Origin of the sequence: Mesorhizobium sp. B2-9-1 (genome assembly GCF_006439455.1) — a bacterium.
Taxonomy (GTDB): Bacteria; Pseudomonadota; Alphaproteobacteria; order Rhizobiales; family Rhizobiaceae; genus Mesorhizobium.
The window spans coordinates 226,760-283,854 of the sequence record NZ_VFTP01000002.1; the positions used below are offsets into that span (position 1 = coordinate 226,760).

Annotated in this window: 53 protein-coding genes and 1 pseudogene (1 of these 54 cut by a window edge); 39 read left to right on the forward strand and 15 right to left on the reverse strand. The window is 63.3% G+C overall.

Going from position 1 to position 57,095, the window contains the following annotated elements:
• From FJW05_RS05295 to FJW05_RS05390, 20 genes are all read left to right on the forward strand, one after another.
• Positions 1-634, forward strand: partial view of a sugar ABC transporter substrate-binding protein gene (locus FJW05_RS05295; RefSeq protein ID WP_140628822.1) — the end only. It extends 683 nt beyond the left edge of the window; the window shows 634 of its 1,317 coding nt (coding positions 684-1,317); its start codon lies off the left edge, out of view; its stop codon occupies positions 632-634.
• A 131-nt stretch (positions 635-765) separates the two neighbouring features.
• Positions 766-1,662: a sugar ABC transporter permease gene (locus FJW05_RS05300; RefSeq protein ID WP_140628825.1), complete on the forward strand. Its 897-nt coding sequence runs from the start codon at positions 766-768 to the stop codon at positions 1,660-1,662.
• Positions 1,663-1,664: 2 nt separating this feature from the next.
• Positions 1,665-2,531, forward strand: coding sequence for a carbohydrate ABC transporter permease (locus FJW05_RS05305; protein WP_140545208.1), 867 nt, complete (start codon positions 1,665-1,667; stop codon positions 2,529-2,531).
• A 5-nt stretch (positions 2,532-2,536) separates the two neighbouring features.
• Positions 2,537-3,634: a sn-glycerol-3-phosphate ABC transporter ATP-binding protein UgpC gene (ugpC, locus tag FJW05_RS05310; RefSeq protein WP_140628828.1), complete on the forward strand. Its 1,098-nt coding sequence runs from the start codon at positions 2,537-2,539 to the stop codon at positions 3,632-3,634.
• 1 nt (position 3,635) lies between these two features.
• The gene (locus FJW05_RS05315) at positions 3,636-4,748 is read left to right on the forward strand and encodes a mandelate racemase/muconate lactonizing enzyme family protein (protein WP_140628831.1); all 1,113 of its coding nucleotides are present in this window, start codon (positions 3,636-3,638) and stop codon (positions 4,746-4,748) included.
• 10 nt (positions 4,749-4,758) lie between these two features.
• Positions 4,759-5,088 (forward strand): L-rhamnose mutarotase, encoded by a 330-nt coding sequence (locus FJW05_RS05320; RefSeq protein ID WP_140628834.1) that lies wholly within the window; start codon positions 4,759-4,761, stop codon positions 5,086-5,088.
• Positions 5,081-6,154, forward strand: a complete 1,074-nt coding sequence (locus FJW05_RS05325) for a Gfo/Idh/MocA family oxidoreductase (protein ID WP_140628837.1) — start codon at positions 5,081-5,083, stop codon at positions 6,152-6,154. Before FJW05_RS05320 ends, FJW05_RS05325 begins: the two co-directional genes overlap by 8 nt.
• Positions 6,155-6,162: 8 nt before the next feature.
• Complete coding sequence (locus FJW05_RS05330; protein WP_040993608.1) at positions 6,163-6,609, forward strand: MaoC/PaaZ C-terminal domain-containing protein; 447 nt, start codon at positions 6,163-6,165, stop codon at positions 6,607-6,609.
• A 16-nt stretch (positions 6,610-6,625) separates the two neighbouring features.
• A complete protein-coding gene (locus FJW05_RS05335) occupies positions 6,626-7,357 on the forward strand; it encodes an SDR family oxidoreductase (RefSeq protein WP_140628840.1) in 732 nt (243 codons plus the stop codon).
• Positions 7,358-7,409: 52 nt separating this feature from the next.
• Complete coding sequence (locus FJW05_RS05340; protein WP_140628843.1) at positions 7,410-8,687, forward strand: L-fuconate dehydratase; 1,278 nt, start codon at positions 7,410-7,412, stop codon at positions 8,685-8,687.
• 51 nt (positions 8,688-8,738) lie between these two features.
• Positions 8,739-9,398, forward strand: a complete 660-nt coding sequence (locus FJW05_RS05345) for a DUF2161 family putative PD-(D/E)XK-type phosphodiesterase (protein WP_140544936.1) — start codon at positions 8,739-8,741, stop codon at positions 9,396-9,398.
• Positions 9,399-9,538: 140 nt separating this feature from the next.
• Entirely contained in the window at positions 9,539-10,270 is a 732-nt protein-coding gene (locus tag FJW05_RS05350) for a FadR/GntR family transcriptional regulator (protein WP_140628846.1), read from the forward strand.
• A complete protein-coding gene (locus tag FJW05_RS05355) occupies positions 10,267-11,487 on the forward strand; it encodes a PLP-dependent transferase (RefSeq protein ID WP_140628849.1) in 1,221 nt (406 codons plus the stop codon). Before FJW05_RS05350 ends, FJW05_RS05355 begins: the two co-directional genes overlap by 4 nt.
• 25 nt (positions 11,488-11,512) lie before the next feature.
• Positions 11,513-12,790 (forward strand): sugar ABC transporter substrate-binding protein, encoded by a 1,278-nt coding sequence (locus FJW05_RS05360; RefSeq protein ID WP_140628851.1) that lies wholly within the window; start codon positions 11,513-11,515, stop codon positions 12,788-12,790.
• A 189-nt stretch (positions 12,791-12,979) separates the two neighbouring features.
• Positions 12,980-13,903 (forward strand): sugar ABC transporter permease, encoded by a 924-nt coding sequence (locus FJW05_RS05365; protein ID WP_140628853.1) that lies wholly within the window; start codon positions 12,980-12,982, stop codon positions 13,901-13,903.
• Positions 13,903-14,751, forward strand: a complete 849-nt coding sequence (locus tag FJW05_RS05370) for a carbohydrate ABC transporter permease (RefSeq protein ID WP_140628855.1) — start codon at positions 13,903-13,905, stop codon at positions 14,749-14,751. Before FJW05_RS05365 ends, FJW05_RS05370 begins: the two co-directional genes overlap by 1 nt.
• A gap of 3 nt (positions 14,752-14,754) precedes the next feature.
• The gene (ugpC, locus tag FJW05_RS05375; RefSeq protein WP_140628858.1) at positions 14,755-15,822 is read left to right on the forward strand and encodes a sn-glycerol-3-phosphate ABC transporter ATP-binding protein UgpC; all 1,068 of its coding nucleotides are present in this window, start codon (positions 14,755-14,757) and stop codon (positions 15,820-15,822) included.
• Between the two features lie 213 nt (positions 15,823-16,035).
• Positions 16,036-16,521, forward strand: a complete 486-nt coding sequence (locus tag FJW05_RS05380) for a hypothetical protein (protein WP_140628861.1) — start codon at positions 16,036-16,038, stop codon at positions 16,519-16,521.
• Between the two features lie 126 nt (positions 16,522-16,647).
• Positions 16,648-18,087, forward strand: coding sequence for an aldehyde dehydrogenase family protein (locus FJW05_RS05385; protein ID WP_140628864.1), 1,440 nt, complete (start codon positions 16,648-16,650; stop codon positions 18,085-18,087).
• Between the two features lie 121 nt (positions 18,088-18,208).
• Entirely contained in the window at positions 18,209-18,784 is a 576-nt protein-coding gene (locus FJW05_RS05390) for a DUF1349 domain-containing protein (protein ID WP_140628867.1), read from the forward strand.
• A 270-nt stretch (positions 18,785-19,054) separates the two neighbouring features.
• Here FJW05_RS05390 and FJW05_RS05395 read toward each other — a convergent pair whose 3' ends face one another.
• The 4 genes from FJW05_RS05395 to FJW05_RS05410 form a co-directional block, all read right to left on the reverse strand.
• On the reverse strand, positions 19,055-20,338 hold the full coding sequence (locus FJW05_RS05395) for an O-antigen ligase (protein ID WP_140628869.1): 1,284 nt from the start codon (positions 20,336-20,338) through the stop codon (positions 19,055-19,057).
• 19 nt (positions 20,339-20,357) lie between these two features.
• Positions 20,358-21,452, reverse strand: a complete 1,095-nt coding sequence (locus tag FJW05_RS05400; protein ID WP_140628873.1) for an acyltransferase — start codon at positions 21,450-21,452, stop codon at positions 20,358-20,360.
• Positions 21,453-21,568: 116 nt separating this feature from the next.
• Positions 21,569-22,747: a polysaccharide biosynthesis/export family protein gene (locus FJW05_RS05405; RefSeq protein WP_140629722.1), complete on the reverse strand. Its 1,179-nt coding sequence runs from the start codon at positions 22,745-22,747 to the stop codon at positions 21,569-21,571.
• Between the two features lie 184 nt (positions 22,748-22,931).
• On the reverse strand, positions 22,932-23,609 hold the full coding sequence (locus FJW05_RS05410; protein ID WP_140544958.1) for a sugar transferase: 678 nt from the start codon (positions 23,607-23,609) through the stop codon (positions 22,932-22,934).
• 607 nt (positions 23,610-24,216) lie between these two features.
• On the opposite strand from FJW05_RS05410, the gene FJW05_RS05415 reads away from it, so the two are divergent.
• On the forward strand, positions 24,217-24,489 hold the full coding sequence (locus FJW05_RS05415; RefSeq protein WP_140544959.1) for an exopolysaccharide production repressor exox: 273 nt from the start codon (positions 24,217-24,219) through the stop codon (positions 24,487-24,489).
• On the opposite strand, the gene FJW05_RS05420 is transcribed toward FJW05_RS05415, so the two are convergent.
• The 6 genes from FJW05_RS05420 to FJW05_RS05445 all read right to left on the reverse strand — a co-directional run bounded on the left by FJW05_RS05420 (position 24,463) and on the right by FJW05_RS05445 (position 30,266).
• Positions 24,463-26,358: an ABC transporter ATP-binding protein gene (locus tag FJW05_RS05420; protein WP_140628876.1), complete on the reverse strand. Its 1,896-nt coding sequence runs from the start codon at positions 26,356-26,358 to the stop codon at positions 24,463-24,465. The genes FJW05_RS05415 and FJW05_RS05420 overlap by 27 nt on opposite strands.
• A gap of 8 nt (positions 26,359-26,366) precedes the next feature.
• On the reverse strand, positions 26,367-27,347 hold the full coding sequence (locus tag FJW05_RS05425) for a serine kinase (RefSeq protein WP_348639804.1): 981 nt from the start codon (positions 27,345-27,347) through the stop codon (positions 26,367-26,369).
• Entirely contained in the window at positions 27,344-29,254 is a 1,911-nt protein-coding gene (locus FJW05_RS05430; RefSeq protein WP_140628879.1) for a lasso peptide isopeptide bond-forming cyclase, read from the reverse strand. The genes FJW05_RS05425 and FJW05_RS05430 overlap by 4 nt, the downstream gene beginning before the upstream one ends.
• Before the next feature lie 3 nt (positions 29,255-29,257).
• Positions 29,258-29,632, reverse strand: coding sequence for a lasso peptide biosynthesis B2 protein (locus FJW05_RS05435; protein WP_246673220.1), 375 nt, complete (start codon positions 29,630-29,632; stop codon positions 29,258-29,260).
• A gap of 25 nt (positions 29,633-29,657) precedes the next feature.
• Positions 29,658-29,957 (reverse strand): PqqD family protein, encoded by a 300-nt coding sequence (locus FJW05_RS05440; RefSeq protein WP_140628887.1) that lies wholly within the window; start codon positions 29,955-29,957, stop codon positions 29,658-29,660.
• A 156-nt stretch (positions 29,958-30,113) separates the two neighbouring features.
• The gene (locus FJW05_RS05445) at positions 30,114-30,266 is read right to left on the reverse strand and encodes a lasso RiPP family leader peptide-containing protein (protein ID WP_095769314.1); all 153 of its coding nucleotides are present in this window, start codon (positions 30,264-30,266) and stop codon (positions 30,114-30,116) included.
• A 501-nt stretch (positions 30,267-30,767) separates the two neighbouring features.
• On the opposite strand from FJW05_RS05445, the gene FJW05_RS05450 reads away from it, so the two are divergent.
• From FJW05_RS05450 to FJW05_RS05490, 9 genes are all read left to right on the forward strand, one after another.
• A complete protein-coding gene (locus FJW05_RS05450) occupies positions 30,768-32,015 on the forward strand; it encodes a nucleotidyltransferase family protein (RefSeq protein ID WP_140628890.1) in 1,248 nt (415 codons plus the stop codon).
• Between the two features lie 22 nt (positions 32,016-32,037).
• Positions 32,038-33,048 carry a glycosyltransferase family 2 protein gene (locus tag FJW05_RS05455; RefSeq protein WP_246673248.1) on the forward strand — a complete coding sequence of 337 codons (1,011 nt, stop codon included), beginning with the start codon at positions 32,038-32,040 and terminating at the stop codon, positions 33,046-33,048.
• 122 nt (positions 33,049-33,170) lie between these two features.
• Entirely contained in the window at positions 33,171-33,548 is a 378-nt protein-coding gene (locus tag FJW05_RS05460) for a hypothetical protein (RefSeq protein WP_140628896.1), read from the forward strand.
• 138 nt (positions 33,549-33,686) lie between these two features.
• Positions 33,687-34,571, forward strand: a complete 885-nt coding sequence (locus FJW05_RS05465; RefSeq protein WP_140544965.1) for a glycoside hydrolase family 16 protein — start codon at positions 33,687-33,689, stop codon at positions 34,569-34,571.
• Between the two features lie 129 nt (positions 34,572-34,700).
• A complete protein-coding gene (locus FJW05_RS05470; RefSeq protein WP_140628899.1) occupies positions 34,701-36,032 on the forward strand; it encodes a UDP-glucose/GDP-mannose dehydrogenase family protein in 1,332 nt (443 codons plus the stop codon).
• An 88-nt stretch (positions 36,033-36,120) separates the two neighbouring features.
• A complete protein-coding gene (locus FJW05_RS05475) occupies positions 36,121-37,341 on the forward strand; it encodes a glycosyltransferase family A protein (RefSeq protein WP_181164853.1) in 1,221 nt (406 codons plus the stop codon).
• Positions 37,342-37,390: 49 nt separating this feature from the next.
• Entirely contained in the window at positions 37,391-38,470 is a 1,080-nt protein-coding gene (locus FJW05_RS05480; protein WP_140628906.1) for a glycosyltransferase, read from the forward strand.
• 215 nt (positions 38,471-38,685) lie between these two features.
• Positions 38,686-39,804 carry a glycosyltransferase gene (locus FJW05_RS05485; protein WP_246673222.1) on the forward strand — a complete coding sequence of 373 codons (1,119 nt, stop codon included), beginning with the start codon at positions 38,686-38,688 and terminating at the stop codon, positions 39,802-39,804.
• On the forward strand, positions 39,801-41,267 hold the full coding sequence (locus FJW05_RS05490; protein WP_140628909.1) for a lipopolysaccharide biosynthesis protein: 1,467 nt from the start codon (positions 39,801-39,803) through the stop codon (positions 41,265-41,267). The genes FJW05_RS05485 and FJW05_RS05490 overlap by 4 nt, the downstream gene beginning before the upstream one ends.
• Here the strand turns inward: FJW05_RS05490 and FJW05_RS05495 are convergent.
• Positions 41,169-42,749 (reverse strand): polysaccharide pyruvyl transferase family protein, encoded by a 1,581-nt coding sequence (locus tag FJW05_RS05495; RefSeq protein WP_246673223.1) that lies wholly within the window; start codon positions 42,747-42,749, stop codon positions 41,169-41,171. The two genes, FJW05_RS05490 and FJW05_RS05495, sit on opposite strands and share 99 nt — an antisense overlap.
• A gap of 71 nt (positions 42,750-42,820) precedes the next feature.
• On the opposite strand from FJW05_RS05495, the gene FJW05_RS05500 reads away from it, so the two are divergent.
• From FJW05_RS05500 to FJW05_RS05525, 6 genes are all read left to right on the forward strand, one after another.
• Positions 42,821-43,993, forward strand: coding sequence for a glycosyltransferase family 4 protein (locus tag FJW05_RS05500; protein ID WP_140628912.1), 1,173 nt, complete (start codon positions 42,821-42,823; stop codon positions 43,991-43,993).
• A gap of 26 nt (positions 43,994-44,019) precedes the next feature.
• The gene (locus FJW05_RS05505; RefSeq protein WP_140629732.1) at positions 44,020-45,003 is read left to right on the forward strand and encodes a glycosyltransferase family 2 protein; all 984 of its coding nucleotides are present in this window, start codon (positions 44,020-44,022) and stop codon (positions 45,001-45,003) included.
• Positions 45,003-45,941, forward strand: a complete 939-nt coding sequence (locus FJW05_RS05510; RefSeq protein WP_140628915.1) for a glycosyltransferase family 2 protein — start codon at positions 45,003-45,005, stop codon at positions 45,939-45,941. The genes FJW05_RS05505 and FJW05_RS05510 overlap by 1 nt, the downstream gene beginning before the upstream one ends.
• Positions 45,931-46,917: a glycosyltransferase family 2 protein gene (locus tag FJW05_RS05515; protein ID WP_140628918.1), complete on the forward strand. Its 987-nt coding sequence runs from the start codon at positions 45,931-45,933 to the stop codon at positions 46,915-46,917. Before FJW05_RS05510 ends, FJW05_RS05515 begins: the two co-directional genes overlap by 11 nt.
• 28 nt (positions 46,918-46,945) lie before the next feature.
• A complete protein-coding gene (gene galU, locus FJW05_RS05520; protein WP_140628921.1) occupies positions 46,946-47,842 on the forward strand; it encodes a UTP--glucose-1-phosphate uridylyltransferase GalU in 897 nt (298 codons plus the stop codon).
• Between the two features lie 167 nt (positions 47,843-48,009).
• Positions 48,010-50,391 carry a polysaccharide biosynthesis tyrosine autokinase gene (locus tag FJW05_RS05525; protein WP_140628924.1) on the forward strand — a complete coding sequence of 794 codons (2,382 nt, stop codon included), beginning with the start codon at positions 48,010-48,012 and terminating at the stop codon, positions 50,389-50,391.
• 176 nt (positions 50,392-50,567) lie between these two features.
• Here FJW05_RS05525 and FJW05_RS05530 read toward each other — a convergent pair whose 3' ends face one another.
• From FJW05_RS05530 to FJW05_RS05540, 3 genes and pseudogenes are all read right to left on the reverse strand, one after another.
• Complete coding sequence (locus FJW05_RS05530) at positions 50,568-51,281, reverse strand: metallophosphoesterase (RefSeq protein WP_246673225.1); 714 nt, start codon at positions 51,279-51,281, stop codon at positions 50,568-50,570.
• Between the two features lie 150 nt (positions 51,282-51,431).
• A pseudogene (locus tag FJW05_RS05535) lies at positions 51,432-51,677 on the reverse strand (acyltransferase); the annotation flags it as partial.
• A 199-nt stretch (positions 51,678-51,876) separates the two neighbouring features.
• Positions 51,877-53,784, reverse strand: a complete 1,908-nt coding sequence (locus FJW05_RS05540; protein WP_140628927.1) for a propionyl-CoA synthetase — start codon at positions 53,782-53,784, stop codon at positions 51,877-51,879.
• Between the two features lie 458 nt (positions 53,785-54,242).
• Between FJW05_RS05540 and FJW05_RS05545 the strand changes: the two genes are divergently transcribed.
• Genes FJW05_RS05545 through FJW05_RS05555 form a run of 3 tightly spaced genes read left to right on the forward strand, consistent with a single transcriptional unit; the run spans position 54,243 to position 55,938 of the window.
• Positions 54,243-54,530, forward strand: a complete 288-nt coding sequence (locus FJW05_RS05545; RefSeq protein ID WP_140628930.1) for a PqqD family protein — start codon at positions 54,243-54,245, stop codon at positions 54,528-54,530.
• A complete protein-coding gene (locus tag FJW05_RS05550; protein ID WP_140544101.1) occupies positions 54,530-54,961 on the forward strand; it encodes a lasso peptide biosynthesis B2 protein in 432 nt (143 codons plus the stop codon). The genes FJW05_RS05545 and FJW05_RS05550 overlap by 1 nt, the downstream gene beginning before the upstream one ends.
• Positions 54,958-55,938, forward strand: coding sequence for a serine kinase (locus FJW05_RS05555; RefSeq protein WP_140628933.1), 981 nt, complete (start codon positions 54,958-54,960; stop codon positions 55,936-55,938). The genes FJW05_RS05550 and FJW05_RS05555 overlap by 4 nt, the downstream gene beginning before the upstream one ends.
• 20 nt (positions 55,939-55,958) lie before the next feature.
• On the opposite strand, the gene FJW05_RS05560 is transcribed toward FJW05_RS05555, so the two are convergent.
• Entirely contained in the window at positions 55,959-56,984 is a 1,026-nt protein-coding gene (locus FJW05_RS05560; RefSeq protein WP_140628936.1) for a nucleotidyltransferase family protein, read from the reverse strand.
• Positions 56,985-57,095 lie beyond the last annotated feature (111 nt).

Here is a 57,095-nt window from a genome sequence, read left to right on the forward strand (position 1 = left end):
CGTCTTCAACTCCGAGGCTGGCATCCGTGCGCTCGACTGGTTCGTCAACCTCTACAAGGCCAAGGCTGTGCCGGCCGGCACCACCAACTATCTCTGGGACGATCTCGGCCAGGGCTTTGCCTCGGGCACCGTGGCGATCAACCTCGACTGGCCGGGCTGGGCCGGGTTCTTCAACGACCCGAAGTCCTCGAAGGTCGCGGGCAATGTCGGTGTGAAGGTCGCGCCCAAGGGCTCTTCCGGCAAGCGCACCGGCTGGTCGGGTTTCCACGGCTTCTCGGTGACCGAGAACTGCGCCAACAAGGAAGCCGCCGCTTCGCTCGTATGGTGGCTGACCAATGAGGACAGCCAGAAGCTGGAAGCCGCCGCCGGCCCGCTGCCGACCCGCACCGCGGTTTGGGACTGGGACGTGAAGCAGGCTGAGAACGATCCGTACAAGAAGGAGGTTCTGGGCGCCTTCCAGGAGGAAGCCAAGCACGCCTTCGCCGTGCCGCAGACGCCTGAGTGGATCGAGATATCCAACGCCGTCTATCCCGAGCTGCAGGCGGCGATCCTTGGCGACAAGACGTCCAAGCAGGCCCTGGACGAGGCGGCCGCCAAGGCGACGCAGATCCTTCAGGACGCCGGCAAGCTCTAGTCACTGCTGCCAACGTCGCCTCCCCGTCGCGAAATGGGGAGGCGACAGCGTCTTGCCGCTGCGGACCTTCCGTTTCGGCCGGGCCTTGCCCATGGCGGCCCGAATTATATGCAAAACCTCACAGGATCCTGATGAAGGGCATCAAGCCATCCGCGCCGTTCCTGCTGCTGCTCCCGGCCATCATCGTGCTGGCGGCAGTGGTGGTGCTGCCGTTGATCCTGTCGCTCTATTCCAGCTTCACGCCGTTCCGCCTGACGCGGCCCGAGACCTTCTTCGTCTTCGTCGGCTTCAGGAACTATCTGTCGATCCTGTCCAATGCGGATTTCTGGTGGGCCTTCGGCCGCACCGTTCTGCTGCTCACCATCGCGCTGAACCTCGAAATGCTGCTCGGCCTTGGCCTGGCCATGCTGGTCGAGAAGGCGACGCGCGGCCAGCGCATCCTGCGCACGCTTATGATGTTCCCGATGATGTTCTCGCCGATCCTCGTCGGCTTCCAGTTCAAATTCATGTTCAACGACAATATCGGCCTGGTGAACAATGCGCTGCAGTCGCTGGGCATCACTGAGGACGCCATCCCCTGGCTGATCGAAGGCCATCTCGCCTTCATCGCCATCTCGATCGCCGAGATCTGGTCGTCGACCTCGATCTTCGCCATCCTGATCCTGGCCGGCTTGCTCGCCATGCCCAAGGAGCCGATCGAGGCGGCCCGCGTCGACGGCTGCACGCCCTGGCAGACCTTCCGCTATGTCACCTGGCCCTTCGTCATGCCCTTCGCCTACATCGCCATGACGATCCGCTCGCTCGATGTCGCGCGCGCCTATGACATCGTCAAGATCATGACCGACGGCGGCCCGGCCGGCCGCACGGAGCTGTTGTGGACGCTGGTCGGGCGCACCGCCTACAGCGATGCCCGCATGGGCCTCGCCAATGCCATGGCCTATTTCTCGATCCTGCTGTCGATCGCTTTCACCGTCTATTTCTACAACAAGCTCGCCGCGGCGCGCGCGCAGATTGGCGCTGAGTGGTGAGAATGGACGAGAACGCCTCCGCCCGCCTCACCCGCCGCGCGCTGACCGTCGCGCACCGCGTCGGCCTGTTCCTTGCCATGCTGGTGATCTGCCTGCCGGGCATCTGGATCGTGCTGTCGTCGCTGCGGCCCACGGTCGAGATCATGGCCAAGCCGCCGGTCTGGATTCCGCAGCAGCTGTCCGTCGACGCTTATGTCGCCATGTTCAGCGGCATCGGCAAAGGCGGCATCCCGGTGCTCGACTATTTCCGCAACTCGCTGATCATCTCGGTCACCTCGACGGTGATCGCGGTGGCCATCGGCATGGCCGGCGGCTACGCTTTTGCGCGATACCGCTTCCGCGGCAAGTCAGGCATGTTCCTCGGCCTGATGCTGACGCGCACCGTGCCCGGTATCGCGCTCTCGCTGCCCTTGTTTTTTCTTTATGTGCGGCTGGGCATCATCGACACTCATATCGGGATGATCCTGGCCTATGTCGCGCTCAACGTGCCGTTCACCATCTGGCTGATCGACGGCTTCTTCCGCCAGGTGCCGAAGGACCTTGCCGAAGCGGCCCAGATCGATGGCTGCACGCGCTGGCAGGCGTTCTGGCAGGTCGAATTTCCGCTGGCGCGCCCGGGCATCGCCTCGGCCGCCATCTTCGCCTTTCTCACCTGCTGGAACGAGTTCGCTTTGGCCTCGCAGCTCACCCGTTCCGTCAATTCCAAGACGCTGCCGGTCGGGCTGCTCGATTATACGGCCGAGTTCACCATCGACTGGCGCGGCATGTGCGCGCTGGCCGTGGTGATGATCATCCCGGCGCTGACCCTCACCTATATCGTCCAGAAACACCTCGTCGGCGGCCTGACCTCCGGCGCGGTGAAAGGTTGATTTCCATGGCAACGGTTTCGCTAAAACAGCTCACCAAGCGCTACGGCAATATGGAGATCGTGCACGGCATCGATCTCGAGATCGCCGACCGCGAATTTATCGCGCTGGTCGGCCCATCCGGCTGCGGCAAGTCGACGACGTTGCGCATGATCGCAGGCCTCGAGGACATCAGCGGCGGTATGATCGACATCGGCGGGCGCATGGTCAACGACCTGCCGCCGCGCTCGCGCAACATTTCGATGGTGTTCCAGTCCTATGCGCTCTACCCGCACATGACGGTGCGCGAGAATCTCGGCTTCTCGCTCAAGATCGCGGGTGCGGCCAAGGACGACATGGATCGGCGCGTCGCCGAAGCCTCCGCCATCCTCGGCCTCGACGAACTGCTCGAGCGCCGTCCCTCGCAACTTTCCGGCGGCCAGCGCCAGCGCGTCGCCATGGGCCGCGCCATCGTGCGCGATCCGGATGTCTTCCTGTTCGACGAGCCTCTCTCCAACCTCGACGCCAAGCTGCGCACGCAGATGCGCACCGAAATCAAGAAGCTGCACGCCAAGGTCAAGTCGACGGTCATCTACGTCACCCACGACCAAGTCGAGGCGATGACGCTGGCCGATCGTATCGTCATCATGCGCTCAGGCTATATCGAGCAGGTCGGCACGCCGGACGAGGTGTTCAGCCGGCCAGCGACCCACTTCGTCGCCGGTTTCATCGGCTCGCCGCCGATGAACCTGCATGAGGCGACGGTGAGCGATGGCAGGCTGATGTTCAGCGGCGGCGACAGCTTGCCGCTGCCCGGCCAGTTCAAGTCGAAGACGGCTGCCGGCGACAAGGTCGTGTTCGGCATCCGTCCCGATGATTTCTATCCGACCGGCCACGGCCTGAGCTCCGGCGGCGAGACCGAAGTCCATCGCGTCGAGCTGCCGGTCAGCATCACCGAGCCGCTCGGCAACGAAACGCTGGTCTTCGCCGAGTTCAACGGCACCGATTGGGTCTCGCGCATGCTCAATCCGAAGCCGCTGAAAGCAGGTGACAGGATCGGCATGAGCTTCGACCTCAGCCGCGCGCATCTGTTCTCCGCCGAAACCGGCAAGTCGCTGAGGAGCTGACATGGCGAAAATCGAGAAGATCGAGCTGCGCATGGTCGACCTCGTGCCGAAGGTGAAGCGCATCGACGCCATCCAGAGCTTCGTCAGCCAGGAGACGCCGATCGTCACCATCACCGATGCCGACGGCGCATCGGGCACCGGCTACAGCTACACGATCGGCACCGGCGGCTCGTCGGTCATGCGGCTGCTGGCCGACCATCTCGCGCCGCGCCTGATCGGCCGCGACGCCGACCAGATCGAGGCGATCTGGCACGAGCTCGAATTCGCCACCCACGCCACCACCATCGGCGCCATCACCGCGATCGCGCTGGCCGCGATCGACACCGCCCTTTGGGATTTGCGGGCAAGAAAACAGAACCTGCCGCTCTGGAAGCTTGCCGGCGGCGCCAAGGACCGCTGCCCGCTCTACACGACAGAGGGCGGCTGGCTGCATATCGAGACGCAGGCACTGGTCGACGATGCACTGGAAGCGAAGGCCAAGGGCTTTACCGGCTCGAAGGTGAAGATCGGCAAGCCACACGGTTCAGAGGACGTCGCGCGGCTGTCGGCGGTGCGCAAGGCGGTCGGCGACGGCTACGAGATCATGACCGATTGCAATCAGGGCTTTTCCGTCGACGAGGCGGTCCGCCGCGCCGAGCGCCTGCGCGACCTCGATCTCGCCTGGATCGAGGAGCCGCTGCCGGCCGACGACATCGACGGCCATGTGCGGCTGTCGAACTCGACCGCGACGCCGATCGCGGTCGGCGAGTCGCTCTATTCGATAAGGCATTTTCGCGAGTACATGCAGAAGGGCGGCTGCAACATCATTCAGGTCGATGCCGGTCGCATCGGCGGCATCACCCCCTGGCTGAAAGTCGCCCACGCCGCGGAGGCCTTCGACATGCCGGTCTGCCCGCATTTCCTGATGGAATTGCATGTCAGTCTGGTCTGCGCCATCCGGAACGGCAAATATGTCGAGTATATTCCGCAGCTCGACGAGTTGACGGGCGCCAAGATGCGCATCGAGAATGGCCATGCGCTGGCGCCCAGCGAGCCCGGCATCGGCATCGACTGGGACTGGGACGCCGTGAAGGCAAAAAGCATCGCCGAGTTCACTATGGCGATCGTGAAATAGGGAGGCGGATATGCAGCGGATGGGAATGGTGCTGGGCCTGAAGCCCCAGAAGGTCGAGGAATATGTCCGCCTCCACGCCGCCGTATGGCCGGACGTGCTGACCATGATCTCGGCCTGCAACATCAAGAACTATTCGATCTACCTGAAGCGGCCGGAGAACCTGCTTTTCTCCTACTTCGAATATCACGGCACCGACTACGCCGCCGACATGGCCAAGATGGCCGCCGACCCGAAGACGCAGGAATGGTGGTCGGTCTGCATGCCCTGCCAGGAGCCGCTGCCGACCCGCAAGGAAGGCGAATGGTGGGCGACGATGGACGAGGTCTTCCATCATGACTGATGCCTTCGATCCGGCATCGCTGGCGCAGTCCTGGCCAAAGCCTTTAAAGCCGCGCCCGATCGTCACCTTCGGCGCCGGTTCAATCGTCGGCGATGCGCATTTCCCCGCCTACCGCAAGGGCGGCTTCCCTATTTCCGGCCTCTACGATCCGGATCAGGCCAAAGCGCAGAAGCTTGCCGACAAATGGGGCGTGACGGCGTTCCGTTCGGTTGAGGAAGCAGCGGCCGTGAAGGATGCTATCTTCGACCTCGCTACGCCGCCGGGCCGCCATGCCGAGGTGCTGAAGGCCCTGCCGGATGGCGCTGTGGCGCTGATCCAGAAGCCGATGGGCAATTATCTCGGCGAGGCGACGGAAATCCTCGAAATCTGCCGCGCCAAGCGGCTCAAGGCGGCGGTCAATTTCCAGCTCCGCTTCGCGCCGATGATGCTGGCGCTGAAGGACGCCGTTGCCAAGGGATGGCTGGGCGAGGTGGTGGACTTCGATGCGCTGCTGGCGCTCGACACGCCCTGGCAGCTGTGGGAATTCCTGCTCAAGGCGCCACGCGTCGAGATCGCCATGCATTCGATCCATTATCTCGACCTGATCCGCCAGCTTCTCGGCAATCCGCTTGGCGTGCATGCCAAGACGCTCGGCCACCCCAACCACAAGGTGGCGCAGACCCGCACCAGCGCCATCCTCGACTATGGCGATACGGTGCGCTGCGCGCTCTCGATCAACCACGACCACAAATTCGGGCGCCGCCACCAGGCCTGCGAGTTCCGCATCTGCGGCACCGAGGGCGCGGCCTATGTCAAGCTCGGCCTCAACCTCGACTATCCGCGCGGCGAGCCGGATATTCTGGAAATCCATCCGAAAGGCGGGTCGGACTGGGTCGCCGTGCCGCTCGCCGGCGAATGGTTCCCCGATGCCTTTGTCGGCCGCATGGCCAATGTGCAGCGCTTCGCCTCCGGCGAAGATGCGGAGCTGGTCAGCTCCGTCGAGGACGCCTGGCATACCATGGCGCTGGTCGAGGCCGCCTATAAATCGAGCGTAGCGCCGGCGACGCCGCTGGCCGCAAAGCCGTAAGGCCGGACATGGAACAGACCACCTATTTCGAGGACTATGAGATCGGCTCCTCGCGCCTCACCAGCGGCCGCACCATTACCGAGACGGACTTCGTCGTCCACGCCGGCCACACCGGCGATTTCTTCCCGCATCACATGGATGCCGAGTTCATGAAGACGACGCCCTTCGGCCAGCGCATCGCGCATGGAACGCTGGTCTTCTCGGTCGGCGTCGGGCTGACGGCGAGCGTCATCAACCCGGTCGCCTTCTCCTACGGCTACGACCGGCTGCGCTTCATCAAGCCGGTCTTCATCGGCGACACGATCCGCACGCGCACCACCATCGCCGCCAAGGAAGACGACCCGAAACGGCCAAACGCGGGACGCGTCATCGAACGCGTCGAGGTTTTGAACCAGCGCGACGAGGTCGTGCTGGCGGCGGATCACATCTATATCGTCGAGCGACGGCCCGGCTGAACACGGAGGCAAGAACATGGCGGATATCACTGGCAAGGTCGTGGTGGTCACGGCGGCCGCGCAGGGCATCGGACGGGCAAGCGCGCTGGCTTTCGCCAAGGCCGGCGCCATCGTCCACGCCACCGACATCAACGAGGCGGCCCTGGCCGATTTCGCAAAGACGCCCGGCATTACGGCGCGAAAACTCGATGTGCTGAGCGACGACGCGGTGAAGGCGGCTTTCGCCGAAATCGGCCAAGTCGACGTGCTGTTCAACTGCGCCGGCTTCGTCCATGCCGGCTCGATCCTGGAGATGAAGGACGAGGATCTCGACTTTGCCTTCAACCTCAATGTGCGCGCCATGATCCGCACCATCCGCGCCGTGCTGCCCGGCATGCTGGAGCGCGGCGATGGCTCGATCATCAACATGGCGTCGGTGGCTGGCGCCCCGAAGGGCGTGCCGAACCGCTTCGCCTACGGCGTGACCAAGGCGGCCGTGATCGGCCTGACCAAGTCGATTGCCGCCGATTATGTCGCCAAGGGCGTCCGCTGCAACGCCATCTGCCCGGGCACCGTCGAGAGCCCCTCGCTTCAGGGCCGCATGCAGGCGCAGGGCGACTATGATGCGGCGCGCGCCGCCTTCATCGCCCGTCAGCCGATGGGCAGGATCGGCACGCCGGAGGAGATCGCCAACCTTGCGGTCTACCTGGCCGGCGCCACCTATACGACCGGGCAGGCCTATAATATCGACGGCGGCTGGTCGATCTGAGGCCGTTTCGGCCGCCGGTTGAGTTACGAGACAGGCCAGTTAAGAGGCAGCAATGACAAAAATAACAGACCTCAGAACCTTCGACCTGCGCTTCCCCACGTCGCAAAGTCTCGACGGCTCGGACGCGATGAATCCGGACCCGGATTACTCGGCTGCCTATGTCATCCTCGACACCGATGTCCCGTCGCTGAAAGGCCATGGCCTCACCTTCACCATCGGCCGTGGCAACGAGATCTGCTGCGCGGCGATCGAAGCGCTGCGCCACCTCGTCGTCGGGCTCGATCTCGACTGGGTGAAAGAGGATCCCGGCCGCTTCTGGCACCACGTGACGGGCGACAGCCAGCTGCGCTGGATCGGCCCGGACAAGGGCGCCATGCATCTTGCGGTTGGTGCGGTGGTCAACGCGGTCTGGGATCTCTGGGCCAAGGAAGCCGGCAAGCCGGTCTGGCGCCTTATCGCCGAGATGAGCCCGGAAGAGATCGTGCGCATCGTCGACTTCCGCTATCTCACCGACGCCATCACGCCCGCCGAGGCGCTGGCGATCCTGAAGAAGGCCGAGGCCCACGGGGCCGAGCGCATCGCCACGCTCGAGCGCGAAGGCTACGCCTGCTACACCACCTCCGCCGGCTGGCTCGGCTATCCCGACGACAAGCTGCGGCGTCTTTGCCAGGAAGCGGTCGACGATGGGTTCAACCACATCAAGCTGAAGGTCGGCCGCGACCGCGCCGACGATGTCCGCCGCCTCAAGATCGCCCGCGAGGTGATCGGCCCGGACCGTTACCTGATGATCGACGCCAACCAGGTCTGGGAGGTCGACCAGGCGATCGACTGGCTCAAGGACCTTGCCTTCGCCAAGCCCTTCTTCATCGAGGAGCCTACCAGTCCGGACGACGTCGCCGGCCACGCGAAAATCCGCAAGGCGGTGGCGCCGATCAAGGTCGCGACCGGCGAGATGTGCCAGAACCGAATCATGTTCAAGCAGTTCATCGCCGGCGGCGCGATCGACGTCGTGCAGATCGATTCCTGCCGCATGGGCGGGTTGAACGAGGTTCTGGCGGTGTTGCTGATCGCCGCCAAATTCGACCTGCCGGTCTGGCCGCATGCCGGCGGTGTGGGCCTGTGCGAATATGTCCAGCACCTGTCGATGATCGACTACATCGCTGTCTCAGGCAGCAAGGACGGACGGGTCATCGAATACGTCGATCACCTGCATGAACATTTCATCGAACCCTGCGTGATCCGCGATGCCGCCTATATGCCGCCGACGGCGCCCGGCTTCTCGATCGAGATGAAGGCCAGGTCGATCGAAGACTATCTGCATCGCGGCTGACATGGGGTGGCCCGGCGTGCCGGACCGCTGCGAATCGGCTATGCCTCTGCCATGCAGGAAACCTCCCTCTACGGGCCGGTGAAGCGGTTCCTCGAGAGCATGGATTTCGCCGTCAAGGGCGAGATCGGCGGCTGTGACATGGTCGGCGTGCGCGCGGGCGAGCCGGACGTCGTCGTCATTTGCGAGCTCAAGTTGCAATTCAACCTCGAGCTCGTCCTGCAGGCCGTCGACCGCGCGGCGGCCTGTGACGAGGTCTGGCTGGCCGCCTTGATGTCGGCGCGCGGCAAGGGCCGTGAGCATGACCGTCGCTTCCGCGCGCTCTGCCGCCGTCTCGGCTTCGGCCTGTTGGGCGTCGGCAAGAAGGGCGAGGTGGAACTGCTGCTCAGTCCTGCCGCCTTGCCGCCGCGCCGCGATCCCAGGCGGCGCTCGCGTCTGGTCGAGGAGCATCACCGCCGCAAGGGCGATCCGTCCGTCGGCGGCAGCACGCGCAAGAAGCCGATCATGACCGCCTACCGGCAGGAAGCGCTCGCCTGCGCCGCCGCGATGGTCGACGGCCCGAAACGGCCGCGTGATCTCAAAACCCTTTCGCCGCGCGCCGCCAACATCCTTTTGCACAATTACTATGGCTGGTTCGCCAGGGCCGAGCGCGGCGTCTACGCGCTGACCGAAGCCGGCTTGGCCGCCATCGGACCTTTGCCGGCGACGTTGTAAGGACGATTTGCCGACTTACCACTCGGCGTTGTGACCGGAGAACCCGCCATTCGGCGTCGGGCCTGGTTTCGGTTGTTGACTCATCTTTCCGCATGTGCAGAAATTGGTTGGACCATTGAACCACTTTAGGCTTGGCCGGTGTGACCGATTTCCTGCCCCCCATCCAGACGACGGCGCGCGACGACGCGGTGCTGAAGGCCTTGGCGGGGTTCGTGCGGCAGGAGGCTTTGGGTCCCGGCGGGAAGTTGCCGACCGAGCGCATCCTCGCCGAACGCCTCAAGGTCAGCCGCAACACGGTGCGTGAGGCGCTGACGCGCTGGGAAGGCCTCGGCCTTGTCGAGCGGCGGCAGGGTTCGGGCACCTACCTCAAGGCCGCCGTCTCGCCCGATATGCTGCACATGCCGCTGACATTAGCCGGTGGCAATGATTTCGCCGGCCTGATGTCCACGCTTGAGATCCGGCGCGCGCTGGAAGCGGAGGCCGCTGCGCTCTGCGCCATTCGTGCCGGCAAAGCTGAGCTCGCCGAGATCGAGCGCAAGCTCGACCTCATGGAAGAGGCCTTCCAGACCCGCGCCGGCATGTCCTCGGACGAGGATTGGGAGTTCCACCAGGCGATCTTCCGCGCTTCCGGCAATCCGCTGTTCGAGCAGATCATCGCCGCCATGTACGAGCTGTTCCACCGCTTCTGGGAGCATCCTCTCGGCGTGCGCGACTTCGGCCATGCCAGCTTTCCTTATCACCGGACCATCTTCAATTGCATTGCCGCGCGTGACCCCGATGGCGCTCGCGCCGAGGCGCTAAAACTCATCGCCACCGTCGAGGACGATTTGAAGCGCGGCGCTGCCAACCTCAAACTTTCGGACCGCAGATGAACGAGCAGCCCAGCACTTTCGACCCGGCCTCGATGGCCAGCGACTACCTCGGCGAGGCGGCGACGCTTCTGGCGCATGACGATCCGTTTCCAGACGGTGCGGTGGTGCCGCCGATCTACCAGACCTCGCTGTTTACCTTCGCCAATTATGCCGACATGGCCGACACCTTCGCCGGACGGCGAAAGCAGCCGATCTATTCGCGCGGCGACAATCCGACGGTGATGGAATTCGAAGCGCGTGTCGCCGCGCTCGAAGGCGCGGAGGCCGCGCGCGGCTTTTCGAGCGGCATGGCGGCCATCAGCGCCACGGTCCTCGCCTTTGTCGGCGCCGGCGAGCGCATGGTCGCCGTGCGCAACTGCTATGGCGACGCCTACCGCCTGTTCGAGCGGCTGTTCCCGCGCTTGCACATCAAGGTCGATTATGTCGACGGCTCCGATCCCGACGCGGTTGCGGCAGCACTTCCCGGCGCCAAGCTGCTCTATCTCGAAAGCCCGACCTCGATGATGTTCGAGCTGCAGGACCTGGAGCATCTGACGCGGCTGGCGAAGGAGCAGGGCATCGTCACCACCATCGACAATTCCTGGGCCACCCCCGTCTTCCAGAAGCCGATCTCGCATGGCGTCGACCTGGTGCTGCATTCGGCGTCCAAATATCTGGGCGGCCACAGCGACACCGTCGCCGGTGTGGTGGCCGGCTCAGCCGCCCACATCAAGCACATCAACGAACAGACCTATTCGCAGCTTGGCGGCAAGCTGTCGCCCTTCGAAGGCTGGCTGTTGCTGCGCGGCCTGCGCACGCTGCCGCTCAGGCTGCCGCATCACATGAAGAGCGGGCTCATCATTGCCGAGCGGCTGAAGGCGCATGGCAAGGTCGAGCGGGTCAACCATCCCGCCTATTCCAACCACCCCGGCAAGAAAACTTTAGCCGGCTATGCCGGCCTGTTCTCCTTTGAGGTCGCCGAGGATGTCGACATCCCGGCTTTTGTCGATGCGCTGAAGTTCTTCCGTATCGGCGTCAGCTGGGGCGGCCACGAAAGCCTAGTCGTGCCGGCCAAGGCCTCGCTCGAGCAGACGCCGGGCATCAATTCGATGGCGCGCTTCGGCGTCAGCCCCCGAACCATCCGCTTCAATGTCGGATTGGAAAATGTCGAGGACCTCTGGGCCGACATCGCCCAAGCCTTCGACAAAAGTAAAGCCTTCGACAAATCAAAAAAATAGTAGTCCAAAAATGGGAGTCCCGAAGATGAAAAGACTGACCTTCATGTTTGCCGCCGTGGCCGGCCTTGCGATTTCCGCCAGCGGCGCGCTGGCCGACACTACCATCAAGCTGGTCGAGGTCATCACCAGCCCGCCGCGCACCGAATTCCTGAAGAAGCAGATCGCCGAATTCGAGACCGCCAATCCGGGCATCAAGGTGGAAGTGGTCTCGCTGCCCTGGGGCCAGGCCTTCGAGAAGTTCCTCACCATGGTGCAGGCCGGTGACACGCCCGACGTCGTCGAGATGCCGGAACGCTGGATGGGCCTCTATGCCAACAACGGCCAGCTCGAGGATCTCGGTCCCTTCATGGCCAAATGGCCCGACGCCAAGACGCTCGGCGACCGCGCCAAGCAGTTCGGCTCGACCGTCAACAACACCCAGTTCATGATTCCCTATGGCTATTATGTGAACGCGCTGTTCTGGAACAAGAAGCTGTTCAAGGAAGCCGGACTGGACCGTCCGCCGGTAAACCTCGACGAGTTCGTCTCGTTCTCCAAGAAGATCTCCGCCATCCCCGGCAAATACGGCTACTGCCTGCGCGGCGGCCCCGGCGCCTTCAACGGCATGCACATGTTCATGAACATCGCCGACGGCAAGGGCGGCTATTTCACCGACGACGGCGTCTCGACCATCAATGACGAAGGCTCGGTCAAGGGTCTGCAGATGCTGGCCGACATGTACAAGAACGGCCTGGCGCCGAAAGATTCCGTGAGCTGGGGCTTCAACGAGACGGTGACCGGCTTCTATTCCGGCACCTGCGCCATGCTCAACCAGGATCCGGACGCGCTGCTCGGCATCGCCGACAAGATGAGCGCCGACGACTTTGCGGTCGCGCCGTTGCCCGTAGGCCCGAGCGGCAAATCCTACCCGACGCTCGGCTATGCAGGTTGGGCGATGTTCGCCAATTCCCAGCACAAGGACGAGGCCTGGAAGCTGATGGCGACGCTGCTGTCGCCCAAGGACAATCTGGAATGGGCCAAGGAAGTCGGCGTCGTGCCGATCCACAATGGCGCCGACCAGGACGCGCATTTCAAGACCGAGCAGTTCAAGGGCTGGTTCACAGAGCTCAGCGACAGCTCCAAATACGAAATGGTGACGCCGCCGACGCATCTGGAGAACCTCGGCAACTTCGTCGACCAGGTGGCGATCAAGAATTTTCAGGAAGTGCTGCTCGGCCAGAAGCCGGCCAAGGATGTCGCCGACGAATGGGCCAAGTTCCTGACCAAGGAACAGCAGGATTGGATGGCGAAGAACAAGAAGTAATGCGCAGGGTTTCCCTTCTCCCCGTTCACGGGGAGAAGGTGGCCCAAAGGGCCGGATGAGGGGCAGCGCCACACCTTCGTAAGTTCGCGCTGCCCCTCATCTGCCTGCCGGCATCTTCTCCCCGTTGAACGGGGAGAAGGACGCTGTCGCCGTCCCCGGCACCCACTCACCACCGTAGAGCCAAAACGTATGACCTACGCCGTCTCCGAAATCCGATCCGCCGCCCGGCCGCGAAAGCAACGGCTGAGCAAGGCCGCGATCGAGCCGTGGCTCTACCTATCGCCTGCGATCGTCCTGCTGGTCCTGGTGCTTTTGGTGCCGCTGGTCATCGGCATCAGCTATTCCTTCCGCAAATTCTCGGCCTTCAAGTCGCAATATGTCGGCCTCGCCCAATACCAGGCGATGCTCTCCGACCAGATGCTCGGCCAGGCGCTGATCAACACGTTGTGGTGGACGGTTGCCAGCCTGTTCTTTCAGTTCTTTCTTGGCCTGGGTCTCGCGCTGCTGCTCGACAAGCCCTTCTACGGCCGCAGGATAGTGCAGGCTGTCGTGTTCCTGCCCTGGGCAGTGCCGTCCTTTCTCTCAGGCCTCACCTGGGCCTGGCTGTTCAACCCGATCATCGGGCCGCTGCCGCATTGGCTGTTCGCGCTTGGCCTGAAGGCGGAGCCGACCAACGTGTTGTCCGATCCCGCCACCGCCATGTGGGGGCCGATCGTCGCCAACATCTGGTTCGGCATCCCGTTCTTCGCCATCACGCTGCTGGCGGCGCTGAAGTCGATCCCTTCCGAGCTGCATGAGGCGGCGGCCATCGACGGCGCTTCGCCCTGGCAGCGCTTCACCAAGGTGACGCTGCCCTTCCTAGCGCCGACCATTGTCATCACAGTCATGCTGCGCACCATCTGGATCGCCACCTTCGCCGACCTGATCTTCGTCATGACCGAGGGCGGGCCGGCCGGCTCCACAAGCACGGTGCCGGTCTACATCTATGTCAGCGCCTTCAAGTCGCTCGACAAAGGCTACGCTTCGGCGGTTGCGGTGCTGCTTCTGGTGCTGCTCATCGCCTACGCCATCGGCCTGATCGCCATCCGCCGCACGCTGGTGAGGCACGTCTGATGATCGCCGGTCGCTCAACCTCCTCGCGCATCTTCGGCGGCATCGGTCTCTACGGCGCTATCGCGGCCTACGTGATCTTCGCGCTGTTTCCGATCTTCTGGACGCTCAAGATCTCGGTGACGCCCGAACGCCTGCTCTATTCCGAAGGCATCACCTTCTGGCCGTCGCAGACGACCTTTCAGAATTTCGTCACCGTGCTCGAGGCATCGGACTTTCCGCGCTATTTCCTCAACAGCGTCATCGTCTCGGTGTCGACGGCCGCCTTTGTCACGGTCATCGCTACGCTTGCCGGCTACGCCATGTCGCGCTTCACTTTCCGCGGCAAGGCGACTTTGGCGATCCTGTTGCTGCTCACCCAGACCTTCCCGCTGGTCATGGTCATTCCGCCGATCTACCGCATCATGGGCGACCTCGGCCTCACCAACAGCCTGATCGGCCTGATCATCATCTACACCGCCTTCAACATCGCCTTCGCAACCTTCCTGATGCAGTCCTTCTTCGACGGCATCCCGAAAGACCTGGAGGAAGCGGCGATGATCGACGGCTGCACCCGCGCTCAGGCGATGCGCCGGGTGATCGTGCCGCTGACCTTGCCCGGCATGGGCGCGACGCTGGGCTTCGTCTTCACCGCCGCCTGGAGCGAGTTGCTGTTCGCGCTGATGCTGATCTCCAGCGACGAGCAGAAGACCTTTGCCGTCGGCCTGCTCACCTTCATCGGCAAGTTCGCCGTCGACTGGGGGCAGATGATGGCGGCTTCCATCCTGGCGCTGATCCCGGTCTGCGCCTTCTTCGCTTTCCTGCAACGCTATCTCGTCACCGGCCTCACCGCCGGCGCGGTCAAAGGATGAAAAATGGCTTCCGTCACGCTGCAAAACGTCGAGAAGGATTACGGCGCGCTGCGCATCCTGCACGGCGTCGATCTCGAGATCGCCGATGGCGAGTTCGTCGTGCTGGTCGGCCCGTCCGGCTGCGGCAAGTCCACGCTGCTGCGCATGATCGCCGGCCTGGAGGAAGTTACCGGCGGCGAGATCCATATCGGCGAGCGGCTGGTCAACGACGTCGCGCCGAAGGACCGAGACATCGCCATGGTGTTCCAGTCCTACGCGCTCTACCCGCATATGGATGTCTCCTCCAACATGGGCTTCAGCTTGCTTTTGAAGAAGGCCGAGAAGACGACGATCGACGGCAGGGTGGGGGCCGCCGCCAAGCGGCTCGGCCTCGACGCCTATCTCGGTCGCCTGCCGCGCCAGCTCTCCGGCGGCCAGCGCCAGCGCGTCGCCATGGGCCGCGCCATCGTGCGCGACCCCAAAGTGTTCCTGTTCGACGAGCCGCTCTCCAACCTCGACGCCAAATTGCGCGTCCATATGCGCGCCGAGATCAAGGCGCTGCACCAGCAGCTCAAGACCACTTCGGTCTATGTCACCCACGACCAGATCGAGGCCATGACCATGGCCGACCGCATCGTCGTCATGCATGACGGCTATGTGCAGCAGGTCGGCCGCCCGCTGGAGCTTTACGACCGTCCGGTCAACACCTTCGTCGCCGGCTTCATCGGCTCGCCGGGCATGAACTTCCTGCCGGCTAAGGTCGCCAAGGGCGGCAAGGCGGATGCCGTGCTCGCCGATGGCCAGAAGCTGCGGCTGCCGGATGGCCTGCCGCTGAGCGATGGCGACGATCTCACCATCGGACTGCGGCCGGAGCACATCAAGCTCGTGGACGACGGCGCGCTGAAGGCCGAGATCGAGGTGGTCGAGCCGCTCGGCCTGTCGACGCAATTCTACGTCAGGCTGGCCAACCAACAGATCTGCGTCTTCGTCATGGGCCGCAGCGATGTGAGGCCGGGCGACAGGATCCGCCTCGCCGCCGATCCGACGGCGCTGCATCTGTTCGACCCGGTGAGCGGAAACCGGATCGGCTAGCTGGCCAACAGCGGCGCGTCATCGGAACGCTCCGCCAGCAACCCACCTGCCGCAGACGTGGGTGTTCAACTCAGGCGCGATCGTCTCGCTGGTCATGGCAACCAACTTGATCGCTTAAGGGTCGACGTCTTCGAGAATGTCGAGCAGTGAATTGCGGCTTTCGAGGCCCACGCTCTGCTAAACTCCTGTTGATTCGTCTCGATAGGAAAAGGCATGAGCAAGGCCCTCGGCACATTCGCACTGGTCACGGTTTTGAGCGCTTTGCTGATGGCGCTGTCATTGGCCGTGGCGAGGCACGGCTATCCCTATGGCGCGTTCGGCGTGAAGCGTCTCGACGGCATCGCCGACGCCGGCTCGTTCCTGGCGATCGCCGCCGTCTATTTTTTCGCTGCCATGCTGATGATGATCCTGCCCATCCGCGCCGCCGGCGTCGTGCTGACCCACGCGGCCGATGCGATCTTCTGGGCGACGATCGTATTGTTCGCGACCATCGTCGGCTCGCTGCTTGCCAGGTGGGCCTTCGGCCAGCACGAGGTGCTCTGGGCGCTTTTCAACTGGCGTTTCCTGTTCGTGGCTGTGATCGTTGCGGCACATCTCACCATGAACGAGCTTCGCCGCAACATCCTGCTCAGAAGCCTGTTCTTCGTCGCCTTCGGCGCGGTCACGCTCGCCTGCCTGTTCTGGTCGTTCTCGACCTGACGCGGCAAGGCCCTAGGTTTGTCGCAGAAGGCCGGTAGACCTGCCACGGGACAATCATTATATCATTTGTCCGACAATTGACCGGCCGACGGACTGCCGCTACCCCCAGCTTCAAGGAACAAGACAATGACCGTGCTGCGTAAGAACCTGATCGACGGCGAGTGGCTTGGCGAGGCCGGCTCGCGCAACATCAACCCCTCTAACACCAACGACATCGTCGGCGAATATGCTTCGGCCGGGCCTGAACAAGCCAAGCAGGCCATCGCGGCCGCCAAGGCGGCCTTTCCGGCCTGGTCGCGCTCAGGCCCGCTGGCCCGCCATGCCGTACTGAAGAAAACCTCCGACGAGATCATGGCACGCAAGGACGAGATCGGCCGGTCGCTCGCGCGCGAGGAAGGAAAGACGCTGGCAGAGGGCGTCGGCGAGACGATCCGCGCCGCGCAGATATTCGACTTCTTCGCCGGTGAGACGCTGCGTCTGTCGGGCGAGATGGTACCGAGCGTTCGGCCTGGCGTCGGCGTTGAGATGACGCGCGAAGGCGTCGGCGTCGTCGGCATCATCACGCCGTGGAATTTCCCCATCGCCATCCCCGCATGGAAGATCGCGCCGGCGCTGGCCTATGGCAACACGATCGTCTTCAAGCCGGCCGAACTGGTTCCTGAAAGCGCCTGGACTATCGTCGATATCCTGCACCGCGCCGGCCTGCCCAAGGGCGTGCTCAACCTTGTCATGGGCAAGGGTTCGGTGGTCGGCCAGGCGATGCTCGACAATCCCGATGTCAACGCCGTCTCTTTCACAGGCTCGGTCGGCACCGGCAAGCGCGTCGCCGCGGCAAGTGTGGAGCACATGCGCAAAATCCAGCTCGAAATGGGCGGCAAAAATCCGCTCGTCGTGCTCGACGACGCCGATCTCGCGGTGGCCGTCGACTGCGCGGTCAACGGCGCTTATTTCTCGACCGGACAGCGCTGCACGGCGTCCTCGCGCCTGATCGTCGCCGATGGCATCCACGACCGTTTTGTCGACGCGATCAAGGAGCGCCTGGACAAGCTTGTCATCGGCGATGCGCTCGATGCCAAGACCCAGATCGGTCCGGTCGTCGACCAGACCCAGCTCAAGCAGGACGAGGATTACATCGCCATCGGCCGCCAGGAAGGCGCCGAGCTCGCTTTCGGCGGTGACCGGCTGGAACGCGGCGCGCCTGGCTTTTATCTGCAGCCTGCGCTGTTTGTCGGCTCGACCAATGCGATGCGCATCTCGCGCGAGGAGATTTTCGGCCCGGTCGCCAATGTCATCCGCGTCAAGGACTATGACGAAGCGCTGGCTGTCGCCAACGACACACCGTTCGGCCTCACTTCCGGCATCTGCACCACCAGCCTGAAGCACGCGACGCATTTCAAGCGCAATTCCGAAGCCGGCATGGTGATGGTCAACCTGCCGACGGCGGGCGTCGATTTCCACGTGCCGTTCGGCGGCCGCAAGGGCTCGAGCTACGGCCCGCGCGAACAAGGCCGTTACGCGATGGAGTTCTACACCACGGTGAAGACCGCCTATACATTCGCCGGCTAGAGCAATTCCAGGAAAAGTGTTGGCGGTTTTCCGTCCGGAATTGCGTGAAAACAAGGAGATAGGGCGTTTCGCCGTTTCCATGAAACGGTGAAACGCACTAGTCCAATCCGGGAGGAGATCGATGAGCGTGGCCGACATGACATGGCTCAACCCGCCGCCGCACCACACGGTCGGCGACGGCACGCTCACCGTCCGAACAGGCAAGGACACCGACTTCTGGCGCGAGACCTTCTACGGCTTCTGGCGTGACAACGGCCATTTCCTCTACCGTTCCGTCGAGGGTGATTTCAGCGCCGAAGTCACCGTCAAGGGCGACTACAAGGTGCTCTACGATCAGGCGGGGCTGATGCTGCGCCTGAGCGAAACGAACTGGATCAAGGCCGGCATCGAATACACCGACGGGCTGGCATACTTCTCCGTCGTCGTCACCAACGACACTTCCGACTGGTCGCTGGTCGCCATTGCCGCCGGCAAGGACGGCGTCAGGATCCGGCTGACCCGCCACGCCGAGGCGATCCGTATCCAGTATCTGGACGCCTCGGACGGCCATTGGAAACCGGTGCGCCTGGCCTATTTCCCGATCTCGAAATCGGTTGATGTCGGCATGATGTGCTGCTCGCCGCAGCGCGAAGGCTTTGAGGCGACCTTTTCCGGCTTCACGATCGGGCCGGCGATTGCAAGGGACCTGCATGGGTGAGTGCGGAACCGCGTGGTTCTTTCGCGATTGCCGCGAAAAGGGTAACACGGCGCCTTGCCAGACGCAGCATGGCACGGGCCGGCGGCCAGGCAAACCTTCGCTGCCGTTTGGGGGCAAGGCTTTTCTGCGTACCAGGCTGCGCCGTTGGAAAACCGCCTGGCGCGGCAGGCCGATGTAACATAGGCGTTTACACGGCACGTGCAGGATTTCGAGCTTGGGCAAGCCGATCGGGCGGATCCCCAGATCGTTGGCGAGCACGCCAAAAGCCTCTCAGGTCGGTGCCGGCATGCGGCCGATGGCCGGCCTCTCGTCCTCGGCGGGAACGGCCATCTGGCGGCGCCGGAAAGCCGGCAATGGGCTCAGCTTGAACAGGCCGTAATAGACGACGAAGGACGCCATGAAATAGGGGCCGAGCATCTCGACCTCGAAGAAGGAGCGGATCAGCATCAGCCCGGTCGCGCCGGCAAGCACCACCGAATCGGCACTCCACCCGCCGAACACCACCTTCGATACGTGGCCGTAGAAGGCGCGCAGGATGACCAGCGCCAGCAAGGTGACGCCGATGAAGCCGATTTCGACCAGCGTCTCGACATAGGTGTTGTGGAAGTGGAAGCCGGAGCGCGTCGAGATATAGAATTCCGCCCACAGCCGCTCCGGATCGGCAAAACCCTGCACCCAATAGGCGGCATAGCCATAGCCGAGCAGCGGACGCTGCTGCGCTGCTTCCCAGCCCTGTTGCCACAGATAGGTGCGGCCGGTGAGCGTCGAATCCTTGCCGAAGATGCCGAGCACGACATCCAGCAGCCCGAGGTTGAGCGCTGCCACCACGCCCGTCACCAGCGCCCCGGCGCCGACGATGAACAGCACCCGGCGATAGCGTCGCGACAGGACCTTGGTCATGGTGAGCAGCGCCACGATGCCAATGACCGCCGGCAGCGAGGCCACCGACGTCGCCGAATGGGCGATTGCCAGCATATAGACCGACAAAAGCATGATCGGCGCGGTCCAGACGAAGCCCAGCCAGTTGCGCCGGTAGAAGACAAGGAACGCCAGGCAGAAGAAGATGCCGAGCGAAGAGAAGAAGCCGACCTGGTTCTTGGAACCGAAGGCGCCGACGAAATTGACCGTGCCGTCGAGAGTGTCGAGCGCGTAACCGCCGACTCCGAGTGAATAGAGCAGAACGAAGAAGATGCCGATCAGCGAGCCCACCACCAGCGTGCGCACGCTGATCGTGCGCGCCGCGACATAGGCGCAGACGATATGCGAAGAATATTGCACTGCCGCGCGCGCGCTGATGCCCGCCGCCTGCGACCAGAACACCGAGAGGCAGACATAGGCCGCAAGCAGAATGGGCAGCCAGGCGCTGGAGAGTTTCCAGGTGAAGCGCCGATAGTCGACGAACAGCAGCGGCAGCCAAACGGCGTAGTAGGCGAGGATCAGGATCTGGCCGAAATTGGGCGAGTAGGCGAAGGCGAGCGTGGAAACCGCGACGGCGAAAATGCCGTAGGTCTCGTTGCGATCGGGATCGATCAGGATGGATTTTGGAATCTTCATACCGGCTTTTTGTCCCGCGCTAAGCCACGGCCCGGGCGCGCTGCATCTGCCGCTGCAGGAAGCGCCGCACCGGCTCATCATAGACGCGCGTGGCGATGTCAGCGATGACGACAACCGTCGCCGCCATCACGATGCCGAACAAGGGATGATGCGCGAACGGATCGATCGAGAAGGCCTTGCCGGCCCCGGCGATGATCATCAGCATCGGCGTGTGGATGATGTAGATCGGGTAGGAAATCCGCCCGAGCCAGCCATAGACGCCTGACAGTCGCGGCGCGGTCGGCGCCACCGCGCCGGTCATCACCATGATCGGGAAGACGATGACGATGGCGCAGAGGTCGTAGGCAATGCGCGCGCCGCCGGCAGCCGGGGCAATGGCGAAGACGGCAAGCGTGAGCAGGATCGCGCCCTCGACCCAGAAGCCGCGCCGCAGGAAGCCGAAGCTGCCCTGCCAGCGCGCCATCGATCGGCAGAGCAGCACGCCCAGGAAGAACGAGAAGGTTACGCGCGGCAGCCCGCTGACGATGGTCTTGCCGGTCATGCCGAAATCGAGAGTGCCGGCGAAAACCGAGGCGACGACGAGCAGCACGAGGCTGGCGCCGACGATCCCCGTCAGCACCCGCCGCGACAGGAGCACGAAGACAGCGACATAGGCGATGTTGACGATGAGCTCGAAGAACAGCGACCACGATGCCGGGTTGAGAGGAAAGATCGTGTGATAGGCGTCGCTGACCAGCGGGATGAAGAACATGCCGGTCGTCAGCTGCATGCCGATCTCGGACAGCGGCATGTATTCCGCCGGCATCAGTCTGTTCTTGACCAGCAGATAGAAGAAGCCGAGCAGCGTGCCGGCTAGATAGAGCGGATAGAGCCGGATCAGGCGGATGGCCACGAAAGTGCCGAAGCCCATGCCGGTTTCGATCTTGCGGTCATAGGCATGCGCGATGACGAAGCCGCTGAGCAGGAAGAACAGATCGACCGCGAGATAGCTCGACGGCAGCACCTTGCCGTCGGCGAGGAATGGCGAGAAATGGTAGAGCATGACGCTGATCGCCGCCACGCCGCGGATGGCGTCGAGGTTCAGATACACGTGACGCTGGGCTGCGGGCTGCATGTTATGCCTTCAAGCGGTCCAAACAGATCGCTCGCCCGCGCTGCGCGCGAACGAGCCTGGCTTGTCCCTCCCGCCCCCGTTCCCGGTTCGCTTCGGACAAACCCGGGCCGGCGGCGCTATTGGCTGGCCGTCGGCGCCAGCTTCACCTTGATCACGTCGCCCGGCAGGATAGGCGTGTCTTCCTTGGCTTCGACCTCGCTAGTCTTGCCGTCGACGACGCGCACCAGCGAATAGAGCAGGGCTGGCTCTTCATTGCCGGTGTAGGCGGCAGCCGTTGCCGGATCCGATGCCTGTGCGATCAGGCCCTTCTGCATGCCGACCCTCAAGGCCGCCTCATTAAGGTTCGCTTCCGTTGCCTGCCGATCGGCGGTGAGGGTCGAACCCAGTGTGTTGCGGGCATCGATGGCGTCCTGCTCCGCCTTGCTGATCGACTGCTTGGCGGTGAGGATGGCCGTCTCATAGTCCAGGATCTTGCCCTGCAGGTCGGTGACCGACTGTTGCGAGGAAAGCAGGCGCGCATTGGCGACCAGGCCCTTCTGCGCCAGTGGACCGATGCTGTCGGCCTGCTTCGAGGCCAGATCGACCTGCTTCTGCTGATTGGCGATCTTTTTTTGCAGCGATTCGATTTCCGACTGCAGAACACCCTTCAGATCATCGAGCGCATCGAGTTTCAGCTTCAGCGATTTCTGGTCGGAGACCAGGATTGCCGTTTCGTCGGCGACGATGGTCGGCAATCTCGAATCGCCCTGAATTTCCTGAGGCACCTCGAAAGTCGTTTTCCCGGCGAGGTCGGCGTCGATGCGGGCTCGCCTGACCATCAGCCGCAAGCGCTGGTCGTCATAGATTTCATAGCTGCCCTTGGCGGTGATCAGATCCTTTTCGAGCTGCGGACCATAGTCGGCATTGCGCCTTATACCGCCGGCAATGCTGATTGCCTTGAGCACAGTCAGATCGGGCACGAAGGGAAACTGCCCGGGATTCTGGACTTCGCCGGAAATGTAGAACGGCCGGAACTGCGCCATCTCGACCGAAGCTTCCGGCTTGTCGGGCAGCGCCAGCTTGCGCTGCAATGCAAGCCCGATCGCGGAAGCGATCTCGGCTGTCGTCTTGCCGGCGGCCTGCATGTCGCCGACGAACGGCACCGAGAGCGTCCCGCCCGGGCCGACCGCATACTCGCCATTGAGGGCCGACCAATCGCGGAACGTGCCGTCGACCGTCTGCCATTCGGCGACCCGGATGTTGAGCTTGTCCAGCGGTCCAAGCCGATAGTCGCTGGCGGCAGCGACCTGCGGCATGACCAGCAACGCAGCAAGCAAGACGCCGCCGAAGCGGGCTGTGGTCCTGGATATGAGACTGCATGCGAAGGGCAGTCCGAAGAGGTCTTTTGTCAAATACGTTTTCCGATTCGCTTTGGCCCCATCCGCCCGATGAGATCACTGCCGGATGCCTGCCCCGAATCTGGCGGAGCAGGCCCGTCGGTCAATAGCTGCCGCGTGACATCCACACGGCAGGAACAGTCTTGAAGATGATGCGAATATCCCCGGACAACGACCAGTTCTCGACATAATGGCGATCGAAGGCGACGCGCGTGTCGTAGGATACGTCGTTGCGGCCGCTCACCTGCCACAACCCGGTGAGACCAGGGCGCGACTTCAGGTAATAGACCGCCGCGCTGCCGTAGATTTCCAATTCGTCGCGCACGACCGGGCGCGGGCCGACAAGACTCATGTCGCCCTGCAGGATGTTGAGGATCTGCGGCAGCTCATCGAGGCTGAGCTTGCGAAGCACCTGGCCGACGCGGGTGACGCGCGGATCGTTCTTCAGCTTGCGCGTCGCGATCCATTCGGCGTTGGCTTCCGGATTGGCCGCCAGATACGCAGCGAGCACGCGCTCGCCATCCGGCACCATGGTGCGGAATTTGAGGCAGGAGAAAATCCTGCCGCCGCGGCCGATACGCTTGTGGCCATAGAAGATCGGACCATTATCCGAAAGCTTGACCAGCAGCGCGACCATCAGGAAGAGCGGGCTCAGCAGGATCAGCCCAGCCAGGGAACCAACGACATCGAAACTGCGTTTGAGCAGACCGCCGATGGGGGGTGGAAAATCAACGCCGGCCTGCGCAAAACTCGCATTAGCCGACTTGGCGACGTCCCTCATGCAGAAGCTCCATACGTTGAACGGATGGTTTACGGCAAGATACCAAAAAAATGCTGCAGCGCAACACACAATTTCCCATCGCGTTGAAATGTTCACGTCATGAATTGATTAAATAATAAACCTGCCTTGCCCAAATTTTCACCTTTGTGGCGCGTTTATGACAAGGTGAGAGAAAACCAGGAAAATGTAGTCCGCTTTTCGGGCCATTTTTGGACAGTGCATTCTTTGCTGCAGAAGAAACGCGGTTGCATGCCCCTGTAAGCACTCGCAATGGTAAGTTATTCACATAAAATACTAATCAAAGCCATGAGTTTGACTGAAGCGGCAGACGTCTCATTGAATAGCTATCGGAGCCAGAGTGTGCGGCGCAGCATGGCAGAGTCGATCTCGTAAAATCGTTGGAAACCATATCTGCACGGCCTTGCTCCGGCAGGCCGGCCTTAATAGAGTCGCAAATTGTTCCTGTCATAGTCTGCATGGGTAAGGAAGGTCGGAAGCAACCGGCCGGATTGGGCAGCCAGAAAGAGCTCTTTGGCGCAACGGGGAGTTACGCGGGTGGGTAAGTCGCAGCTTCTGCATGCTCGTCTCGATTGAGAGGGCGGCGGTCATGTCTTTGCCGAAATTCATCGTCGGAATGATCTTCGCGCTCGCGATCGTCATCGGCTGGTCCTATTTCGATGGCGCGTCGGCGGGTACCATCCTGCTTCGCACTATCGTCTGCGCCGTCATTATCCAGGCTGGCTATTTCCTTCTGGTCTTTGCCATGATCGGAGGAGCCACGCCGACATCGGCCGACAAGACCCGCGAGGCGGACCGCGGCCCGATCCTGAGCAAGGTCGCCGAAGGCGAAAAGCTAAGCGCCAGACGCAGCCTCCACTGAACGTTCGACCGGCGCGCAGGACAGCCCGGCCGCGATCGGTGGCGCGCTTTCGCGCTCCGCCTGCTCGCCGGACAGCATCCTCGCAAGCCGGCTGCCGGCTTTCGCCTTCAACCGCCGATATTGTCCGACCTCGACGATGCGTCCGTTCTCGATGGCCACGACCCAGTCGGCGAAGGCGATCATCGACGGTCGGTGCGCGATGGTCAAAATCGTCATCCGGCCGCGCAGCGCCTCGATCGATTGGGCGATCAGCGACTGATTCTGCCAATCGAGCGCGCTTGTCGCCTCGTCGAGGATGAGCAGCGAGGGCTTGCGCAGCAGCGCACGCGCCAGTGCGATGCGCTGCCGCTCGCCGCCGGAAAGGCGGACGCCGCGGTCGCCCACCACCGTATCGAGCCGCGAGTCCAGCCGCTCCACGAAATCGGCCGCATGGGCGTTTCGCAGGGCCGCCCACAATTCTTCGTCGCTGGCCTCAGGCGCCGCAAGACGCAGATTGGCGGCGATCGTGTCGTGCAGCAGGAACACATCCTGCGGCACATAGGCGACCTGATCGCGCCAGGCCCTGCGATTCTGCGCCGTAATCTCCACGCCGTCGGCCAGAATACGCCCCTGGGTGGGTTCAAGCAGCCCAAGCAGCATGTCGGCGATCGTGCTCTTGCCGGAACCCGAAGGGCCGATCAGCGCCGTCACCTTGCCGGCCGGCAGACCGAAGGTGATGTCGCTGACCACCGGTTTGCCGTCGCCCTCGCCATAGGCGAACGCCACATCACGGATGTTGAGGCCCGTCTCAAGCGACAGTTTTGCGCCTTGTTCGGTCACGTTCTCTTCCGGCTCGCGCTCGGCATCGAAGCGAGCCTGCAGGCTTTGCATCGAAGCATAGGCCGGCAGGTTGATCAGCACCTGTTGGGTCTGAAGCTGCATGTCCATGAAGCGCGGCGCGACCCGCATGAAGACGAGCAGCAGCACGACGATCTCGGCCAGCGACAGGTGAAAGCGAACCAGCGCGATATAGATGAAGAGGCTCAGCCCGATCACGCTCGTAAGCTGGAACAGAGCGGTGCCGAGCGAGCTGTTGCGGACGAAGGCGATGTTGTCGGCCTTCATCCTGTCCAGTGTTGCGCCGAGCTCGGCAAAATAGCTTGCCTCGACATTCAGGCTCTTGGCGACCTTGATGCCGCCGAGGAACTCGGAGACCGTGCGGTATTGGTCCTGGCGATTGCCGGTCAGCGTGCGGCCATAGGCGCTGGCGCGCGCCCGGAACGGCTGCAGCGCAACCAGCAGCACCAGACCGACAAGGATGGCGAAGCACGTCATCACCGGCGAGATGAACAGCGAGACAATGAGATAGCCGGCCAGGAGCAGTGTGGCTTGGGTCAGCATCAGCAGCGAGAAGGCCGCAACCTGCACCCGGTCGACGTCGCCATTCAGCGCATGGTCCAGATCGGAGCTGCGGATGCGGGTGAAAACGCCCCAGCGCGCCTTGCCGACGCTCTCGAACAGGTTCATGCGCACGCGGTTGACGAAGTCATAGAGCAACCGCGCCATGTAGACCGACTTGAAGCGGTTTAACATCGCTTGCAGCGCCACCAGCGCGACGAGCAGTGAGAGCACGCTCGCGAGCGACAGCGTTCCGCCGGGCACCAGCCGATGCAAGGCCTCCGGCACCCGCACCGCATAGTACTGGTCGGGCTTGCCGATCAGGCGCAGCAGCGGAACGAGCAGCAGGATCGAAATGCCTTCGGTGAGGCTCCCCAGGATCAGGAAGGCAAGCGCCGTCGCCGTGCGCCGTCCGCCGACATGCGCCACCATGGCGCCGAAACCGGCGACATCGCGCAAAAGCGACAGGCGAAACTTCGAGGACCAGCCCATACCCCGGCTCACCTTGTTCCGCACGCCAGGTCGGTTTCGATCGCGGCGACCGCTTCATCGAGCCTGGCGAGTCCGGCCGGCACTTCGAGGCGGTTGACGCCGATCACCCCGGCGATCTCAGCGCATTGGCTGAGATGCGCGGCGGCGAGATCGCCGGTCAACGCCTGCCGGCCGAAGCGCGTGATGTACGAGAATTTAATGATCGCTGGCAGCGCGGCGACACTGGCAAGCTGCGAAATCGCCGCGCGTTCGCCGCGCTCGAGCACATAGATGCGGGATACCGGCACCGCCTCAGTGGCAAATCCGTCGTGCAGCCGATGCTGCGCCTTGTCGATTTGCGGATGCACCTGCGGGCGCACTTCCGCCTGCTCGAGGTGAATGGCGCCGGCCGCGTCCGCGGCCAGTTTGAGCTGCGGAAATCCGGGCAGGATCATCGGTCGTCCAGGGTCGGACAAATCCAGCGCGACGACGTCGTCGGTGAGCAGCCGATGGCCGGCGCGGATCATCGCGCCCGCCGTCGTCGACTTGCCGGCACCCTTGTCGCCCATGAAGATCACGCTCTTGCCGCCGACGGCAATGGCGCTGGCATGCAGGACGAGCAGCCCGCGCCGATGCAGGGCAAGAGCCATCACCGGCCCGAGCAGCGGAAAGGCAAGCAGCGGGTCGTCGATCCCCGGCGCCGGATCGACATCGATCCGGTTGGCATCGCTGATCATGAAGGTGCCGACCGCCTGCCAGGAAAGATATTGGCGCGTCGCCTCGAAACGAAAGGCCGTGGCGCCCTGCGATGCGCCGTCGGGAAAGTCGATCGGCCCGACCGCGATCTCCAGGTCCGGTGTCGCCGGCGCCGTCGGCGTCAGTTCCGGCAAGGCCACGTCCGAGCTGACGATCAGCCCGTAGGCCTTGTAGAAATGGCGGACGCGTCCGCTCGGCGCCATCGTTTCGGTGGCGGGCAGGGGCCGCGCAAGGGAAGCGATCGGAAGATTCATGCGGGGCTTCCTTGGACTTGCCGCAGCCACAGCGACAGCGAAACCGAGCGCCAGACATGCTGGACGTCGGGCAGCGTTGCCTGCTCGGGCTGGCTGAGCAGGCGCTCATAGACGGCGTTCACTTCAGGCAGGTTGACATAGGGCGCGATCCGCTCGCCGTCCGCTATCAGCAGCCTGTCCAGAAGCTCGCGGTGGTTGCCGAGCATGCCCTTGACCAGATTGGCGGTGAAATCGATCTTGTCGCGCCGCCATTGCACGGCCGGCGGCAGAATGCCTTGCATGGCCCGGCGCAGCACGTGGCGGCCAAACCCGTCCTTGAGTTTTTCCTCGCCGGGCAGCGCCAGGCAGAACTCGACGAGCGCCTTGTCCCAGAACGGATAGCGGGGCTCGACGCCGGAATTGGCGGCGGCCTTGTCGAGCACTTCGAAGGCATGCGGCACCAGTCCGGTGGACAGCAGCCAGCGATGCGTCAGCGCTTCGCTGGCGCTCACGGCGGCGGGCATGTAGCCGCTGCGGTGAAAGCGCTCGGCAAGATCGGTGCGCTTGGCAAGGTCCGGATTGACCAGGCCCGCCCAGGCGCGCGGCGCCGATGCCGGCCTCTGCCGCACCTTGCCGACAAGGCGTCTGGCCATCGATCTCATCCGGGCGATCCGCCAGGCTGGTCCGTAAATGGTCAGGAACTTGAAATAGAGGGAGAACATGCCCTCGCCATAGGTGTTGGCGGCGCTGTGCAATTCGCGCCACAGCTCCAGCCAACGGCCGGCATTGGCGAGCTCATGAAGGTGCCCATGGCCCTGCGAGACGACCTCGTCGCCGCCATGCCCGTCGAGAAGCACCTTGACGCCCTTTGCGCCCGCGGTGCGGTAAAGATCGCGGGTCAAAGACAGACCGGGCGCCAGGAACGTGCCTTCCTGCTCCTCCAGGATACGGTCGAACTCGGCGAAGGGCGCGTAATTGCTCACCGCAATCAGCGTGGCGTCGAGCGGATTGCCGTCGAGCACCGCATCGATGAACGGCTTCTCGTCCATCGACGAGCCTCTGTCGAACACCAGCGAGAAGGTCTTGAGCCTCGGGTTGCGCCTCGCCGCCGCGCGAAGACCGGCAACGCAAGCGATCGAGGAGGAATCAAGCCCGCCGCTCAGCATCGCGCCAACGGCCGGCGTGCCGCGCATCCTGTTCTCCACCGATTGCGCAAAGAGATGCCTGAATTCTTCGGCCGCGTCCGGGCGCGGCGGCCGCTGCGAAGGCTCGATCTGCCAGTAGCGCTGCAGCACCACCCGGCGGTCGGCGACCGTCATGCTGTGCCGCGCCGGCAGGCGGAAGATCTCGGCGTACGGCGTGGCCTGCGGATCGTCCGTCAAGCCGGCGAGGAAGCCGGAAATCTGGTGTTCGCTGAGCCGCCTGCCGACGCCGTCCAGCGCAAGGATCGGCCCGATCTCCGAGGCGAACGCGAAGCGCCTGCCGGTCGAATGATAGTAGAAAGGCTTGACGCCGAAATGGTCGCGCGCGCAAAACAGCGCCCGGCGCTCGCCATCCCATATGGCGAAGGCGAAATCGCCCTGCAGATAGGTCGGGCAGGCCTCGCCCCATTTAAGGTAGGCGCGCATGATGAGCACTGCGTCGGCGACCGACCGGTCCCGCAGGCCGAGCCGCGCCAGAAGCTCGTCGCGATTGTCCAGCCGGCAGTCGGCGGTGATGGCGAGTTTGCCGTCGGCCATCGTCAGCGGCCCGGGCCCGTCCTCACCGGTCGTGTCGAGCCAAGCGTGGCCGAGCGCGACGCTGCCGTCCGCCCACCATGAGCTGCCGTCGCGGGCGCGGTGGCGCATGCGCGAAAGCATCTCTTGGATATCGCCGGCCGCGGCGGGCCGGCCGTTGTCGCTGAGCACGATTCCAGCGACGCCGCTCATCGCTCAGGACCTATGGTCGACCAGATGGGCAAATCCTTTGACCGAGCCGCCAAGCACGATGTGGTTGCCGCTCATCAGCCAGGCATGCGCCTTGAGCTCGCTGCCAGTCCCTTGCTCGATGCCGATGCTGATTTTCGAGGCGCTGCCCTGGCGGGCGAGCAGATATTGTCCGGCCAGCGCTTGGGTCAGGCAGCTGGCGCCCGGCACGAGCCGCGCCGCGGCGGCAACGCCCCATGCGACACGCCGCAGGTCGGCGACGCTGGCGTCGCGTCTGGCGTGCAGTCCCGTCACCAGGCTGCGGACGCGATTATAGGAGGACAGCGTCAGCGCGAGTCGCACCACGCTCACCACCATCAGGCAGCGTGCCAGAAACAGCATTTCCCGGGCGCTCAGCGAGCGGAGCCTAGACCAGTTCCTCATTGTGGAGCCTCGCAAGCCCTGCTTCGCTCAGCCCCTTGAGCAAGCCCTCGACATCGGCCCTGCAGCGTTCGGCATCGACATTGTAGTGCGCAAGCACGGCGCTGCGGATATCGAGCATCGATCGCGGCTCCTGGATCTGCTCCCAAATGAAGGCGCCGACGCCGTTCAGGCTGTAATAGACATTGGATTTGAGGTGGAGCAGCGCCAGTCCGGCGCCGAATTCACAAGCCACCGCCTCGTTCGTCGCGACGACGCGGTCATGGTCCGAAGGGTTCCAGTGCATCCTAAAACCTCGTTGCTGGCCCGTCCGCCCTATGGCTTCCACCGGGATCGGTTGCCTGCGACCCTCGGCAGGAATCCGGGGGACAAAAGCCCCCCGGCTCACCTGTTGGAGAGCATCCGGAGCCCCAACTCAGACACCCGGATACCTGTCTGAGTTTTAAGAGAAAGTCAGCTCGCCGACCGGCGTGTGCGCGGGAAAGCTCGCGTCGAGCGCCGTCGTGCCCGCACCGCCCTGCGTGATAGTTTCAATCGAACCGTGAACCGTCAGGCTGGGGGTTTCATACTCATGCTTTTCAACATTCTGTTCCATTGTACTCTCCAATTAAGGACTGGAAGCGGCTGCAGAATGCCGCCAACATATCGCTATGCTGCAGCGCAATTGCTGCATGGCAACATCCATGAGTCAAGCTTGATTTACCAAGCATTAATCAATTCTTGGTTGCGCTCGCATCCGTTGTTAATCAAGACGTAGGCAGCGTCATCCTAAACTTCACCCATCCAGGAATTCAACCGCAGGTCCATACCGTTCAGGTAACCGTTTGATTTATCTGCGATAATTTCTCAGGCGAAAAAGACATATCGCAATTGCGAAGAAATTGCCTCAAAAAATCGTCATTTTCCGGCCTGCCGCGACGCCCCCCGGAATTGTCTTCAAAAGTGATTGAACATGTGGCGATTTTAAACGCTGGGGTTGCGGTCAGGAGGCGACCTCAGCCGCTTTCAGCGTGATCGCGTCAATTTTTCCGATGCTTTTCTTCGCAGTTGCAGTATAACCCCTTCGGGCGGCATTTTGCGGAGAACGACATCGGGCATGGCGGTGCAGGATGGCTCCTATGAAAGGCTGCGCGCCGCCGGCTGCGCCGACGAAGTCGCTTATGTGCAGGCCTGCCTGAGGCTGTTTTTCGCGCCACGAGCCAACATCACCGATGGCCGGGTCGATGTGCCCGCGCCGACGGTGTCGGCCGCCCCGAACACCGCGGCCCCAATCTCGGCGGCCCCAATTTCGGCAACCAATGTCGCCGATATCGCCAGGCTGAATAAGGTCGCCGTCTTCCTGCTCAAGGCGCTCGCGCGGGCGCCCACGGATGCCGCGCCTGCGGAATTGCCTGGCTGGCTCGACGTCTACCGCCGGCGAACCATGTCGATGAACGTCGCCTGCATCGGCGATTCGATGGCCATTGCTCGTGTGCTGCGCGACAGGCAGGTCGATTTCGTCTTCCTCAAGGGGCCGCTCCAGCAGCATCTACTCTATGGCGACCATTTCATGAAGCCATCCGGCGACGTCGACATACTGGTTTCGCCGACCGGTTTCGCCAAGGCCCGCGATGCGTTGCGAACGATGGGCTACGAGGTTGCCCGCAAGTCGCGCTCGGTCTGGTGGGTGCGCTTCCTCGGTGAGCAGCATATGGTGCGCGAAGACGGCGCGAGGGCCTCGACGGTCGACCTCCACCACCGGCTGCAGCAGCCGGGTTCGCCCAGCCCGCGCGACACCGACGGCTTCCTGCGCCGCAAGCGCGAAGTAGAGGTGGCCGGCGCCGCCATGCCGATCATCTCGGCGGCCGACACCTTGCTTTTGTCCTCGATCAGTGTCGCCAAGGCCTTTTTCAACCGCGAGCCCTGCGCCGGCTATGTCTGCGACGTCAGGGCCAGCGTCAGCCGCCTGAGCGAAGCCGAGCAGCGGAGGGTGCTCGACCACGCCGCCGAACAGGGCCTGGCGGATACGCTGCTCTTGGGATTGCGCGCCGCCGACGTGCTGCTCGGCGGCGACGGCACGCTGCTTTCGGATCGCGCCACCCGCATGCTGGCCCGCATCGACAACGCCGACCTCTTCCACATGGTAATGGCGCCGTGGCTCGCGTCCCTGCGCTGGCCGCAGCGCCGCCATGTGCTGTGGGAACTCTGCGGCCGCGAGCCGGTCCGCTACCTGGCCGAAGCCGGCTGGGCGGCCTCCGCCGACCTCAGCCGGCGCATCTTCGAGGGCCCGGCCACGGCCGAGCCGGCGCGGAGCGAAATGATCAAAATCGTGGGCGGGGCGGCAAATCATGCAAGCGAAAGGTGAGCCCATGCCCGTGACGACGCCCATAACGACCTCCGGGGTCTGCGTCATCATCGCCGCGCGCAATGCTGCGCGCACCATTCGCGGCGCCATCGCCTCGGCGCTGCGCGAGGCCGAAGTCGCCGAAGTCGTCGTGATCGACGACGCCTCCACCGACGACACCAAGGATGTGGCTTTGGCCGCCGACGACGGCAGCGGCCGGCTTGCCGTCATCCGTTTCGACGTCAATCGCGGTCCTTCCGCCGCGCGCAACGCCGCTATCCAGGCCTCCAAATCGCCCTTCATCAGCATTCTCGACGCCGATGATTTCTTCCTCGAAGGCCGCTTCCGCCGGCTTTTCGCCAGCACCGACTGGGATTTCGCCGCCGACAACATCATGCTGATCCGCGACGATGCCGCGACCGACCTCGCCAAGGTCGCCGCCCCGCCTTTCGCGGCCGAGCCGGAATTTCTCGATTTCGAGCGCTTCATCGACGGCAACATCTCGCGCCGCCGTGTGCGGCGCGGCGAGCTCGGTTTCCTCAAGCCGGTGATCAGCCGGGCTTTCCTCGAGCGGCATGGGTTGAGCTACGACGAGAACCTCAGGCTTGGCGAGGACTACGAGCTCTACGCGCGCGCTGTCGCTTACGGGGCTCGGTTCAAGATCATCAAGTCTTGCGGCTATGGGGCGATCGTGCGCGCCGATTCGCTGAGCGGCCGCCACAGGACGCAGGATTTGAAGCGTCTTGCCGATGCCGATCTGGCGCTGCTCCAGATAGACAGCCTTCCGGAGCGCTCAAAGGCCGCGTTGCGGCGCCATGAGCGCCATGTCCGCGACAAATACCGGCTGCGCAACTTTCTTGACGTGAAAGCCGAGCGTGGGCTGGCGTCGGCCGCGGCCTACGCTTTCGCAAGCCAGTCGAATCTGATCCCGATCGTGCGCGGCGTCGCCACCGACAAGCTCGACGCGCTGTTCCGCCGCACCGGGATTGTTGCGCCGCAGCAGATGCCGCCGACGCGCTTCCTGATGGCGGCAACCAGCGCCGCAAGCGGGTGATCCGCATTGTCCCGGAAGCCGCCGTCCCTCAAAAAATCGCATTCCGGAAACTATGATGTTGCCTAGTCGCTACTGGAATGGCACTCTATGTTGCAATGCAGCAATTTCGAAAGGCCGATAGGATGGCTTCGATTTTTAGCTTCAGATCCCGGGATCCGGCTCGCGACCGGCAGACCGATCTTCAGCGTTTCGACCGGCTGGCGAAGCTGTTCGACCAGATTGCGGCCGAGATCGAGGCGGAGAAAACCGGACTGGAGAATCGTTATAAGTCGACGGCCGCCAACGCCGCCTTTCTGGTCGAGGCGATGGAGAATGGTTCGGCGTCGGCCAGCAAGGGATCGGATGTCGCCGCGATGACCAAGTCGATCCTGAACTGCGAGCGGCGCATTGCGGAGCTCGCTCGCCAGAAAGGCCTGGTGAAGGAACTGCGCCATTCGCTCGACGCGATCGTCGAGGATGGTGCCGACCGGTCTGCTGCGCAGGCGACGGCAAGAGGCTGACGGCGCGTCAGGCGCCGTCATCGGCACGAGACGTTACAGGACACTAGAGGAGTTCACAGGGCGGAAGATCGGAAGCGGCTCGCTCATGCGAACCGAGGATGACTTTGGGTTGGGCGGACAACACAAGGTGAGTTTGTTATGAACGCAGATCCGGACAACACCTCCACCGAGGCGGCTTGCGCGATATCGCAGGCGCCAGGGAGCGGATTAACCAGCCTGAGGCTCGGCGTGGTCGGCGCCCTGTTTGGGGTCGTTGCGGCCCTTGCGGCGAGCCCGCATCCCGCGCATGCGCAAGCGGCGCAGCAAGAGCTGCAAAGCGCGCCGTCCTTCGTCGATAATTTCTCGAATTTCAGCCAGTCCCGCTGGTTCGTCTCGGACGGCTGGACCAATGGCGCCCATCAGAACTGCACGTGGTCGAAGGATCTCGTGCGGCTTTCCGACGGCGTGCTTTCGTTGGGCTTCGAAAAGCGCAAGCTGAAGGACCGCGAGTTCGCCTGCGCCGAGATCCAGACCAAGCAGCGCTACGGCTACGGCGTCTATGAGGCACGGATGAAGACCGGCACCGGCTCCGGCCTCAACGCCGCCTTCTTCTCCTATATCGGCCCGCAGGACAAACAGCCTTGGGACGAGATCGACTTCGAGGTCCTCACCAAGGATCCGTCGAAGGTGCAGGTCAACAGCTATATCCAGGGCAAGCCGAAGAACGGCAAGCTTGTCGACGTCGAAGGCGGCGCCGACAAGGGCTTCAACGATTATGGCTTCGTCTGGGAGAAGGACCGGCTGCGCTGGTACGTCAACGGCAAGCTCGTCCATGAGGTGACCAACCCCGACGAGTTGCCGAAGCATTCGCAGAAAATCTTCTTCAGCCTCTGGGGCAGCGACAAACTGACCAACTGGATGGGCGCCTTTGTCGATCCCGGCAGCAAGGTGACCATGGAGGTCAAGCGCGTCGCTTTCACCGCTTTGGGCCAGCCATGCCAATTTCCGGAATCGCTGGCATGCAGCATAAGCAATTCCAACTAGGCATGATCCCCAAAGTGGAACCGATTTTGGGATAGGATCATGCCGAACCAACTGGGCCGTTGGGCCTGAGGGACATCTGAACCGGCCGGACCGCTTTTGCGGCCCGGCCTTTGACAGGAATAGAACCAAATGAATTTGACGGTGTTTGGGATTGGTTATGTCGGTCTCGTCCAGGCCGCTGTGCTGGCAGAGGTCGGCCATGAGGTGGTGTGCGTCGATATCGACGAGAAGAAGGTGGAGCGGCTCAACCAGGGCTTGGTCCCGATTTTCGAACCGGGCCTGGAGGCCCTCGTCAGGGAAAACCACGCGGCCGGTCGCATCCGCTTCACCACCGACGCGGCAGCGGCGGTCAGGCACGGCCAGATCCAGATGATCGCGGTCGGCACGCCGCCCGGCGAGGATGGCTCGGCCGACTTGAAATATGTGCTGGCCGTCGCCGAGACCATCGGCCGTGAGATGGACAGCGCCAAGATCGTCGTCGGCAAGTCGACCGTGCCGGTCGGCACTTGCGAGAAGGTGAAGGCCAGGATCGCCGAAACGCTGAAGAAGCGCGGCCGCGAGGATCTCGCCTTCGACGTCGCCTCGAACCCCGAATTCCTCAAGGAAGGCTCGGCGGTCGCCGATTGCATGAAGCCGGACCGCATCATCGTCGGCACCTCCAGCGAGGACACCGAGATGGTGATGCGCGAGCTCTACGCGCCGTTCAACCGCAACCACGAGAAGATGATCGTGATGGACGTGCGCAGCGCCGAATTCACCAAATACGCCGCCAACTGCATGCTGGCGACCAAGATCAGCTTCATGAACGAGATGGCCAATCTGGCCGAGCAGCTGGGCGCCGACATCGAGGAGGTGCGCAAGGGCATCGGCTCGGATCCGCGCATCGGCTACCACTTCATCTATCCCGGCCTCGGCTATGGCGGCTCCTGCTTCCCGAAGGATGTGCGCGCGCTGATCAAGACCGCCGAGGGCGTCAAGTTCGACGCCAAATTGCTGCGCGCCGTCGAGGAGCGCAACAATGCGCAGAAGTCGGTCCTGTTCGACAAGGTCAACCACTATTTCAAGGGCGCGCTCAGGGACAAGACCTTCGCCGTCTGGGGGCTCGCCTTCAAGCCCAACACCGACGACATGCGCGAGGCGCCGGCGCGCACGCTGATGGAAGCGTTGTGGGCGGCCGGCGCCAAGGTGCAGGCCTACGATCCGGAGGCGATGCAGGAGTGCCAGGCGATCTACGGCCTGCGCGAGGATCTGCTTTTGTGCGGCACCAAGGAGGCGGCGCTGCGCGGCGCCGACGCGCTTTTGATCTGCACCGAATGGAAGAGCTTCCGCGCACCGTCCTTCGACGCGCTCAAGGATGCGCTGACCACGCCGGTCATCTTCGACGGCCGCAATCTCTACGATCCCAAGGTGATCGCGCGCTACGGCATCGAATACTTCTCGATCGGCAGGATGGCGGCATGACTGCTGATTGCCTCAAGGACAATGGCCGTCGCCATGGCTGTGGACTCATGCCGGCGAACGGGGCATCGGCAACAGTATGAGGTCATCAATGGCTGCGCAGCGCAAACCGACGGTCACCGTCATCGTCCCCACCTTCAACCGGCAAAAATTCCTGCCCGAATCCATCGGCAGCCTGCTGCGGCAGACCGTGGTGCCGGATCAGATCCTGATCGTGGACGACGGCTCGACGGACGATACCGGCGCGGTGGCGGCCTCTTTCCCGGCGCCGGTGGAATACTACCGCAAGGAGAATGGCGGGAAATCGACGGCGCTGAATTTTGCCCTGAAGCGCTGCACAGGAGATTTCGTCTTGATATTCGATGACGACGACGTCGCGCACCCGACGGCGCTTGAGCGGTTTCTCGCCGCCTTCGAGCGCGAGCCGGCCGCCGATTTCGCATTCGGCGAATATGCGCGTTTCCAGCGTTCGGCCCAAATCGAGGAGCAGGATTACGAGATCGTCGCCTTCGGCCATGTCAGCCAGGACAATTTCTTCCCGTCGCATCTCGAATATTGCCACGTCCACCAGCCGGGTCTCCTGGTGCGCCGCCGATGCTACGACGAGGTGGGTGGCTTCAACGAGACCCTGGTCCGGTCGCAGGACTACGAGATGATGCTGAGGCTTGCGCGCCGGTTCAAGGGCGTCAGGGTCGACGGCTTGATGTTCTTCCAGCGCCAGCACGACATGGTCCGCGGCAGCACCAAGGTGGTCATTTCCTACACCGACCGGATCAAGGCCTGGGGCTCGTACGACCGGGCGATCATGGAAGAGGTCTACAAGTCGGTCGATCTGCATGAGTATCTGGATCGCTCGGAGCAGGCCCTGCCGAGGACGGCCGATCTCGAGATGCAGGCGCTGCTGCAGCGGTCGAGCATCATGGCCAGAAAGGGTTTGTGGCATCACGCGGCCGAGGACATCCGCCGCTACGCCCTGCTTGCCGAACGAGCCGGAAAGACGTCGCTCAGCGACAAGGAACGCGCCATCGTGCGGCGTACGTTCGAAGCCTACGATACAGGTTTGGCATCCGCCCCGGCCGACGAATTCGTCTCGGCGGTGAAGGCATGGAGGTCGGGACCGCTGAAGGCCGACATCGTCAGGGAATACATGCATTCCTTCCCGCATTATCTGGCGCGGGACCTGAAGGCGGGAAAGGTGATCCCGGCTTCGAAATTGTTGCGGGAGTATTCGGCGCTGTCGCTTTCCGCTTCGCTCGGCCGGCTGTGTCGGGCGATGACGTCGAAGCTTCCCTTGGCGCGCGGCGCAAGCTGATGAGCCGTGGCTTGCGGATACTCGCCCGGGCCGAATTAGGAGCAGAACGATGAAAGTGCTTTTTGCAAGCGGCAACGGGTACATTCCCGAGTTCACCGGCGGCGTGCAATCCAACACGCATCACCTGGTCGAACAATTGATCGAGCACGGCCATCAGGCGTCGGTTCTCGCCTCGCTGTTCGGCGACGGCATGTTCGGCCTCAAGGCGCGCGCCAAGATGAAGCTGTTGCGGCAGCCCGCGGTCGTCGACAATTTTCCCGGCTATCCGGTGATGCGCGCCTGGTTCCCCTGGGAGGCGGCCGGCTTCGCCGTCGAGAAGACCACACCGGACGTCGCGGTCGTGCAGTGCCACAAATCCGTCCTGCTCGGAAAGGCGCTTCTTGCCGAAGGCGTGCCTCTGGTCGTTTATCTGCACAATGTCGAATTTCACGAGCTCGCCGGCGATCCGCGCGAACTCAATTCGGCGTTGTACATCGCCAATTCGGAATTCACCGCGCGCACCTACAAGGAACAATTCGGCATCGAGTCCACCGTTCTTCCGCCGACCATCAACGACGCGCTCTACTGCACGCATACGACCGGCGAATTCGTCACCATGATCAATCCCTATGAAGAGAAGGGGTTCGATCTGGCGGTGAGGATTGCGGCCGCCTGCCCGGAGATTCCGTTCCTGTTCGTGGAGAGCTGGAAACTGGAGGACGAGCATCGTGCCCGCATCGAAAAGACCATCGCGCCGCTCTCGAATGTCACGCTGGAAAACCGCACCGACGACATGAAGACGGTCTATGGCCGCACCAGGATCCTGCTTGCCCCGAGCAAATGGGAGGAAGCCTGGGGCCGCGTCGCGTCCGAGGCGCATTGCAGCGGCATCCCGGTCGTCGGATCGAGGCGCGGCGGCCTGCCCGAAGCCATCGGTCCCGGCGGCGTGGTGCTCGACTATGACGCCCCGCTTACCGACTGGGCGTCGGCGGTGACGCGCCTGTGGAATGATCGCCAGGAATACGAACGGCTTTCGGCCTCGGCTCTGGCCTTCTCCAAGCGCCCGGAGCTCGATCCCGCGCGGCAATTGGTGGTGTTTCTCGATCTGCTCGAAAGAGCGGCCCAGCAGGGCGTCCGCCACGCTGCGTAGCTTGCAAGCAAGGAGCTGGAACCGATTTGCTGCACCGCACCAAAAATGTTGCGATGCGGCAAAACCTGCAATAGGTTGCGCCGACAGGAGTCAAAGTTCATGCCGCATGCGTCAGGCCCTGCCAGCGATGTCTCCAGCCTGATTTGGGCGAGAACATCCTGCCGATGAGGATTTGTTTCGTAGTCGATAAATTTCCCACTTTGTCCGAGACATTCGTGCTCGATCAGATTGCCGGATGCCTTGAAAGAGGAATGAAAGTCAGCGTCGTCTGCAACGAGATGGCTTTTGGCAAGGATAGCAATGTGGACGATGCACGTTGGCAGACATTGCCCGGACCTGTCGTTTCCTGGTGGGGTGGCCTGAATCGCTACCGCTCACTGCTCCGGAAATGGTCCGGCAGATTTTGGGACAAGCTTTCGACCTTCATCGACCTGGCCAACGCACAAAAGCTGCGAAACGTCGATGTGATCGTGGCGCATTTTGGCCATAACGGCCTGCGCGTCGCCCGCGTCATGAAGCGGCGAAGGATTTCCGCGCCTTTGGTGACCATATTCCATGGCACCGATGTCGGCAGGCCGTTGCATGATGGCACACTGGACCAGTACAGACCCGTTTTCGAAAAAGGGGCTCTCCAGCTCCCTGTGAACGCATTCTTCCGTCAGGCCCTGATCGATGCCGGTGCCGCATCGGCACAAGTCGCGGTTCACCATATGGGCATTCGCCCAAGCGAGATCGAATATCGCTGGCGTTCCTGGCAGGGACGTACGCTGTCTTTCATCTCGGTCTGCCGGCTGACCGAGAAAAAGGGGACCGAATATGCGCTTCGCGCCCTCGCTTGCCTGCCGCACCGCGACTGGACCTATTCGGTGATCGGCGGCGGGGAATTGTTGGAGGAATTGAAGCTTACCGCCGTCGACCTCGGTATTGCCGACAGGGTGACTTTCTTCGGACCGCGTCCGCACGGCGAGGTGAAGCAGCGCCTGCGCGACGCCCATGTCTTCCTTCTGCCAAGCGTCGCCGGGCGAGACGGCGATCTGGAAGGAATACCGGTTGCGCTCATGGAGGCGATGGCCGGCGGCCTGATCGCTGTCAGCACCTACCATTCGGGAATTCCGGAGCTGATCGAGGATCGCAAGACTGGCTTCCTCGTGCCTGAACGGGACGTCGCTGCGCTTGCCGGCAAACTCACCTGGATCGTCGAGAACCCGGGCCTGTGCGAGCCGATAGCGCTTGCCGCTCGAAGGAAGGTCGAGGCGGATTTCAATGCCGATAGCTTGAATGAACGCTTTGCGCAGATCGTCGCGCGGCTAGGGGAGACCGGATCCGTCACATGAATGCCAATCCGCCGCCCCCGCAATTTGGTCGCGTTGCCTTGCGCGGCGGGCTGGTCACGGCCGGCGCGCAAGGCTTCAAGATAGCGATCCAGTTCCTTTCGGTCGTCATCCTTGCCCGACTGCTCGTCCCCGAGGATTTCGGCCTGGTGGCTTCCGTGGGACCGATCGTGGCCTTCGTCGGCCTGCTTCAGGATCTGGGCCTCCAGCAGGCGGTCATCCAGCGCAAGGAGATCGATCAACGGCAACTCAACCAAGTCTTCTGGCTGAGCGCGGTTGTCGGCCTGTGCGCCGGGGCGGTCGTGGCTTGCCTGGCCCCCGCCATTGCCGCTTTCTACGGCGATCAGCGAATGTGGGGGATAACACTTGCTTCCGCCGCTCCGCTGCTTTTTGGCAGTCTTGCCGCAGTGCCGCTTGCCCTGATGAACCGCCATTTGCAATTCGGGCAGCTTGCGCTCAACGACGCAATCACCGCGGCCGTGGGGCTGCTCGCTACCGCGACCGCGGCGTATTTGGGGCTTGGCTATTGGTCTCTGGTTTTGGGTCCGGCTGTGTCAGCTGTCGTAGCGCTGGTTGCCGGCTGGTTGGTGACGCGCTGGACGCCGTCTTGGCCGAATCTGAAGGTCGACGCCGACATATTCAGGTTCGGCGCGAACCTTACGGGCTTCAACCTCGTCAATTTTCTGTCTCGCAACCTCGACAACATCCTCATCGGAAAATATTCCGGCGCGGTCGAGCTGGGCTACTATGATCGAGCCTACAAGCTTCTGCTGTTTCCGCTGCAGAATATCAACCAGCCGCTGACGCGTATCATGGTGCCGCTGCTCAGCCGTATCCATGAGGACAAGCAGCGATTTCGAGACATCTATGTCCGGACAAACTGGCTGCTGGCCGTTATCACCATGCCCGGCATTGCCACCTTGACACTGACTTCGGAGCAGGTGGTCAGGCTTCTCTTCGGCGAGCGTTGGATGGCCGTGGCGCCGATTTTCGCCTGGCTGGGCATCGCCGGCCTGATGCAGTCCGTATCGAGCACCACGGGGTGGATATTCATCTGCCAGGGCAAGACGAAGACGATGTTTCATTGGGGCATCTATTCGTCTTTGACGACCGTCGCCTCCTTTATCGTCGGCCTGCATTGGGGCGCCATCGGCGTCGCGGCTGCCTATGCCATCAGCGGTTACGTGCTGCGTATCCCGGTGCTTGCCGCCCTGATCCATCGCGTCGGCCCGGTGACCGCCGGCGATTTTCTGGGCATACAGGGACTCTTCATCGTCTCGTCCCTGCTCGCCTGGCTCTCGTATCTGTCGCTGCCGGCGTTGCTGACCAATCAGTCGGACCTGCTCACGATCCTTGTGGCGGTTGTCCTAAACTACGGGTTCGCCTTGGCCCTCATGCTTGCTGTTCCGCAGTCGCGCAAGGCGTTGTTCGCCACTCTTGCCAACGTCGTCAGCAACATTGGGTGAGCGGTTGCCTATCAAGGAGGACAACGGCCTGGTTGCCGACATTGCCGACGCATGCTCTTCCAGCACGGCCTCGAGGCTTGCCCGGCGATAGTGGTCGAGATTGGCGATGAATCTGCCGAGTTTTTCGGCTGCTTCCGACGGCGTCACGGTGTCGATGTCGAGCAGAAGATCGGCGACGCCGATGTGCTTGGCGACTTCCTTGGTTTTGAATTCATAGGCGATCGGCAGCACCGGTGTACCGACGCAAAGCGACATGATCATCATATGCATGCGCGTGGCGACGACGAAGTCGCAATCCTTCACCAGCGCCATCAATTGGTCGGGCGTATGAAATGCGGCGTCGACATTGACGTGTTCGGCGATTTCCGGGTCGAGTTCGGCCACGATCGCCCGTGCAGTCCTGGCGTCGTCATGTGCATATTCCGGCACACCCTGGCAGGTTGAGATGAAGGTCACCTCCTTGGCGTGGTCCCTGACAAGAATTGTGGCGATCTCCCGGATCGAATCGAGATAGCGGCGCATGCCATCCTCACCGTCGCTGACGAAGCTCCAGTGGCGGACGGAAATAGCGACACGGCCCGTCGGCGCCGGTGCGCTGCCGAGATGTTTCTTGATCCTGCCTGTATCAGCCAGGGCAAAGACGGCATCGGCGACCACATGGCATTTGCCAGGATCTTTCACCAGATCCAGTATGTGATTTCTGGATCGCTCGTCACGCAGCAGGATGAGCGGAGCCCGATCGAAGATCGGACCTAGCTCCTGGCGATTGTAGCTTTTGTTGAACGGGCCGAGCGATTGCGTGAAGAAGATCGGGTCCTTGCCCAAGATCGCATCGATGCGGAATTGATTGAGCCGCTTTTCAAGGTCGTAGTTCTCGACGAGATAGGTTCCGCCTGTCGTCACCACCAGGTCGGCGCTCGCATAGGCCTCAAGGCCGTGGTGGTCGCTTTGGCTGAAAAAAAAGCTTCTGGCGGCGCCGTTTCGGGCAAAGCGGCGTAAGGCGCGCAAGACTCCCCGATTGTAGATCGACTTGAGCCGGCCCTTTATCCCGCCGCCATGCTGATCCCTGAACAGGGATTCCGACAGCAGCTTGTGGAATTCGAGATCCGGGTAATCTTTCTTCGGGTAAAGCCTGGCCGCGACGTCGGGCTGACTGTCGAAAACCAGGAACTGCACATCGCCGCCGACGATCGATCTGAGAATATGGCGGATAGCCAAAAGGATCGCGGCATCGCCAGTGTTCAGACACACCGTGTTTTCGATCACGACTTTCATGGGGAACCTCGTTTCGCGTCCGTGGCAGGCCACGTCGGTTAAAACGGCATGTTTGCCGGAGTGCCGCCACGCGATCCGCGTCGCGATCTGGCGTGCTGCTCCGCGCTGATAGCCAACGCGAAATCCGGATCGACGCCAAGCAGGCTGAGAGTAGCTTATGATTTTTGCAGTGCAACAAAAAATGTGCGGGCGCTTGCTACGCCGCACCAAAATTGTTGCGATGCAGCAAAAGCTGTACTAGCATCCCCGATGGGTGGGCCCAACAGCGGTCGAGTTACATGCTGCATGTCTTGTACCTTGTGCATGACGTATCCGACCCGGCGGTGCGCCGGAGAATACAGATGCTCAAGGCAGGCGGCGCCGGGGTCACCCTGGCGGGCTTCCGCCGCACCACCAGCCCGGTCTCCGAGATCGAGGGCATCGAGCCTGTCGACCTTGGCGCGACGCGCGACGGCCGATTCGCGCAGCGCCTCGGTGCGGTCGCCAAGGCAGCCATGTCAATCGGCGCGAAACTTGGCGCCATGCCAAGGCCCGATCTGATCATCGCACGCAACCTCGAAATGCTGGCGCTGGCCCGCCGCGCCAACGGCGCGCTCGGGGCGAGCGTGCCGATCGTCTATGAATGCCTCGATATCCATCGCCTGGTGCTGCGCGATGACCTCGTCGGCAGGACGCTGCGTGGCGCCGAACGCCATCTCGCGCGCGACGTGAAGCTTCTGGTGACGAGCTCGCCGGCTTTCATCGCCAATTACTTCGAGCCTTTCGGGCAGATCGTCGCACCTGTCGAGCTGATCGAGAACAAATATTTCGAGGCAGCATCCGTTGTCGCCGCGCATTCTGTCGAGGACGACAGCCCGTCGCCGCCGCCCTGGCGCATCGGCTGGTTCGGCGCGCTGCGCTGCCGCCGCTCGCTGGAGCTGCTGGCCGATTTCACCCGTCGGCAGGCGGGCCGTTTCGAAGTCGTGCTCAGGGGCCGTCCGGCGCTGTCCGAATTTCCGGACTTTCACGGTTTCGTCGAGGCCGAGCCGTGGCTTTCCTTCCGCGGCCCCTACCGCAATCCGGAGGACATGGCGGCCATCTACGGTGAGGTGCATTTCTCCTGGGCGATCGATTTTTTCGAGGCCGGCCAGAATTCCGAATGGCTGCTTCCCAACCGCCTCTACGAGGGCTGCCGCTTCGGCGCCGTGCCGATCTCCATGGCGGACACCGAAACCGGCAGGTTCCTGAAGCAGCGGGATATCGGCGTGCTTCTGCCCGAAGCGACGCCCGAAAGCCTCGAGGCGATGCTGAGCCGGATGGATCAAGATGAATATCGCGGCCTGAAGTCGCGCGTGTCGGCGCGCAATCCGAAGACCTGGAGCTACGACCGCAGCGACTGCGCGGCCTTCGTCGACAAGCTGCGCGGCCTCGCCGCCATGCCTTCGGCTTTTGCGACGGAGGCGGCCGCGTGACGGCGCAACAGGGCGAACAACAACCGATGGCGCAGTCCACGATCCTGATCGTCATTCCCTGCCTCAACGAGGCCGCCCATATCGGCGGCCTGCTCGACCAATTGCGGCCCGCGGCGCCCCGGCTCGGCGGCCGCATCGTCGTCGCCGACGGCGGCAGCACCGACGGCACGCAAGCCATCGTCGAAAAAATCGTGGCGAAGGATCCCCGGGTCATCCTGCTCGCCAATCCCAAGCGCCTCCAGAGCGCCGCCATCAATCTCGCGGTGGCGGCCCTTGGCGAAGGCGCCGACTATCTCATTCGCATCGACGCGCATGGCGGCTATCCGGACGACTACTGCGAGCGGCTGGTCGCGGAGGCCCTTGCCACCGGCGCTGATTCGGTCGTCGTTTCGATGCTGACCGCCGGCACCGGGGCCGTGCAGAAGGCGGTCGCGGCGGCGCAGAACTCCAAGCTCGGCACCGGCGGCTCGAAGCACCGGCACATGTCCGAAGGCGAATGGGTCGACCACGGCCATCACGCGCTGATGCGCATCGCCGCCTTCAGGCATGTCGGCGGTTACGACGAGAGCTTCAGCCACAATGAGGACGCCGAGCTCGATTACCGCCTGCGTCAGGCCGGCTACCGCATCTGGATGAGCGGCAGGACGCAGATGGTCTATTATCCGCGCTCGACGCTGAAGAGCCTCTATTTCCAGTATCTCGGCTATGGCCGCGGTCGCGCCAGGAACGTCTTGAAGCACCGCATGGTGCCGAAGGTCCGGCAGATGATCCCGCTGCTGGTTGCGCCCGTGGTGCTGCTCGCCCTGTTTTCCTTCGTCCACTGGATGGCGGCGCTGCCGTTCCTCTTATGGGCGGCGGTGTGCCTCGGCTACGGCGCGGTCACCGCGATACGCCAGCGCAACGCCGGCATAGGGCTGGCCGGAGTCTCGGCGATGGTCATGCATTTCGGCTGGTCGGCCGGTTTCTGGCAGCAGCTTTTGGCGTCTCGATTGCAGCGTAAGGTGGCGTGATGGCCGGCGGCTCGATCGACATCTGCATCTGCACCTTCCGCCGGCCGGAACTGGCCGACACGCTGCGCTCCGTCGCGGCGCTGGAGAAGCCGGTGGGAGCCGAGATTGGCATCGTCGTTGCCGACAATGACGATGAGCCCAGCGCGCAGAAACTGGTGAAGGCTTTGGCCGAGGAGCTGCAGCTGCCGGTCCGCTATCGTCACGCGCCGGCGCGCAACATCTCGATTGCCCGCAACGCCTGTCTCGACGCCAGCGTGTCGGATTTCGTTGCCTTCATCGATGACGACGAGACGGCGTCGCCCGGCTGGCTAGTCGAATTGATGGCGGCGGCCGATGCCACGGGCGCTGCGGCGGTGCTCGGTCCGGTGCGGGCGCATTACCGCCCCGACGCGCCGGACTGGATGCAGAAGGGCGACTTCCATTCCACCTTGCCGGTCTGGGTGCGCGGCGAGATTCGCACCGGCTACACCTGCAACGTGTTGCTCAAAATGGCCGACGCGAGCCTTCGCGGCCGGCGCTTCAGCCTGGCACGCGGCCAGACCGGCGGCGAGGACACGGAGTTTTTCGACGCCATGGTCAAGGCCGGCGGCCGCATCGCCTTCGCGCCGCAAGCCTTCGTCGACGAGGTCGTGCCGCGTGCCCGGGCCGCGTTCGACTGGCTGCGCCGCCGGCGCTTCCGCTTCGGCCAGACGCACGGCCACCTGATAGGACACGGCGCCGGCGGGTTGCGCCGCGCCGGCCAGGTCGGGCTCGCTTCGGCCAAGGCCGCCTACTGCTTCGGCATGGCTATTTTGACCGCCATCAGCCCGGTGCAGCGGAACCGCAGCGTGCTGCGCGGCATTATGCACGTTGGTGTCGTCAGCGGTTTGGTCGGCGTCCGTGAAATCCGCCAATACGGCCTCACGTCGCCAGAACAAGGGAACAAGCGTGCAGCCTGACGTCAGCTTCGTCATCGCCGCCTACAACGCCGAGGCGACTCTCGACCGCGCCATCGCCAGCGCGATCGCGCAACTTGGCGTGACCGTCGAGGTCATCGTCGTCGACGACCAGTCGAGCGACGGCACGCTGGATGTGGCGCGCGCTTATCCGCAAGATATCGTCAAGGTGGTGGCGCTGCCCGCCAATCGCGGTCCGGGCGGCGCCCGTAATGCCGGCCTCGACCTGGCGCGCGGCCGCTGGGTGGCGGTGCTCGATTCCGACGACGCGGTCCTTCCCGGTCGCCTAGCCGCGATGATCTCCCGCGCCGAAGCGGCGGATGCCCAGATTGCGGTCGACAATGTGCAGGTCGTGCGCGAGGACGGCACGCCCGACGACACCATGTTCCCGGCCGGCTATCTCGATGGCTTGCGCGAAATCTCGCTGGCCGACTACATCGCCGGCAATCTGGTTTTCGAATCGCGCTTCAATTTCGGCTATCTCAAGCCGATCTTCCAGCGCCGGTTCCTTGACGACAACAAGCTGCGCTACGACGAGAATCTGCGCATCGGCGAGGACTACATTCTGCTCGCAAGCGCGCTGGCCAGCGGCGGCCGTTGCGTGGTCGAGCCGACCGTCGGTTATGCCTACCACATCCGCACCGGCTCGATCTCGCGCGTGCTCGAACTGCATCACGTCGAGGCGATGACGCGCGCCGATGCCGTGTTCGCGGCGGCATATCCCATGGACAGCGACGCAAAGGCGGCTTTCGCCAGGCGTGGCCGCAGCCTGCGCAAGGCGGCGTCGTTCCTGTCCCTGGTTCAGCACATCAAGGCACGCGCCCCGCTCAAGGCGATCGGCGCGGCGTTCAGGGATCCGGCCGCCATCGGGCATATGTCGATGCCGATCGCGGTCCGGCTCAGAAGGCTTGCGGCGCAAGTTCGCCGTGGGGGTGGGGAGATGAAGCATGCTGGCGATTTGATAGCCGGCGACAGGTAGAAATCTTTTCTCTCAGAAGGAAGAGCAGATGCAGAAAGTCAGGAAGGCAGTCATCCCGGTGGCGGGGCTCGGAACGCGGTTCCTGCCGGCGACCAAGTCGATGCCGAAGGAGATGCTGCCCGTCGTCGACAAGCCTGTCGTGCAATATGCCGTTGACGAGGCGTTCGAGGCCGGCATCGAGCACATCGTTTTCGTCACCGGCCGCAACAAGGCGGTCATTGAGGATTATTTCGACCTGCATCCTGAACTGATCGGCACGTTGGAGCAGACCGGCAAGAAGGCGCAGTTGCAGTCGCTGGAGAGCCTGCTGCCGGAGGCCGGCGCCACCTCCTTCATCCGCCAGCAGTCGCCGCAGGGCCTCGGCCACGCCGTATGGTGCGCGCGCGAGGTGATCGGCAATGAGCCTTTCGCGCTGCTGCTTCCCGACATGGTGTCCTTCGGCGCGCGCGGCTGCCTCGCCGAGACAGTCGATCTCTATCAGCGCACCGGCGGCAATGTGATCGCCGTCGAGCGCTGCGACCCGGCCGAAACCAGCAAATACGGCATTGTCGGCCGCGGCGCCGACGTGGCATCCGGCTTCGAAGTGACGGCGATGGTCGAAAAACCCGCGCCGGCCAATGCGCCGTCGAATTTCTACATCAACGGCCGCTACGTTCTGCAGCCGGAGATCTTTGCCCTGCTCGGCAATCAGCAGCGCGGCGCCGGCAACGAAATCCAGCTCACCGACGCCATGGTGCGCCTGGCGCAGAGCCAGCCTTTTTACGCTCAGCCTTTCGACGGTCGCATGTTCGACTGCGGCTCCAAGGAGGGCTTTATCGAGGCGACCATCGCCTTCGCCCTGGCGCGCGACGACATGAAGGGCCCTGTCTTCGAGATGCTGCAGCAATTTGTCCGGTCGCATGAGCGCCGGGAAGTAGCCGCATAATGCCCATCTTTCGGGTGCATATGCGGTTTCGCGATGGCGCGACAGCCACACCAGCGCCCGGGCTTTTCGGCCCGGCGCATCCTGGCAGCAACGTTGCGCGGTCTTTTCTGGTCACGACGCCGATCTACCAAGGCCGATAGCGCCTGCAACCTGGAATTGGACCGAAAATGAACTATGCCACCTTCCCCCTCGACAAGAGGATGCCGTTGCCCAGCACCGATCCGGAAAAGGGTGAAGACTTCATCGATATCGAGCGTCTGCTTGGCATGGCCGCCCGACAGGCCAAGGTGGTGGCGGTCTGCGCCATTATCGGTCTGTGCCTGGGCGTCATCTATCTGCAGACTACACCCAAGCAGTATACGGCGGTCGCCAGCGTTTTGATCGATGAAGGGCTGAACAAGGTCGTCGACGACATCTCGGCGGCGAGCGCCACGGTGCAAACGGACGCCACGATTCTCAGCCAGATAGAGGTTCTCAACTCGGCGCGGCTGGCGTCTGTGGTGGTCGACAAGCTGAAGCTCGATCAAAACCCGGACTTCATGAGCCCGCCGCAGTCGGCTTTGGCCAAGGGTGTGGGGTTCCTGCGCAGTGTTGTCGGCTATTTCCGCGGCAGCTCGGCAAGCGAGCTCCCCGGCATCGAGAATGTCGACGCCGCGACGCGCGAAGCCATGATCAAGACCGCGACCCACGACTACGCGGTTCTCATGCTGCAGACCGGGTTGCTGGCGGATCGCGTCGGCCGTGCCAACGTCATCAGCATCGGTTATCAGTCGACAAATCCGGCACTCGCCACGGCCATCACCAAGGCCTATGCCGACGCCTATCTGGCCGACCAGCTCAACGCCAGCTTCGACGCCACCGAGCGCGCGGCCTTGTGGCTGCAGGGCCGGCTCACGGAGTTGCGTGAAAGCTCTCAGCGGGCAGCTATGGCCGTCGAGAAGTTCAGGGCCGAACATGGATTGTCTGCCAACAGCGACGGACAACTCCTGAGTGACAAGCAGCTCGCCGATCTCAACGCACAGCTCATCGTCGCCCAGGCCGATACCGCCAGAGCCAGCGCCCGCTATCAGCAATACAAGGCGATCGTCGAAAGCGGTTCCGAAAGCGCCTTCAACGATTCGGCCATCGGCGCCGACCAGCCGAGCAGCTCGGTCATCATCGCGCTCAAGACCCGCTATCTGGCCATTGCCAAGCGCCTGCAGGACGTCGAGACGAATTTTGGCAAGGATCACCCGCAAGCGGTCGCGCTGGCCAAGGAAAAGGCCGATGTCTCGGCGCAGATCTTCGGCCAGTTGAAACAGCTCACCGAAAGCTACCGCAACGATTTCGAGGTGGCGCAGGCGCGCGAAACGGCTTTGCGCGACAAGATTTCCACCGCCGCCGGCAAGAGCTCGATCGACAACCAGTCGCAGGTGAAGCTCAAGGAGCTCGACCAGCAGGCACAGGCGCTCACCACGCTCTATCAGACCTTCCTCAGCCGCTATGAGGAAGCTTCGCAGCAGCAATCCTTCCCGGTCGGCAAGGTCCGCATCATTTCCGACGCGACGATGCCGCTCGCGGCTTCCAGCCCGCGCACCTTGCGCGTGCTGGCGCTCTCGCTGGTGCTCGGCCTGATGCTTGGCGCCGGTTTCGGCGGCCTCAACGAGTTCAACGAGCGTTTCTTCAGGACGGGCGAGGACGTTCGCGACCGCGTCGGCCTGAAATTCCTCGGTTATCTGCCGACGATCGGCGGCGGCAAGGCCAAGGATACCAAAGCCGACGACCTGCCGGCCGACGGCAAGGTGGCCAGCCTCTCCGCGGCTGAGAGACGGGCGCGCATGCGCGTCAGCATCGACGCCCCGGCTTCGATGTTCGCCGAGACGCTGCGTAACGCCAAAATCGCCTTCGACGTGGTGATGGAAGACCGCGGCAGCCGGGTCATCGGCGTCATTTCGGTGCTGCCTGGAGAAGGCAAGTCGACGGTGGCCGCGAATCTCGCCGGCCTGCTCGCGGCCAACGGTGCCAAGACCTTGCTCATCGACGGCGACCTGCGCAATCCAGGCCTGAGCCGCAGCCTCGGCATGGAGGCCGAGCAGGGCCTGATGGAAGCGGTGGTCAATGGCCAGACCTGGCAGTCCGTCGGCAAGGTCGATCGTCAGACCAAGCTGGCGATCATTCCCGCCGTGCTGCGCGGCCAGTTCTCGCACACCAGCGAGCTTCTGGGCTCGGCCGGCATGCGGCGCTTCATCGAAAACGCCAAGGAGACGTTCGAATACATCATCGTCGACCTGCCGCCGCTCGGGCCCGTCGTCGACGCCAAGGCCTTCGCGCCGCTGGTCGATGGCTTCGTCCTGGTCGCCGAATGGGGCCGCACGCCCCGCAACATGGTGCGCTCGATGCTGGAATCCGAGCCCTATATCGCCAATAAGGTGATCGGCGCGGTGCTCAACAAGGTTGATCTGAAGAAGCTGGCGAAATACGGCTCGCTCGGCGGCTCGGAAAGGTTCTTCGACCGCTATTCGAGCTACTATCTGGAAAAATCGGAGCAGCGTCCCAAGCAGGCCGCCTGAGGCGTGTTTCCGTTCGGAGAGACAGAGATCGGGGGCGGTTCAGCCTAGAGCATGATGCCGAAAAGTGTGGAGCGGTTTTCGGACGACATCATGCTCTATCTCTTTGATTTAGAGCCGGATTCAGATTTCAGGTCGACTCGACCTGAAATCATCCGGCTCTAGGAGCGTGAACCGTCCTAATCCCGCGAAGACAGCAGCCGGCCGTATTTGCCGACGATCCTAAGCGCCGTCAGTCGTCCCGTTTGAAAGGCGCCGGTGTCGATGTCGAGCCGGCGTCCGTCGAGTGTCGGAACATTCACGATCGTGTGTCCGTGCACCACCCAGCGGTCGAGACGGTGCGCCGCCTGGAAGAACTCCTCGCGGATGTTGAGCAGATCGCCCTCGTCCTGCGCCTCGAGCGCCACGCCGGGACGGATGCCGGCATGCACGAAGACGAAATGCTCGGAGCAGACCATCGCCGGCAGCGTGCGCAGGAAGTCGACATGGCTGGCTGGGATGGCCTCGCGTATGCGCGCATCCGCCTGCTCGCTCGAACCGTAGAGGCTTATCAGCCGGTCAGGGTCAACGCCGTAGGAGAACAGGGTTTCGCGGCCGCCATAGCCGAGCCAGGTTTCACGCGAGAGATGACCGTCCAGATAGAGGAGCAGCGCGACTTCATGATTTCCCACGAGGCAGATGCGCTGGAAGCCCTTTGGCGGCGGCGCCATCAGATGGTCGATCACGCGCCGCGACTGCGGCCCGCGGTCGATATAGTCGCCCAGCATGATGATGATCTTGCGACCGCGGAAGCGCTGCGCATCGATCTGGATCTTTTGCTCCAGCGCGCGCAGTTCGTCGTGGCAGCCATGCACGTCGCCGATCACGTAGACGACCATGTCGCGCATGTCCATGACGAGGCGCTCGCGTGGCGCGGGTCGAGGGCGTCTCGATCGTTGGAAAAGATTCACGGATTGAGGCTCGGCTACTTGCACTGATCTGCGCCTCGATATCATGCCGAATGCAAACAATTCCACACCGGCGCGCGATCGGCAGTCGCGTCGTCAGGCGACCTTCAACCGATAGCGGAACAGCGTGTGGTCCAAGAGCAGCCGGATGCGCGGCTCGGCCTCGGTCGCAATAGCGGCCAGATAAGGCACGCCGGCGCGCATCAGGGCGCCGAGCATCGCCGCGCCGACGACATCATGGAAGAGATAGAGCGGATAGGTCATCAGCCCGATCCGCCGCCAGCCGGGCCAGGAAAAGTCGGGGCGCAGCGACAACGCCATCAGCGCGACAGCCGCCATATAGTGATAGAACATCACCATGACGGCAGCCAGGCATCGCAGTATGTCGACGCCGCCGAATGTCGTCTTGTGCTGGGCCATGCCGTACCTTCGGTATGGCCCCCCACGCAAACTTTAAAGTTTATTGCTGCATTGCACAATAAGCGATTGCAGTGCGGGACAAATTGGTGAATTGATCCTTAACGCGGCCGTCTGCCGGCGACTACACCCCGATGCCGCGTCCCTTCAGCGCCGCCGTGATCTCGTCCAGGATCGCCGGATCGTCGATCGTCGCCGGCATTGTCCATTCCTCCTTGTCGGCGATCTTCTGCATCGTGCCGCGCAGGATCTTGCCGGAACGGGTCTTGGGCAGCCGCTTGATCGTCACCACGGTCTTGAAGGCGGCAACCGGGCCGATCCGCTCGCGCACCAGCCCTACAACCTCACTTTCGATCGCGCCGCTATCGCGCGACACGCCGGCATTGAGCACCACGAAGCCGAGCGGCACCTGGCCCTTCATGGCATCGGCAATGCCGATGACCGCGCATTCGGCGACATCGGGATGGGCCGCCAGCACCTCTTCCATGGCGCCGGTCGAGAGCCGGTGGCCGGCGACGTTGATGATGTCGTCGGTGCGGGCCATCACATAGAGGTAGCCGTCCTCGTCCATCATGCCGGCGTCGGCCGTCTTGTAGTAGCCGGGGAACTCCTCGAGGTAAGCCTGGCGGAAACGGGCGTCGGCGTTCCACAGCGTCGGCAGGCAGCCGGCGGGCAGCGGCAGCTTGACCACGACATTGCCGAGGGTGCCGCGCGCCACCTCGTGGCCGGCATCGTCGAGGATGCGAATGTCGTAGCCCGGCATCGGCACGCCGGGCGAGCCGTATTTCACCGGCAAAAACCCGAGCCCCGCCGGATTGATCGTCATCGGCGAGCCGGTCTCGGTCTGCCACCAATGGTCGATGACGGGACGGTCGAGCTTCTGCTCCGCCCATTTTATCGTTTCGGGGTCGGCGCGCTCGCCGGCAAGGAACAGCGTGCGGAACTTCGACAGGTCGTATTTCGGCACGAACTCGCCCCTGGGATCCTGCCCCTTGATGGCGCGGAAGGCGGTCGGCGCGGTGAACAGCGCGACCACGCCGTGCTGCGAGATCACCCGCCAGTAGGTGCCGGCGTCCGGCGTGCCGATCGGCTTGCCTTCGAACAGCACGCTGGTGCAGCCATGCAGAAGCGGCCCGTAGACGATATAGGAATGGCCGACCACCCAGCCGACATCGGAAGCCGCCCAGAACACTTCACCCGGCTTGACGCCGAACTCGTTGTCCATGGTCCATTTCAGCGCGACCATGTGGCCGCCATTGTCGCGCACGATGCCTTTCGGCTGGCCGGTCGTGCCGGAGGTGTAGATGATGTAGAGCGGGTCGGTGGCTAAAACCGGCACGCAATCGACATTGGCGCCGGCGGCGCGTTCGCGCGCAACCGCATCGGCATAGTCGAAGTCGTAATTGTCCTTCATCTCGCAGCGCAGCTGCTCGCGCTGCAGGATGAGGCAGGCGTCGGGCTTGTGCTTCGACATCTCGATCGCCTTGTCGAGCAGCGGCTTGTAGGCGACGACGCGGCCTGGCTCCAGGCCGCAGGAGGCGGTGATGATCAGCTTCGGCTTGGCGTCGTCGATGCGGGTGGCGAGCTCGTGCGAGGCGAAGCCGCCGAACACCACCGAATGCACGGCGCCTAGCCTCGCGCAGGCGAGCATGGCGATAGCGGCTTCCGCCACCATCGGCATGTAGATGATGACGCGGTCGCCCTTGTCGATGCCGCGATGCCTCAGCACCGAGGCCAGCGCGACGACCTCGCGCTTCAATTCGGCATAGGTGAATGTCCGGATTGTGCCGGTGATCGCGCTGTCATGGATCAGCGCCAGCTGGTCGGCGCGGCCGTCCGCGACATGGCGGTCGATTGCGTTATGGCAGGTGTTGCAGGTGGCGCCGGTGAACCAGCGTCCATAGAGGCCGGCTTCCGGATCGAAGACCTTTTCGGCCGGCCTATACCAGTCGATCGCCTTCGCCGCCTCGGCCCAGAACCCTATGGGGTCGCTTTTCCAGCCCTCATAGACTTCGTGATAGCGTGAGGCCATCCGCCTTCCTCCCAAGAAACGTTCTGCCGCCCTGCCATAGACTAAGCCGCGCGTGGCGGCCATGTCTTCCTGCATTTTGGTCGACATCGCCGGCAAACGTCTCTGTTCGGCGCCTTCGGTGGAGGCGTCGCCGTCACGGTCCGAGATATCAGCCGGCTTAAAGCGGCAGCGCCGCCAGCATCAGCCCGACGCCGCCGGCGATCAGGATGGCCGCCGCAAGCGCCTTCCGATGGCGCTCGAACGCCGTCGGAGCCCGTTCCCAATTGTAACGCATACAGATCACTCCCCAAAGCCCGGCGGACTCATAGCTTACTTAGGGGAAGCAAGGCAAGACTTCGCTAATATTGCCTGCTAGCGGGCAGACACCTGCAGGGTCGATCGTCCTCCTTCGCTATGCATGGCGATGGACAGCCTTGCGGCGCCGCGCTAATTGCTTTTTCAGCGAAGGGAGCGGGCGGATGGCTGAAATCGGCTCTGAAACGGTGCTGCGCATGGCGGACGATGCGTCCGTGCAGCATGTCGGCGATGGCGCGGTCGTGCTTTTGGCGCGCAGCGGTCAGCTTTACACCTGCAACGACACGACCGAGGCTTTTCTCGACAAGGTGAACGGCGCGCGCAAGCTCGACCAGATCGTCGATCTGCTGTCGGAGGAATTCGAGATCGACAAGGCAACGCTCGATCAGGATATGGCCGAATTGGCCGCCGAGCTGGTGGCTGAAGGCATCCTCGCCGACCCGGACGCGTGATGGCCGACGGACCGGTCCTGCGCGCCTTGTTCCGCGTCCATTTGTGGCTCAGCGCCCGGCTGATGCCGGTGCTGGTCGGCCGGCGCGATTTCGAAAGCGTGTTGAAACTGGCGCCGCTGCAGTCGCCCGCACCCTATCGCGACTTGCCCTGGACCTACATCGTCCATCGCGTCAAGCGGACGGTGCGACGCCCCTGGCTGATGCGCGACCGCAGATGCCTTCGCGAAGGTCTGCTCGGCTTCCGCTTTCTGCGCATGGCCGGTCTTGATCCAGAGCTGCGTTTCGGCGTCGACGCCAAGTCGATGCACGAGCCTCGCCTGTCGGCGCATTGCTGGGTCTGCCTCGACGGCACGCCGGTGATCAGCGACAGCCAGCCCGGCATGGTGGAGATCTACCGCCACCCGGCCAGCATGAAGGCGCCAGCCGCTTGAGCAACCAGACCTTCCGCTATGATCTCAACGGCCAGGTCATAGGCATCACCGCCGCGCGTGCCGATCTGTGGCCGAGCTTCGACCTGATGCTCGGCGCCCTGCGTATGAACGAGCCTGTCCAGCCCGGTTTTCGCGTCGACATTGTCGAAACGCTTGAGTTGCACGAGAACCCCGAAGGAAAGCTGGCTTTCGACGGCGAAGTGCCGCTGGATGGCCATTGCCGGATGATCGACGCCGGACGCGCCTTCCATCTCGTCTTTCCGGGCCAGCAGACGCTGTCGATCCACGACGGCGAGAGCCGGGCCGAAATCCGTCTTCATCCCGACAGCAAGATCAAGTGGACTTTGCTGATGATGGTGCTGGATGCAGCACTCGACGCGGACGGCCAGCATATGCTGCACACCGCGGGTCTCACCTTGCCTGGAAAGGACGCCCTGGTTCTCATTCATGCGCCAAGCGGCACGGGCAAGTCCACCACATCGCTCGCGCTTGCCTCGCGGGGCTTCGGCCTCTGCTCGGACGACGTGATGATCCTCGACGCAAGCGCGCAGGGCATCACGGCCTGGGGCATGCCGCGCAAGGTGAAGGTCCACCGCAACACGGCGGCGATGCTGCCCTTCGTCGCGCCCTGCCTGGGCGAGAAGTGGGACGCCGAGGGCGAGCAATCCGTTTCGCTGGACCGCCTTGGCGAAATCATCCGTGTCGAGGATGTGCGCGCCAGGCCCGTCGCGGCGCTCTTGCACCTTGCACGCTCGGCAGACGCCGAGACCCGGCTGCTGCCGATGGCCAGGACAGATGCCATGGTGGCTTTGGCCACCGACAATGTAAGGACCGGCATGACCGGCCTGCTGTCGCTGCAGAAAAGGCGCATGGCGACGATCGTGGCACTGGTGCAGGCGGTGCCGACCTTCACGCTGGAAGTCGGGGCAAGGCCGGTCGAGGCGGCGGCGCTGATCCAGGCTGCGGTTGAGATTTAGCTGTGAGTGAGTTTCCTCTCTCAGGCTGGATATGGTCGCGGCCGCGCCAGCCTCTGCACCCAGCGGAAGGCATCGCGGCTGAGGCGCGACCGCAGCTTCTCGCGCGAATTGACGCGAAGCAGCATGTTGCCGGTGATCAGCCATTTCGCCAACCGTATCGAGAGGTCCGGCTTGATGCGGTCGGCAAGCTCGATCGCGCGCGGCGCGCCGAACAGGCGTCCGGTGACGTTGAGGACCGTGGCCAGCTCGAGCTCGATGCCGGTCATGCGGGCGGCATCGAGCAGCCGCGCTTCCTCTTGAGGCGATTTCAGCGCCCGCACGCCTTGCAGCACGTCGACGCAGAGCTGCAGGCGGTGGAACTTGTGGCCGCCGGCGGCATGGACGATGGCGATGGTGAGCAGCGCGGCCGGTGTGTCGGTTTCGCCGCCGTCGATCGCCTGCAACTCGCGAAAGCCAAGCGACAGGCGTCTGCGCATGACGGTGTCGTGCACCAGATTGCCATGCAATTCGATCAGCAGGCTGGAGTTCTCTTTCTCCAGCCATTTGAATTCCTGCAGCTCGTGCGACTCGGCCTCGTCGCTGCCGAGCTCGAAGCCGCATTCGCCGATGGTCTTGTTGGCCTCATCGATGCTGGCGGGGTCGACGAGAATGTCGATGTCGGTGAAGGGACGGTCCGCAACCTGGCTATAGAGCTTGCGCGCGAACACCGGTCCCTTGACGATCCGGGCCGGCACGCCCTTTGCCGCCAGCGCCTTCATGATGCGGTCGCCGTGGTACTGCAACAGCATCGATTGGCCGGTCGCCATCGTCGCCTCGTCGCGCAACTCCGACAACTTCCGCTGCAAGGCTGCGTCCTGCGGCAGTTGAGCGTCGCCGATTTGCCGGAGTTTGCGCAGCATGATTGGCAGCACACCATGGAACTCGGCGTTGACGAGCAGCGCCAGCAGGGTTGCGGCTGCAATATCCCGGCCGACAGCAGGCAGTGCTTCGGGGTCGGCAAAGGTCAGCAGCAGCTTTTCATCGGCAGGCGCAAGAGAAGGCAGCATCAACCCGGGCGGCGTTCGAACGACAGGAACAAGCCATGCTTACAGAAAAGCACGCCGGAAACCAGTGCGGCGGCAGAGCCAGCTTGTGAGTTTGACTTTCCGAGCGGATCG

Bases quoted from the DNA above. Each gene is read 5' to 3' on its own strand.
- FJW05_RS05335 (WP_140628840.1), top strand. From the start codon at position 6,626: ATGGCGGATATCACTGGCAAGGTCGTGGTGGTCACGGCGGCCGCGCAG.
- FJW05_RS05540 (WP_140628927.1), bottom strand. From the start codon at position 53,784: ATGGCCTCACGCTATCACGAAGTCTATGAGGGCTGGAAAAGCGACCCC.
- FJW05_RS05390 (WP_140628867.1), top strand. From the start codon at position 18,209: ATGAGCGTGGCCGACATGACATGGCTCAACCCGCCGCCGCACCACACG.
- FJW05_RS05500 (WP_140628912.1), top strand. From the start codon at position 42,821: ATGCTGCATGTCTTGTACCTTGTGCATGACGTATCCGACCCGGCGGTG.
- FJW05_RS05470 (WP_140628899.1), top strand. From the start codon at position 34,701: ATGAATTTGACGGTGTTTGGGATTGGTTATGTCGGTCTCGTCCAGGCC.
- FJW05_RS05305 (WP_140545208.1), top strand. From the start codon at position 1,665: ATGGACGAGAACGCCTCCGCCCGCCTCACCCGCCGCGCGCTGACCGTC.
- FJW05_RS05420 (WP_140628876.1), bottom strand. From the start codon at position 26,358: ATGGGCTGGTCCTCGAAGTTTCGCCTGTCGCTTTTGCGCGATGTCGCC.
- FJW05_RS05460 (WP_140628896.1), top strand. From the start codon at position 33,171: ATGGCTTCGATTTTTAGCTTCAGATCCCGGGATCCGGCTCGCGACCGG.
- FJW05_RS05340 (WP_140628843.1), top strand. From the start codon at position 7,410: ATGACAAAAATAACAGACCTCAGAACCTTCGACCTGCGCTTCCCCACG.
- galU (WP_140628921.1), top strand. From the start codon at position 46,946: ATGCAGAAAGTCAGGAAGGCAGTCATCCCGGTGGCGGGGCTCGGAACG.
- FJW05_RS05530 (WP_246673225.1), bottom strand. From the start codon at position 51,281: ATGGACATGCGCGACATGGTCGTCTACGTGATCGGCGACGTGCATGGC.
- FJW05_RS05410 (WP_140544958.1), bottom strand. From the start codon at position 23,609: ATGAGGGACGTCGCCAAGTCGGCTAATGCGAGTTTTGCGCAGGCCGGC.
- ugpC (WP_140628858.1), top strand. From the start codon at position 14,755: ATGGCTTCCGTCACGCTGCAAAACGTCGAGAAGGATTACGGCGCGCTG.
- FJW05_RS05510 (WP_140628915.1), top strand. From the start codon at position 45,003: ATGGCCGGCGGCTCGATCGACATCTGCATCTGCACCTTCCGCCGGCCG.
- FJW05_RS05315 (WP_140628831.1), top strand. From the start codon at position 3,636: ATGGCGAAAATCGAGAAGATCGAGCTGCGCATGGTCGACCTCGTGCCG.
- FJW05_RS05490 (WP_140628909.1), top strand. From the start codon at position 39,801: ATGAATGCCAATCCGCCGCCCCCGCAATTTGGTCGCGTTGCCTTGCGC.
- FJW05_RS05560 (WP_140628936.1), bottom strand. From the start codon at position 56,984: ATGCTGCCTTCTCTTGCGCCTGCCGATGAAAAGCTGCTGCTGACCTTT.
- FJW05_RS05395 (WP_140628869.1), bottom strand. From the start codon at position 20,338: ATGAAGATTCCAAAATCCATCCTGATCGATCCCGATCGCAACGAGACC.
- FJW05_RS05545 (WP_140628930.1), top strand. From the start codon at position 54,243: ATGGCTGAAATCGGCTCTGAAACGGTGCTGCGCATGGCGGACGATGCG.
- FJW05_RS05320 (WP_140628834.1), top strand. From the start codon at position 4,759: ATGCAGCGGATGGGAATGGTGCTGGGCCTGAAGCCCCAGAAGGTCGAG.
- FJW05_RS05525 (WP_140628924.1), top strand. From the start codon at position 48,010: ATGAACTATGCCACCTTCCCCCTCGACAAGAGGATGCCGTTGCCCAGC.
- FJW05_RS05475 (WP_181164853.1), top strand. From the start codon at position 36,121: ATGGCTGCGCAGCGCAAACCGACGGTCACCGTCATCGTCCCCACCTTC.
- FJW05_RS05355 (WP_140628849.1), top strand. From the start codon at position 10,267: ATGAACGAGCAGCCCAGCACTTTCGACCCGGCCTCGATGGCCAGCGAC.
- FJW05_RS05345 (WP_140544936.1), top strand. From the start codon at position 8,739: ATGCAGGAAACCTCCCTCTACGGGCCGGTGAAGCGGTTCCTCGAGAGC.
- FJW05_RS05330 (WP_040993608.1), top strand. From the start codon at position 6,163: ATGGAACAGACCACCTATTTCGAGGACTATGAGATCGGCTCCTCGCGC.
- FJW05_RS05405 (WP_140629722.1), bottom strand. From the start codon at position 22,747: ATGCCGCAGGTCGCTGCCGCCAGCGACTATCGGCTTGGACCGCTGGAC.
- FJW05_RS05380 (WP_140628861.1), top strand. From the start codon at position 16,036: ATGAGCAAGGCCCTCGGCACATTCGCACTGGTCACGGTTTTGAGCGCT.
- FJW05_RS05325 (WP_140628837.1), top strand. From the start codon at position 5,081: ATGACTGATGCCTTCGATCCGGCATCGCTGGCGCAGTCCTGGCCAAAG.
- FJW05_RS05360 (WP_140628851.1), top strand. From the start codon at position 11,513: ATGAAAAGACTGACCTTCATGTTTGCCGCCGTGGCCGGCCTTGCGATT.
- FJW05_RS05550 (WP_140544101.1), top strand. From the start codon at position 54,530: ATGGCCGACGGACCGGTCCTGCGCGCCTTGTTCCGCGTCCATTTGTGG.
- FJW05_RS05450 (WP_140628890.1), top strand. From the start codon at position 30,768: ATGGCGGTGCAGGATGGCTCCTATGAAAGGCTGCGCGCCGCCGGCTGC.
- FJW05_RS05300 (WP_140628825.1), top strand. From the start codon at position 766: ATGAAGGGCATCAAGCCATCCGCGCCGTTCCTGCTGCTGCTCCCGGCC.
- FJW05_RS05365 (WP_140628853.1), top strand. From the start codon at position 12,980: ATGACCTACGCCGTCTCCGAAATCCGATCCGCCGCCCGGCCGCGAAAG.
- FJW05_RS05385 (WP_140628864.1), top strand. From the start codon at position 16,648: ATGACCGTGCTGCGTAAGAACCTGATCGACGGCGAGTGGCTTGGCGAG.
- FJW05_RS05445 (WP_095769314.1), bottom strand. From the start codon at position 30,266: ATGGAACAGAATGTTGAAAAGCATGAGTATGAAACCCCCAGCCTGACG.
- FJW05_RS05505 (WP_140629732.1), top strand. From the start codon at position 44,020: ATGGCGCAGTCCACGATCCTGATCGTCATTCCCTGCCTCAACGAGGCC.
- ugpC (WP_140628828.1), top strand. From the start codon at position 2,537: ATGGCAACGGTTTCGCTAAAACAGCTCACCAAGCGCTACGGCAATATG.
- FJW05_RS05440 (WP_140628887.1), bottom strand. From the start codon at position 29,957: ATGCACTGGAACCCTTCGGACCATGACCGCGTCGTCGCGACGAACGAG.
- FJW05_RS05465 (WP_140544965.1), top strand. From the start codon at position 33,687: ATGAACGCAGATCCGGACAACACCTCCACCGAGGCGGCTTGCGCGATA.
- FJW05_RS05415 (WP_140544959.1), top strand. From the start codon at position 24,217: ATGTCTTTGCCGAAATTCATCGTCGGAATGATCTTCGCGCTCGCGATC.
- FJW05_RS05480 (WP_140628906.1), top strand. From the start codon at position 37,391: ATGAAAGTGCTTTTTGCAAGCGGCAACGGGTACATTCCCGAGTTCACC.
- FJW05_RS05425 (WP_348639804.1), bottom strand. From the start codon at position 27,347: ATGAATCTTCCGATCGCTTCCCTTGCGCGGCCCCTGCCCGCCACCGAA.
- FJW05_RS05370 (WP_140628855.1), top strand. From the start codon at position 13,903: ATGATCGCCGGTCGCTCAACCTCCTCGCGCATCTTCGGCGGCATCGGT.
- FJW05_RS05435 (WP_246673220.1), bottom strand. From the start codon at position 29,632: ATGCTGTTTCTGGCACGCTGCCTGATGGTGGTGAGCGTGGTGCGACTC.
- FJW05_RS05400 (WP_140628873.1), bottom strand. From the start codon at position 21,452: ATGCAGCCCGCAGCCCAGCGTCACGTGTATCTGAACCTCGACGCCATC.
- FJW05_RS05430 (WP_140628879.1), bottom strand. From the start codon at position 29,254: ATGAGCGGCGTCGCTGGAATCGTGCTCAGCGACAACGGCCGGCCCGCC.